The organism is Vibrio sp. 1069 (assembly GCF_033340555.1).
This window is the reverse complement of sequence record NZ_JAWOWP010000026.1, coordinates 1-42,329: the sequence shown is the minus strand read 5'-3', so window position 1 is coordinate 42,329 and position 42,329 is coordinate 1. Positions and strand designations below refer to the sequence as shown.

Annotated in this window: 27 protein-coding genes and 3 pseudogenes; 11 read left to right on the top strand and 19 right to left on the bottom strand. The window is 46.5% G+C overall.

Going from position 1 to position 42,329, the window contains the following annotated elements; all coding sequences use genetic code 11:
* A partial coding sequence (locus R7040_RS22775) for a transketolase (RefSeq protein ID WP_318081050.1) occupies positions 1 to 1,130 on the bottom strand: 1,130 nt, incomplete at its 3' end.
* A gap of 125 nt (positions 1,131 to 1,255) precedes the next feature.
* Positions 1,256 to 2,206 (bottom strand): transaldolase, encoded by a 951-nt coding sequence (gene tal / locus R7040_RS22770; RefSeq protein ID WP_005373488.1) that lies wholly within the window; start codon positions 2,204 to 2,206, stop codon positions 1,256 to 1,258.
* A gap of 466 nt (positions 2,207 to 2,672) precedes the next feature.
* On the opposite strand from tal, the gene R7040_RS22765 reads away from it, so the two are divergent.
* Entirely contained in the window at positions 2,673 to 3,674 is a 1,002-nt protein-coding gene (locus R7040_RS22765) for a sugar-binding transcriptional regulator (protein ID WP_005387670.1), read from the top strand.
* 165 nt (positions 3,675 to 3,839) lie between these two features.
* Here the strand turns inward: R7040_RS22765 and R7040_RS22760 are convergent, their stop codons facing one another.
* From R7040_RS22760 to moeA, 5 genes are all read right to left on the bottom strand, one after another.
* Positions 3,840 to 4,670 (bottom strand): sulfurtransferase, encoded by an 831-nt coding sequence (locus R7040_RS22760; protein WP_064354848.1) that lies wholly within the window; start codon positions 4,668 to 4,670, stop codon positions 3,840 to 3,842.
* Between the two features lie 129 nt (positions 4,671 to 4,799).
* The gene (locus tag R7040_RS22755) at positions 4,800 to 5,294 is read right to left on the bottom strand and encodes a hypothetical protein (protein ID WP_318097204.1); all 495 of its coding nucleotides are present in this window, start codon (positions 5,292 to 5,294) and stop codon (positions 4,800 to 4,802) included.
* A gap of 12 nt (positions 5,295 to 5,306) precedes the next feature.
* Complete coding sequence (locus tag R7040_RS22750) at positions 5,307 to 7,412, bottom strand: LruC domain-containing protein (RefSeq protein WP_064354846.1); 2,106 nt, start codon at positions 7,410 to 7,412, stop codon at positions 5,307 to 5,309.
* 175 nt (positions 7,413 to 7,587) lie between these two features.
* Positions 7,588 to 8,337, bottom strand: a complete 750-nt coding sequence (moeB, locus tag R7040_RS22745) for a molybdopterin-synthase adenylyltransferase MoeB (protein ID WP_064354845.1) — start codon at positions 8,335 to 8,337, stop codon at positions 7,588 to 7,590.
* Between the two features lie 9 nt (positions 8,338 to 8,346).
* Positions 8,347 to 9,582, bottom strand: coding sequence for a molybdopterin molybdotransferase MoeA (moeA, locus tag R7040_RS22740; RefSeq protein WP_064354844.1), 1,236 nt, complete (start codon positions 9,580 to 9,582; stop codon positions 8,347 to 8,349).
* A gap of 288 nt (positions 9,583 to 9,870) precedes the next feature.
* On the opposite strand from moeA, the gene folE reads away from it, so the two are divergent.
* Positions 9,871 to 10,524, top strand: a complete 654-nt coding sequence (folE, locus tag R7040_RS22735; RefSeq protein ID WP_005373478.1) for a GTP cyclohydrolase I FolE — start codon at positions 9,871 to 9,873, stop codon at positions 10,522 to 10,524.
* Between the two features lie 45 nt (positions 10,525 to 10,569).
* On the opposite strand, the gene R7040_RS22730 is transcribed toward folE, so the two are convergent.
* Both R7040_RS22730 and clcA read right to left on the bottom strand, forming a co-directional pair.
* Complete coding sequence (locus R7040_RS22730) at positions 10,570 to 11,517, bottom strand: TDT family transporter (RefSeq protein ID WP_005373475.1); 948 nt, start codon at positions 11,515 to 11,517, stop codon at positions 10,570 to 10,572.
* 260 nt (positions 11,518 to 11,777) lie between these two features.
* A complete protein-coding gene (gene clcA, locus R7040_RS22725; protein WP_005373473.1) occupies positions 11,778 to 13,181 on the bottom strand; it encodes a H(+)/Cl(-) exchange transporter ClcA in 1,404 nt (467 codons plus the stop codon).
* 471 nt (positions 13,182 to 13,652) lie between these two features.
* Here clcA and R7040_RS22720 point away from each other — a divergent pair, with 471 nt between their 5' ends.
* Positions 13,653 to 14,267, top strand: coding sequence for a hypothetical protein (locus R7040_RS22720; RefSeq protein ID WP_081248214.1), 615 nt, complete (start codon positions 13,653 to 13,655; stop codon positions 14,265 to 14,267).
* On the opposite strand, the gene R7040_RS22715 is transcribed toward R7040_RS22720, so the two are convergent.
* Positions 14,248 to 14,661, bottom strand: a complete 414-nt coding sequence (locus R7040_RS22715) for a helix-turn-helix domain-containing protein (RefSeq protein WP_005387686.1) — start codon at positions 14,659 to 14,661, stop codon at positions 14,248 to 14,250. The two genes, R7040_RS22720 and R7040_RS22715, sit on opposite strands and share 20 nt — an antisense overlap.
* Positions 14,662 to 14,756: 95 nt before the next feature.
* On the opposite strand from R7040_RS22715, the gene R7040_RS22710 reads away from it, so the two are divergent.
* From R7040_RS22710 to R7040_RS22680, 7 genes and pseudogenes are all read left to right on the top strand, one after another.
* On the top strand, positions 14,757 to 15,665 hold the full coding sequence (locus R7040_RS22710) for an aldo/keto reductase (protein WP_064354842.1): 909 nt from the start codon (positions 14,757 to 14,759) through the stop codon (positions 15,663 to 15,665).
* A gap of 367 nt (positions 15,666 to 16,032) precedes the next feature.
* Positions 16,033 to 17,037: a response regulator gene (locus tag R7040_RS22705; protein ID WP_005373466.1), complete on the top strand. Its 1,005-nt coding sequence runs from the start codon at positions 16,033 to 16,035 to the stop codon at positions 17,035 to 17,037.
* On the top strand, positions 17,037 to 17,474 hold the full coding sequence (locus R7040_RS22700; protein WP_005373463.1) for a PAS domain-containing protein: 438 nt from the start codon (positions 17,037 to 17,039) through the stop codon (positions 17,472 to 17,474). Before R7040_RS22705 ends, R7040_RS22700 begins: the two co-directional genes overlap by 1 nt.
* 86 nt (positions 17,475 to 17,560) lie before the next feature.
* Positions 17,561 to 19,102 (top strand): NAD(P)H-hydrate dehydratase, encoded by a 1,542-nt coding sequence (locus R7040_RS22695; protein ID WP_318081051.1) that lies wholly within the window; start codon positions 17,561 to 17,563, stop codon positions 19,100 to 19,102.
* 436 nt (positions 19,103 to 19,538) lie between these two features.
* The gene (locus R7040_RS22690; RefSeq protein WP_005373458.1) at positions 19,539 to 20,582 is read left to right on the top strand and encodes a GMP reductase; all 1,044 of its coding nucleotides are present in this window, start codon (positions 19,539 to 19,541) and stop codon (positions 20,580 to 20,582) included.
* A gap of 1,177 nt (positions 20,583 to 21,759) precedes the next feature.
* Positions 21,760 to 22,170 carry a hypothetical protein gene (locus R7040_RS22685; RefSeq protein WP_225452424.1) on the top strand — a complete coding sequence of 137 codons (411 nt, stop codon included), beginning with the start codon at positions 21,760 to 21,762 and terminating at the stop codon, positions 22,168 to 22,170.
* A gap of 207 nt (positions 22,171 to 22,377) precedes the next feature.
* Positions 22,378 to 22,558 (top strand): annotated as a pseudogene (locus tag R7040_RS22680) (IS5/IS1182 family transposase); the annotation flags it as partial.
* A gap of 364 nt (positions 22,559 to 22,922) precedes the next feature.
* On the opposite strand, the gene R7040_RS22675 reads toward R7040_RS22680, so the two are convergent.
* The 9 genes and pseudogenes from R7040_RS22675 to R7040_RS22635 form a co-directional block, all read right to left on the bottom strand.
* Positions 22,923 to 25,403: a GH92 family glycosyl hydrolase gene (locus R7040_RS22675; RefSeq protein WP_213913885.1), complete on the bottom strand. Its 2,481-nt coding sequence runs from the start codon at positions 25,401 to 25,403 to the stop codon at positions 22,923 to 22,925.
* An 89-nt stretch (positions 25,404 to 25,492) separates the two neighbouring features.
* A pseudogene (locus tag R7040_RS22670) lies at positions 25,493 to 27,949 on the bottom strand (GH92 family glycosyl hydrolase).
* Positions 27,950 to 28,021: 72 nt separating this feature from the next.
* Positions 28,022 to 30,727 (bottom strand): GH92 family glycosyl hydrolase, encoded by a 2,706-nt coding sequence (locus R7040_RS22665; protein WP_213895769.1) that lies wholly within the window; start codon positions 30,725 to 30,727, stop codon positions 28,022 to 28,024.
* A 47-nt stretch (positions 30,728 to 30,774) separates the two neighbouring features.
* On the bottom strand, positions 30,775 to 33,195 hold the full coding sequence (locus R7040_RS22660) for a GH92 family glycosyl hydrolase (RefSeq protein ID WP_213963680.1): 2,421 nt from the start codon (positions 33,193 to 33,195) through the stop codon (positions 30,775 to 30,777).
* Positions 33,196 to 33,327: 132 nt separating this feature from the next.
* Positions 33,328 to 36,159, bottom strand: a complete 2,832-nt coding sequence (locus tag R7040_RS22655; RefSeq protein WP_213963681.1) for a GH92 family glycosyl hydrolase — start codon at positions 36,157 to 36,159, stop codon at positions 33,328 to 33,330.
* Between the two features lie 121 nt (positions 36,160 to 36,280).
* Positions 36,281 to 37,681, bottom strand: coding sequence for a fructose-specific PTS transporter subunit EIIC (locus R7040_RS22650; protein WP_318097202.1), 1,401 nt, complete (start codon positions 37,679 to 37,681; stop codon positions 36,281 to 36,283).
* Between the two features lie 11 nt (positions 37,682 to 37,692).
* The gene (locus R7040_RS22645) at positions 37,693 to 38,133 is read right to left on the bottom strand and encodes a PTS sugar transporter subunit IIA (RefSeq protein ID WP_009697925.1); all 441 of its coding nucleotides are present in this window, start codon (positions 38,131 to 38,133) and stop codon (positions 37,693 to 37,695) included.
* Positions 38,134 to 38,366: 233 nt separating this feature from the next.
* Positions 38,367 to 39,584, bottom strand: coding sequence for a mannose-6-phosphate isomerase, class I (gene manA / locus R7040_RS22640; RefSeq protein WP_373921468.1), 1,218 nt, complete (start codon positions 39,582 to 39,584; stop codon positions 38,367 to 38,369).
* Positions 39,585 to 39,675: 91 nt separating this feature from the next.
* Positions 39,676 to 41,583: a fructose-specific PTS transporter subunit EIIC gene (locus R7040_RS22635; RefSeq protein ID WP_140283079.1), complete on the bottom strand. Its 1,908-nt coding sequence runs from the start codon at positions 41,581 to 41,583 to the stop codon at positions 39,676 to 39,678.
* A gap of 385 nt (positions 41,584 to 41,968) precedes the next feature.
* On the opposite strand from R7040_RS22635, the pseudogene R7040_RS22630 reads away from it, so the two are divergent.
* Positions 41,969 to 42,253: pseudogene (locus tag R7040_RS22630) on the top strand (AraC family transcriptional regulator); the annotation flags it as partial.
* Between the last annotated feature and the right edge of the window lie 76 nt (positions 42,254 to 42,329).

The following is a 42,329-nucleotide window of genomic DNA, read 5'->3' as shown; positions in this document are numbered from 1 at the left end:
GAACCACCCATAAACTCAGGAAGCATTTGACCAAACGCTTCTAGTGCATTTTGCGATGCTTTACGTGATGCAATGTTTGCTGGGTTAGCTTGAAGATCAGCAATGATTTGGCTTGCTTTCTCTTCCCACTGTGCAGGAAGCTCACCGTTTACGCGGCGTTTAAATTCAGCTGCCAGCTCAGGGTACGCTGCTTCATAAGCTGCAAATTTCTCGTTCCACGCTGCTTCCTTAGCTGCGCCTGTTTCTTTCGCTGACCATTCTGCGTAGACTTCTTGCGGAATTTCAAAAGGACCGTGCTCCCAACCTAGTTCTTTGCGTGTTGCTGCAATTTCTTCAGCGCCTAGTGGCGCACCGTGACAATCGTGTGAACCAGATTTGTTTGGTGAACCAAAACCGATGATAGTCTTAGTACAGATAAGTGTAGGACGTGGATCCGCTTTCGCCGCTTCAATTGCTGCGTTGATTGCGTCAGCATCGTGACCATCGACTGCAGGGATTACGTGCCAACCGTAAGCTTCGAAACGCTTAGGTGTGTCGTCAGAGAACCAACCTTCAACGTGACCGTCGATAGAGATGCCGTTGTCATCCCAGAATGCGATCAGCTTGCCTAGACCAAGAGTACCTGCAAGAGAGCATGCCTCGTGCGAAATACCTTCCATCAGACAGCCGTCGCCCATGAACACGTAAGTGAAGTGGTCAACGATGTCGTGGCCTTCTTTGTTGAACTGTGCTGCTAGCGCTTTTTCAGCTAGAGCCATACCAACCGCGTTAGTGATGCCTTGACCTAGTGGGCCCGTTGTGGTCTCGATTCCTGGCGCGTAACCGTACTCTGGGTGACCAGGAGTTTTAGAGTGAAGCTGACGGAAGTTTTTCAGATCGTCGATAGACAACTCGTAACCTGCAAGGTGCAGTAGAGAGTAAATCAGCATTGAGCCGTGGCCGTTAGACAGTACGAAACGGTCGCGGTCTGCCCACTCAGGGTTTGATGGGTTGTGGTTTAGATGAGAGCGCCAAAGAACTTCAGCGATGTCAGCCATACCCATAGGTGCACCTGGGTGACCAGAGTTAGCTTGTTGAACACCATCCATGCTTAGCGCACGGATTGCATTTGCTAGATGTTTACGATCCATAGTGATTACTTCTCGATATTTGATTTAAATAGAGGGAACTCGCCGAAACAAGTTCAAATAGAATTTTTTGAAAATAGTGCTGATGGTAAAAGCGAGTAGACGGGCTACTCGCTTTTGGTAAGCAATTAAAGCTTAGCTTCGATCATCGCTTCTAGTTTGCCTTGGTCAACGGCGAAGTTGCGGATACCTTCAGCCAGCTTCTCAACAGCCATTGGGTCTTGGTTATGTTCCCATAGGAACTCTGCGTGAGTCATTGGTGCTGGACGCTCAGCTGCGCCTTTAGAATCAACTAGTTTCTCAACTACTTCACCCTCAGCTGCTTCTAGTTCTGCAAGTAGAGCAGGAGCGATAGTTAGACGGTCACAACCAGCTAGTTCTAAGATCTCACCGATGTTACGGAAGCTTGCGCCCATAACTACAGTTTTGTAGCCGTATTCTTTGTAGTAGTTGTAGATCTTAGTTACAGATAGTACGCCTGGATCTTCTTGAGCTTCGAAGTCACGGCCTTCTTTCGCTTTGTACCAGTCCATGATACGACCAACGAATGGCGAGATTAGGAATACACCCGCTTCTGCACAAGCACGTGCTTGAGCGAACGAGAATAGAAGCGTTAGGTTACAGTTGATGCCTTCTTTTTCTAGGATCTCAGCTGCGCGAATGCCTTCCCAAGTTGAAGCCAGTTTGATAAGGATACGGTCGTTAGTGATGCCAGCATCGTTGTACATTTTCACTAGTTGACGAGCTTTCGCTACGCTGCCTTCCATATCGTAAGATAGACGAGCGTCTACTTCTGTAGAGATACGACCTGGGATAGTTTTTAGGATTTCTTTACCGATGTTTACTGCAAGCATGTCACAAGTATCTTGAACTTGTTGAGCTTTGTCGTTGCTCTGTGCTTTAGCGTATTCGATTGAAGCATCGATTAGAGGTGCGTACTCTGCGATTTGAGCGGCTTTAAGGATAAGAGAAGGGTTAGTTGTTGCGTCTTCTGGCTGATACTTTTTAATTGCATCAATTTCGCCAGTGTCTGCTACTACAGTCGTTAGTTTACGAAGTTGCTCTAACTTGTTGCTCATAATCGATCATCCTATTTAAATGGGATTAAGCGTGATTTTTGTTATCACAGCTTGTGCATTTGAAAGCGAGTTAGCTAACCGTCTCATCGCATTTAATGAGACATCTGCTCAGCCAACTACGGAAAATTTCGTTACCGAACAAATGCTATGAACATTTGATCGATAGCTGAGTAAATGATGTGTCCATATTTATCCTATCTATGCTGAAAGTCAATCGCTGAAATGGACTTATAGTGAACTTCATCAACGTTTTTTTACTGTGTGTTTAGTGGTTAACCCAAATAAACGTTTGCCCTTATTGTTCAAAGCTTGAGCGTTATCCAAGAGGGTAAAAAATTGTAGTGAGAAAATGTTATTGCGATGAGCAAATGTAGCGTTTAAATTGATAAAGAACATATGCTAAGTCAATGAGCATATGTTCACTTATTGCATACAATATCGATCCTCTTAAAGGGCGAGAGAAACCATGAGCAGTTCTAATCAAGATATTTCCATTGAAAACACGGATTTGTTGACAGAGATTTCCGTCGCGTATTATCAAGACGGTGCGACTCAGGAAGAGATATCGAGAAAATTTGCCATATCACGCGCAAAGGTCGGGCGAATGCTAAAGCAGGCGCGTGATGAAGGCATTGTTGAAATTACCGTTAAATACCATCCGGTGTTTAGCGCCAAGATTGAACAACGTTTGATCGAGCGATTCGGCGTTAAGCGCGCGCTTGTTGCTCTTGATCAACCGAATGAAGAAGCGCAACGACTACAGGTATCGGGATTGGTGTCCAATTATCTCACTAGCACGCTCAAAAACGGTATGGTGGTGACGGTCGGACAAGGGCGCAACGTGTCGTCTGTCGCTCACCATATAGGTGTTATTACGCCGCGTGACTGTAAATTTGTGTGTGGCATTGGTGGTATTCACCCGCGTGGCGGTATGTATAACGCCGACCATATTTGTCGTCAGTTGGCGAAGAAATATGGGGGAACCTCTGAAACCCTTTATGCGCCGGCATACGCAGAAAATAGAGAACAGAAGTTGGCCTTCATGCAAAATGCAACCGTGAAACAAACGCTCGACCTAGCACGTAAAGCCGATGTTGCTTTGGTTGGTATTGGTGACATGAGCGAAAACAGTTACATGGTCGACTTAGGTTGGTTTACGCCTGATGAAGTGGTTCAGTCGAGACTTCAACAAGGTGTGGTAGGGGATTTTGCAGGTTATGACTTCTTTGATATTCACGGTAATGTAGCGAACACGGTAATGAGTGACCGAGTAATTGGACTTGGTATTGAAGAGTTTCGGCCGATCTCGGAAGTCATTGCGATCGCAGCAGAGAACAGCAAGCCGCTCGCTCTACTCGGAGCATTAAGAACTGGAGCGATAGACGTGATCGCCACGAGCGTTAGCAACGCATTAACCGTGCTCAACTTAGATGAGCAAATGCACGGCAACGCGACATCTGAACGCTAACGAAAATAGTCGGCTTTTGATGTAGTCAGGCTATGAGGAGGGACAAATCACTCATAGCCAGTTTCTATTTCGAAACGACAAGTTTGGTTTAGAAGCTGCGTTTAGTTTATTGGAACACATCATCTTTAGATAAACGTAAGATACTTTGTTAAACAGACACTTGTCTTAACGCTCGATAGGTAGAGAGTGGTCTGCACCCCATTCGGTCCAAGAACCGTCGTACACCGACAGATTGTCGAGACCAATTTGATACGCCGCGAGTAATAAAATGCATGCGGTTACACCGGAACCGCAACTAAAAATAATCGAATTGTCACTATCTATCGTTAGTGCGCTAAATATCTGTTGCAACTCTGAATTTGGTTTAATGTGACCGTTGGCCAAGAGTTCTTGAAACGGTAAGCAAACCGAATTTGGAATGTGCCCACTACGTAGACCTTCTCGTGGCTCAGGCACTTCACCAAGGAAGCGAGCTTTGGCTCTAGCATCGATGATATTGGCACTTTTATTGGTTGAATGAGCAAGAACATCTTGTGCACTCAAAAAGGCATTTTGGTTGAGCTTGCCCGCAAAGTTGCCTTCTTCGCTTGGTTGCGATAGGGCACTTTCGGCAGGGAGTCCTGCTTCAATCCAAGCTGGAAGACCGCCATTTAAGACTCGGACATTGTCATGCCCCATGGCTTTGAACATCCACCAAGCTCTTGGTGCCGCTAAAGTGCCTGAGTTGTCATAAACCACAATCAAGTCTTCGTTGTTCAAACCGAGTTGTTGCGCACTTTGGTTGAAGCCTTCTTCTGTTGGCATCATATGCGGTAGGGAGGAGCCGGGTAAGCAAAAGTCATTGTCGTAATCAAAGCGTAAAGTATTTGGAATCCACTTATCTTGAATCTTTTTACCTTCAGAAGGGATTTGAAACGCAATACTAGCGTCGAGGAGCTTGACGTTAGGTTGGCCGAGAAGGCTATTGAGTTCATCAGTACTAATCAGTGCTTGCATTGTCTTTAGTTTGCTAGGTGGATAATCTTACTGTTTTACAACAAAAAAATCGCATGTTCAAAAGAACGATGCGATTTTTAAGTTAAAGATTGAAGATTTGTTCTGAAAGACAGCTTTCGATTTACCCAGTTACATGGTCCAAGTGTTGTCTCCAGAAGTAATCACTCTCTGAATTGGGTCACTACCGTCATAGAACCAAATTTCAACAAGTAGGCTACCTTGGCTATCAGAAACATTAAAGTCGACGTTTGCTGTACCGTTGTTGAGTGGAACCGATGCGACTTTGCTTGGATATTTTGCATCGTAGTTACCTGAACTGTTCTCGACAAACTCTTTGTACACGCTTAGGTGTGCACGTTGTGAAGAGAAACCACTGATGTCTACATTGAGCGTACCCTCCGTCACTGGGTTGTAGCTAAAGCCATCCGGTACTACTAGGTCCTGCATGGTTGCATTTTCTACAGTTACGGTAGTCTCTTCTACGGTTGTTTCTTCCTGTTGGGTTGTGTCTTCCTCTGCAACGGTGGTTTGGGTTGGTGAAGGTGGTGTACTGTTACCACCTCCGCCGCCACCGCCACAAGCCGTTAGTGCTAATCCCATGATGATTGTGATAAGTGCTTTCATAATGTTATCTCCCTATGGAATGTAGCATTTGTTAGGTGTTGGAGCGGTGTGCCAATCTGTGCTTCGTTCGCCACCAGACTCAGCCCAAGTTTGGAATTGAGGGTATGCATCGACCATGTCTACACGCTCTAGCGGCCAATCCCAATCTTCTACTATCAACAGTGCCCAAGGTAAGTTGTTTGCTGTTTTGAAGTACACACCTTGCGCAGGGTCACTTGCATCGACGCCGACACCGAAGAGGTTTTGGTCATCAAACTGTTCTGTTGGTGCTTGGTCTGCTAAGTGAACTTCCCATTTACGGCCTGGTTGGAAGGTAATCCCATCGCCATGGTAAGTGCCCGGTGTTGCAAAGATGAACGGGTCGTATGGCATGGCTTGAATGGCTGAACGGTCAGATCCTTCAGTGAAGAACACATTCAAGGTAAAGGTGAGTGAAACGTTATCATCACAGCCAGACTCGGTACGGAAGTAGCTACAGCTGCTCGCCGCGTGTGTGCTTAAGTCTTCACTGATGATGAAAATGGCTTCATCAGAAATACTTTCCAAGCCATTAGATGCTTGTTCTACACCATTGAAGGAGAGCGTTGTTAGTCCGTTTTCAATCGAGCTTCTTAAAACACCCGGTAGTCGGATTGCGAAGCCATTTTTGTAACTTGCGCCGTAAGCCGCTAGGTCACCAGTAATTTGAATATTCTCAACATGACCAGCAAGACTGGTTTCAGTGATGCGGAATTTCACGACCACATCGTTCATATCGTAGTCTGCGGTGTATGGCCAGTTATCTTCGTAAGCGACGGTGGCGTAATCTTCTGCACTCGGGAAATATTCCACTGAGTAACCATTACCAGTGATGGTAATTGGGTAATCTTCCACCTCACCAGATGTCGAACCACCATCGTAGTTTAATCCGGTTTGTTGGCTAAAGCGGAATCGGCTCCAGCTAGACCCTTCCGTTGCAGCGGTTGAAACTACAAACGGTAGGGGATTATTACCCGCAGACAGTAATTGGTCGGTAAAGACTTGCTCACCTTCATCATCAAAGTCACCATCGCGGTTCCAGTCAAACCATGCTGATAGGTAGCCAGAAGTAGAAGCTGTCACATTCACAATTGAGCTTAAGCCTGGGTCAAGTGCGGATACAAAACCAACACCATCTTCATCGGCTGTGCCCACAGAGTTGTCGTTTGCTTGACCGTCGGCATCACCATCAGGAGCGACTGAACCAAGCCAAGTTACACCGTCGACTTCGTGGCGAGGACCGTTTGACGCAAGTGTTGTGTGGTAGCTGTCTGGAGCATCACCGAAATCAATTGGCTCGTCTTCGTTAATCACTGGAGCGTTTGCACAACGTGCGCCATCATTTTGGCTTGAGCTTGGACCGTTGGATACAAACTCAACCGCAGGAACGATACCTGCTGCGATATTGGCTGCGTTACCTTCCGAAAGGTCAACGCGATAGATTTTGCCATCTTGGTTACGTGACACGTAGTAGTTGCCGTTTACATCGAAGTAGCCAGCACCAAATGTGCCTTTCTCACCTGTGTCACCTATCGCAGTTGCGCTACCATTTGATGGGTTGAACTGATATAGCACACCAGAGTTGTTGTCGATGCCGTAAAGGGAGCCATCACCTGGATGAAATGCAAAGTCGGTTAGGTTCACAGTCGCTGTTGAGCTGATTTTCACGATGCTCAATGTCGCATTTGGATCAGAATCGAGCGGAGAAAGGTCAATGGAGAAAAGTCCTTTGCCTTTGCGGTACAAGTAGTAGACGTGGTTGTAAACGTCACCTACGTAAAACGTGTGGTCGGTAGGAAGACCCGAAACATCAAGTGTCTCTGCTTGGAAGTCTTGACCAAGACGAACAATCTTTTTGTTTGTGGTGTCGTAGCCGTAGATATAACGGTCAGTGAAGTTAAAGCCTACACCGTTGATGCCCGAAGCCAAACCTGTGTCGTCCTCTAAAAGAGTCGTAGAGCCTGTAACCAAATTGACGCCATAGATTTGAACCGGGGTTGATTGGAATAGGTATGCTTGGCTTGGGCACGTATCAAATGGCGCCGCTTGTGCGTAAGCGCTCGCTATTAGAGACCCAAGTAGTAGTGATGTCCTTTTCATAATTCGCCCTCTCATTGGTTCGTGATATATGCAATGAAAGGAATGTGCCAACTTTTAACTTGTTGAATTTTATAGAGATAAGATTTGTAAGAAGAAGGGTTGTAAATCTGATTGTCAAAATGATAAAAAGCCCAACATCGAGTTGGGCTTTTTGGGAATGATTAGAGGTATAGAACTAACTACAAACCGGACAGGTTGGCATTTTCATCAGATTCATTTCTCGCCAAGACATGCTGAGCGCGTCCAAAATCAGAATTTTGCCTTTCTTTGGTTGGCCGTAATCAGCAATCACTTTGATCGTCTCCATCGCTTGTACTGCGCCAACAATACCCACAACAGGAGCCATGACTCCGGCTTCGACACAACTTAACGCACCGCTGCCGAAGAGGGCACTTAAGCACTGGTAACATGGTTGAGTTGGGTCGTCGTAAGTAAACACACTCACTTGGCCTTCCATACGAATAGCCGCGCCTGAAATTAGCGGTGTTTTAGTCGCAAAACATAGGCGGTTAAGTTGATTGCGCGTATCGACGTTATCTGATGCATCAACAACAATTGTGTGCTGTTCGATCAAGCTTTTTAGCTCTGTATCATCAAGACGCTTTGCGATGGTATCTACAATGATGTGCGGGTTAAGTTCGCGTAGCGCATTGGCCGCCGAGTCTACCTTCTTACGACCAATATCCGCATCGTGGTGCAGCACTTGGCGCTGAAGGTTAGACAACTCGACGATATCATCATCAATCAGCGTGATTTTACCGACACCAGCAGTCGCCAAATATTGGCTTGATGCGCAGCCTAAACCGCCAGCACCAAGCATCAATACCGATGCTTGTTTGAGTGCTTCTTGTCCTTCAAAGTCAAACTGACGAAGAATGATTTGGCGGTTGTAACGCAACATTTCCTGATCGGAAAGAATATCCACAACGTCTTCCTAGTAAAGGGTTGAGTTGAATAGTTGAATCTGAACCGTTTCGCCCACTTCAACTCGGCCGCGTTCACGTTCCAATACAACAAAACAGTTCGCTAGGCTCATTGAGCGGAATGCACCAGAGCTTTGGTTACCGGTTGTTTCAACCACAAACTTGCCATCTTCCAATGTATAGATACCACGTTGGTAATCGGTACGACCTGGCGCTTTCTTAAAGGCGGTTTTGGTTGTTGCTGGAATAGATTCGGGTGCTTTCCATTCTGTATGGCCTGCAAGTTTTGCCAGCATTGGTTGAACAAGCACGTACATAGTAAGAACTGCAGAAACAGGGTTACCCGGCAGCCCACAGAACCAAGCTGTACTTAGCTTACCAAATGCGAAAGGTTTACCCGGCTTGATTGCTAACTTCCAGAAACCGATTTCACCAAGCTCTTCAAGAATGTCTTTGGTGTAATCCGCTTCGCCCACACTAACACCGCCTGAGGTCACAACCACATCTGCCAATGTTTGCGCTTGTTCAAAGGTTGCTTTCAGAGTCTCTGGGCAATCTGGAATGATGCCAAGATCAACGGCTTCACAACCGAAGTTTTCAATAAGCGGTTTAATACCGTAACGGTTGCTGTCGTAGATCTGACCTTCGTCTAGCGGTTCGCTCAGTGGTTTAAGTTCATCACCAGTAGAGAAGAACGCAACTTTTGGCTTACGTACTACTGTCACATGGCTAACACCAAGCGACGCAATCATCGGAATATCGCGAGGTGTCAAACGTGCACCTTTTGCCAGTACGATGTCGCCTTGTTTGATGTCGTCACCTGTTGGGCGGATGTTGTTTTGTGGCTTCACGTCGGTTTGGTTGAACTGAATGCCAGCATCTGTTACTTCAGTATTTTCTTGCATGATAACGGCATCACAACCCTGTGGGATTTTTGCGCCAGTCATGATGCGAACACAGGTACCTTGAGGCCATTCACCTTCAAAAGGTTGTCCTGCAAATGATTTACCTGCCAGAGGCAATACAGAAGATGACTCAAGATCTTGAATGCGAATAGCGTAGCCATCCATTGCTGAGTTGTCGAATGGCGGTACGTGGATAGGAGACAAGATATCTTCTGCCAGTACAAAACCGAGTGCTTCAGCAAGTGGAAGAGAAAGCGTTGTTTGGATAGGTTTGATTCGCGATAACATTTTGTCCATCGCTTCTTCAATTGGCATCAAGCCAGGTGCGTCGCAGCAGCCCATTGAGAAAATCCTGTGTTCTTTTGTTTTGTGGCAACTTTACCATAAAAAGGGGACCGAGTAAGAATGTCCACCTATAAAATATGGGTGTAATTATTCAAAAATCCGAGTATCCTTGTCAGCCATCCGAAAGGGGTAAAAAGCCCGCGGAGCTCAAGAAAATCAGCTCAGTACCTTCATCTGATGTGACTTGGTGTAAAGACACGAACTGAGCAACTCAAAGCGAAAAGTATGAATGCAATTTTGATTGGGTTTGTACGAAGGCTGAAGTAAAACAAAAGAGGAAGTGGAATGTCAGGTCTTAGCGAGTCAGCGAAGTTAGTAAAAGAAGCGCTAGAGCAACGCGGTTTGGAAACGCCAATGCGTCCAAACAACGTAAGTCGTGAAGAGAAGAAAGAGAAGATCGAACACCACATGCGTGAGATTTTAGGTCTACTTCAACTTGACCTCACTGACGATAGCCTAGAAGAAACCCCTCACCGCATTGCTAAGATGTACGTTGACGAAATCTTCTCTGGTCTGGATTACTCCAACTTTCCTAAAATCACAGTGATTGAGAACAAGATGAACGTGAGCGAGATGGTTCGCGTGAAGGACATCACCGTAACTAGTACTTGTGAACACCACCTTGTGACCATTGATGGCAAGGCCGCTGTGGCTTACATTCCACGTGGCAAGATCATTGGCTTATCAAAGATCAACCGTATCGTTCGCTTCTTTGCTCAGCGTCCACAAGTACAAGAGCGTATGACTCAGCAAATTCTTGTTGCACTTCAAACGCTGCTTGAGTCCGATGATGTGGCAGTGACGATTGACGCAACACACTACTGCGTGAAATCTCGCGGTGTGATGGATGCAACCAGCGAAACGACAACAACTGCATTGGGTGGCATCTTCAAGAGCAACCCAGCAACGCGTGCCGAATTTCTGCACGGTTTACGCTAGGTAACTAAGCAAGTTTCTAAGAGGATGGCAAACGCCATCCTTTTTTTATGCTTGTTTAGAAAATGACTTCATGATTTCTGGCCAATACATTTTGACGTAACCTGCCGATACCCAAACAACCAATACAGTCGCGATACTGAGCTCTAGAAAACCAAAGTCGTGTAGCCAGTGCCAGTGAGGGTGCGATTCGGCGAAAAAAGAGGTCAAGCGATGCATTGCGATGGCGCTGATCACGGAAGGAAAGGTTACTGCCGCGATAGAAGGTTGAAACTTCAAGCGAAGTAAGCGGAAGTAACATAAGTAGATCAATAAAGTCATAGTGATGGCGATCCCGGCCAATGCGCCTGTCAGTATCGGATCAGGTAAGGGAAAGTTCACCAAGTATGCTGCTAATGACAAGTTTACCGGCGCGGCCATAATCGCGAGGGTCGGTCTTGCTCGCCTTGGTAGAGAGCCGAAAAACACCAAACGATACAACACGAGTGGCAGCATGAAGAAATAAATGCCGATGCACATCATCGCTAACGTTTCGGAGAATAAGTTGTGACCTAGTTGAGAACCGGCTAGTGAACTACTGATCAGCCCCACCGGATAAAGAAACCAACTCGGTACGATATTGGACATTTTGAAGTTCATTAGCTGAAAGCTAAAAAACAGCACCATCATAGTAAAATGCAGCAAAAGCGCCATAAACCAAAGTGGATAAGCGATGATAGGTGCTACAGCGGCAAGATAATCTGCAAGGATCAGTAACGCCATACTCATTGGTGCCATTAAACTACCACTCAGTGGGTGACGAATGTCGACCATGAATAATCGTGGATTCGCGGCATATTTTATGAGTACAGGGGCGAGTAAAAGTGCGCCGAGTGACGCCAAAAATGGGCGTATCGGTTCACCAATCTCAGGAACATAGAGTGCCCAAGCTTGCCCTAAACCTATCATACCTAGTGCCAACGCGGCTTGAGACGGCGGGACACTATAAAACTGCACAAGTCTTCTCCAGTTCAAATCTACTCCATTTGATTTTTGCCTGAATGAAACGAAACATGACGATTTGGGTGAAATGCTCTATTTAAGTAGCGAATACTAACAAGTATGGAGAGGGGTTTCTCATGAAAGGTGGTGAGCAAATATCAGAGAATGATAATTTTGTGAGTTTGGTATCGAATATTTGGGAAAAGATGTAAAAATGCAGAGTTTATCGCTCCAAACCCTCGATAGTCTGGAGCGAAGTGATAACAAAGAGAATGTTATGTTGATTGATTCTCCGGTAGATCCTGTTGGCGTAACTTTTCGTTTTTGATTGTGCGATGCAGCAGCTGGCTGTAAATAGGTTGTCCACCCAACAATTGAGCAATAATCACAGCGCCCAAACAAGTAATGATCAATGGCAGGATTAAGTAGTAGTTATTCGTCATTTCAATCACTAACAGAATACCTGTAATCGGTGCACGTACCGTTGCTGCAAACAGGGCACCCATGCCCGCAATCGCAAATACACCAGGCTCGATATCAAGCGCAGGGAGCAAGACATCAGCACTTGCTCCGAACGCATAACCAAATAAGGTTCCCAGAGCAAGCATAGGTGCAAAGATGCCTCCCGGCGCACCAGAACCAAAACAGAGCAGGGTTGTAATTACACGACCAAAGAAAAGCAAAACTAAAATGGATACCGAGTAGTTACCGTTAGTAATGTCAGGAATAAGGCCGATACCACCACCAGTTAGTTGGGGTACGTACAAAAGAAGCAAGCCAAACACGCCTCCCAGTAACGAACCCACAATCAAGTAGCGCTTACGATCGTTTTTGTGAATTGCGACAAAACTGTCTTGTGCCACGGTAATCAGTTTGTTGAAGATCACGCCAAACACGCCAAACAATGCGCCAAGCAATAAAAATAGCCATAGGGTTTGAAGCTCTGGCGACTGGTATTGCGGCATAGTGATAACGGCGTCTTGCCCGTTGATGGCGCGAAACACTATGTTCGCCATAATGGCAGAAATGATCACTGCACGAATTGAGATCAAAGAGTAGCGAAACTGAGGTCGCATTTCCTCCACAACGAACATAATGCCTGCGAGTGGGGCATTAAAAGCCGCAGCCAAACCGCCAGCAGCACCAGAAGCGAGCAGGGAGTGGCGGGTATCGTCATCCTTTACCCGGAATATATCGGTCACCATTCGACCTACAGCACCACCCATTTGAACGGTTGGGCCTTCACGACCCAGCACCATACCTGAGCCAAGTGCGCCCATGCCGCCGAAGAATTTTACTGGTAGAACTCGCCACCAGCGCACTGGACGAATATTATCCATTGCCCCTTCGATTTCAGGAATACCAGAACCTGCCGCTTCTGGCGCAAAGCGGTGCACAAGAAAATAGCCAATAAAAGCTAAAAGTGCGCTAATGAGAACCGCTGCCAGCCACAACGGTAGAACATTACCAATTTCGCTTCTTAACCATTCTGTTCGTGTTTCAGAAACGAAATGAACGGCAAGCTCGAAATACGTACCGACAAAACCAGCCAACGTACCCACAATGGCGGCCATAATGAGAACAGAAAATGGTGTTGACCCTCGAGAGACAAACTGGTTAATCGCATCTTTCGGTACGTGCGCCAACACAGATTTCACAATTCTCTCGCGTTTGGTCATTAACAAGCTCTCCTGTTGCTGGGGGGAAGGGACGAAAGAAAGTATACGCTTCGCAGAGTCTAGACCTAATCAATAAAGATGCAATTTAGCTTTTCACTATTGAGTGTTCGAAGTGTCGCGATATTATTCATTCACTCAGATTGTGCTATTGCTCTCATAATTTAGGATAAAAAACTTGTTTTTTGAGAAAAATGAACCATGCTTTAATTGTAAAGCAACATGACTGCTTCAGAAGGAGGGATGTGAGGTTTTACACACAATTTGGATGGATTCAAACCCTACGGTAAGTCCTCGTTTTATGTTCGGGATGCATCAATAGACATCGCCGATTCGCACACTCACGATTGAGTAACGAGGTAGAGGCGCACGCACATGTGCGCCTTCTTAATTTCTGCGTTATAACTTTCATCACCATAACTTTCATCGCCACCTGCCACTATTTTTCTCTTGAACATTTTCTTGCAGTTAGTAATGTCTTGGTTCGATGTCAACCAACTAGAGCAGTGCATGCGCTTTTATCTTCGACTCTTACTTTCTTTATGTTGTTGTTCGGTAACGTTTCCGGCACTTTCAACGCCGAGCTGGTGGCAAGACACGTTGTCAGCAATGCCATATTCCAATCTAAAAGAACGTATAGAAAAAAGTGGAAGCTGGTATGGTTGCGAAGTGCAGTTGCGAGACAACTCAACGTTTATCAGCGCATTTTGTTTGGATGATTTTTCGTACTACCAGCAGCACTTGTATGGTGAAGTGATTTTGAGAAGAGAAAGAGCTCAGTTCTCGTTTCTCACTGAATACGAGTGGCAGCGTCTGAATGACTTACTCCTCAACTTAAGAAAGGATGGGTTAGTTTTACGCAGAGTTACTATCGGACAAGAACACTATGATGTCGTTGAAGCTCTGGAAAAGAAATCTTCCGAACTTGTCGATAAAGAAGTTATTTTGTTGATGAACCGCTATCCGCAAGAAGCGATTCGAAGTTTGCTTTGGGTAAAACCGGACGAGTTTCTGACGCCATCACCGTCCTTAAATGTGCAATTGCGCAGTGATGGCGAAATTATCGAGGTCAAAGTGACTCGTTTTTAGATTCTTTATGGAGAGATAGGAAGGTCGCCATTGCAGATTCGTCCAAAAAACCATCCGATTTTTTGTGAGCGCGCAGGTATTGATAGCCTGCGATTAGCTTGCGGTGTAGCTCTTCTGCATCGTCTGACAACGGCTGATTCATAACGTGTTGAAAGGCAAGTTTGTACGCATCCATATCCACGACTTCAGCACGGCGATATAAATAACCACATCCCGTTGCTAACCATTCAAGAGAGCAATTGGCGCGCATTGCAATTTGATTTGCTTTGGTTAGGCTAGGTTCACTGCCTTTAAGGTATTTGCGTATTAAAGCTTCAGACACATCGACGCGTCGTGCGAACCCGCTGATGCTTTCTTCTCCGATCAGGGTGGCTAGGCGTTGGGCAAAAGACATATTTCGTACTCCAGTTCGAATTGCGAAAGTTTACCCGTTGAGCCGGTACGAAAACAAGACTACGATGAATGCAGATCAATTGAAGGAGAAAACCCATGGTTGCAAAAGTAGTAACTGCACCAAAAGGCCCAGAGTTCTCAGAGCTGGTTCAAGGATATTGGCGTGCAGTTGAGTGGGGAATGACGGCTCAAGAGCGTTTGTCATTTCTTAAGCAACACATTGAGTTAGGCATTACGACAGTCGATCACGCCGACATCTACGGTAATTACGAGTGTGAGGCGTTGTTTGGTGAAGCGTTAGCTTTAGACAAGAGTGTTCGTGAGCAAATTCAGATCGTGACGAAATGCGACATCAATTTGTGTGGCGATAAAACGCCAGAGCGTAAGATCAATCACTACGACACGAGCTCAGCACATATCTACCAATCGGTGAATAACTCGCTAGAACGTTTGAATGTGGATGAAATCGACGTACTTTTAATTCATCGTCCTGACGTGTTAATGGATGCAGACGAGGTTGCAGAAGCATTTTCTGAGCTTCACAAAGTCGGCAAAGTGAAGCACTTTGGCGTGTCTAACTTCACTCCACGCCAGTTTGAACTGCTGCAATCTCGCTTAGGTAAGCCGTTGGTTACTAACCAAGTGGAAATCAACCCACTTAGCTTTGAGGTTGCACACGATGGAACGCTTGATCAAATGCAAATGTTGCGCACGCGACCAATGGCTTGGTCTTGCCTCGGTGGTGGTTCAATTTTTAGTGGTGACAGTGAGCAAGCTGTTCGTGTCCGTAACGAATTAGAAGCAATTCGTGAAGAAGTGGGCGCAGCGAGTATTGATCAAGTAATTTATGCCTGGGTACGTCGTTTGCCATCTAACCCTATTCCAATCATTGGCTCTGGTAAAATCGAGCGTGTGCAAACTGCAGTTAATGCATTGAACATCGAACTTACTCGAGAGCAATGGTATCGCGTATGGGTGGCTTCTAAAGGCCATGGTGTGCCATAGAATTGATATCTTATCGATGAAATTATTATTAAAGGCATCCTCTAGCAGGGTGCCTTTTTAGTTTTAGCGCGTTACTGTTTACCCATTATGGAAATGGAAAGAATGAAATTCGAGCAAAAATGGGCTTTGGATGTTAGCTGCAACTTTTTGCTTACTTTTGGTGGAGGAGTTTTACCCATGTTTGTTTTATGTCACTAAACAGCGAATGTGATGCTTGCTTTTTAGTCATTTTGTTCACTCATTCATTCATATTGCGTATGCTTATTGAATAATAAAGAAATAAAAAACTCGTCAGTTTTCTCGTATTACATGCTGTAACAATCTGTTAGACTCCGGCGCAGATTGTGGAATATAAAAAGGTGATTGAATGTCTTTTCCCGTACTCATCTGTGATGATTCAGCGTTAGCACGCAAACAGATGGCGAGATCACTACCAGCCACATTGAATGCCGATATTACGTTTGCTATCCACGGAAAAAACGCGCTAGAAGAACTCGAAAAAAACGAGTTTAAATTGATGTTTCTTGATTTGACCATGCCAGAAATGGATGGCTTTGAAACACTAGAGCACATGCAACGGTTAGGGGATAAAACTCCGGTGGTTGTGGTGTCGGGGGATATCCAACCTAAAGCGAAAGAGCGCGTGTTCGCACTGGGTGCAAAAGCGTTTATTCAAAAACCGATCGCCAAAGATGAACTCAAGAAGGCGCTTAAAGAGTTGGTCGAGCCAGAACCTCGTCCTCAAATTATCACGCCTGTCTCTATTGAGTTACCGATTTTACGTCGTCGCGATATTTACATGGAAGTGGCTAACGTTTCAATTGGTCGAGCAGCCGATGCGTTGGCGCGTCACTTTGATGTGTTTGTGCAACTACCTCTGCCGAACGTCAATATCTTTGAAGTGAGCGAACTTCACATGGCCCTACGCGACTTGGCGTCGCATGACAACGTATCGGGTGTTTGTCAGGGATTTTGTGGCGAAGGTATTGCTGGCGAAGCGCTAGTGATCTTGAGTGACTCAAGCGTATCTGATCTCAAAAAGTTGATGAAAGTACCAGCAGACAGCGAAGAGCTAGAAGAGCTTGAGCTGCTAATGGATATTTCTAATATTTTGGTGGGGTCGTTCTTAAATGGTTTAGGCGAGCAGTCTGAAGTCCGATTCTTCCAAAGTCCACCAGTACTCCTTGGTCAGCATATCTCAATTGACTCGATCATTGAATCTACAACTGGAGCATTCAGCCGCACGATGACATTCGAAGTGAGCTACAACATTGAAGGAACGTCGATTCGTTGTGACTTGTTGTTTATGTTTGTGGATGAATCCTTGCCGCTGCTTGATAACAAACTGTCTTATCTAATGGAGGAGTTCTAATGTTGAATATGCCAGCAGAGTTTGAACAATTCCATTGGATGGTGGATATGGTACAAAACGTCGACATGGGCTTAGTGGTCATTGATCGAGATTACAATGTACAGGTCTGGAATGGGTTTATGACTCATCACAGTGGTTTGCAGTCTCATGATGCGATAGGTCGTTCTATATTTGATATCTTCCCTGAAATCCCACAGGAGTGGTTTAAATTAAAAACAAAACCAGTGTATGACCTAGGCTGTCGCAGCTTCATCACATGGCGACAACGACCTTACTTATTCTGCTGTCGCAATGTTCGACCAGTTACGCAGCAAGCGGAGTTTATGTACCAGAATGTTACGTTGAACCCAATGCGTACACCGACTGGAAAAATCAACTCGTTGTTTTTGTCTATACAAGACGCGACGGCTGAAGCTCTGATGTCTCAGAATCAATAGCGATAAAAAACTTTCTCAAAAGCCAAGGTCCGCCTTGGCTTTTTTGTATACTTATAATTGTGTTTCCCAATGCGTAGAACGTGAATATGGACTTTAATCTCGCTCTAAAACTCTACACCGCAGAGCAAGTAAAAAACGGTGAAACGCTGGCTGTGCAAATGGCTGGTGTTTCTATGTATAGCTTAATGCAACGCGCTGGTATGGCCGTGTATGAGCGCTTTTTACATCTGTATCCTAAATCAAAAAATATCTTAGTGATTTGCGGTAAAGGGAATAACGGTGGCGATGGTTACGTATTTGCATCTCTTGCGAAACAAGCTCAACTCAATGTACATGTTTTCCAAATTGGTGATGTATCTGTGCTAAAAGGTGATGCTTTGCGCGCATACCAAGACTGGAAGTCAATCGACGGTGTTAACAATGATTGGGATGAATGGAATACCGCATTGCTAGAAGCAGATGTGATCATCGATGCCATGTTAGGCACTGGTTTAAGCGGTGAGGTTCGTTCGGAGTATCGTCGCTATATTGACCAAATTAATCAAATTCATACCCCTGTGATTGCAGTCGACGTTCCTTCTGGTCTGTGTGCTAATACAGGTGCAGTTTTAGGTGATGCTATTCGTGCCGAGCATACTGTAACCTTCATTGGGGTTAAGCAAGGCTTATGCACTGGACAAGCGAGAGATCGAGTTGGCGAGCTCTACTTTTGTGGTTTAGGCGTCAATACTAAGTTTGATACTATCGAAGTAGAAAGTGCATTAGGTATTGATCATCAGGTTGTTTCAAGATTAATGCCCAAGCCAAATCCAACGGTCCATAAAGGTGACAACGGGAAGTTGCTTTGTGTTGGTGGCAACCAAGGGATGTCTGGAGCGATTCGTTTATGTTCCTCCGCTGCGATTAGAGCCGGAGCGGGTTTAACTGCCGCAATTACTCACACGAGTAGCCTTATTCCACTGCAGGTTGGTTGCCCAGAAGTAATGAGCCAGAGCATCACCGCTGACTTACTCAGGGATACTGAGAACGACTTAACTAAACGCATTCGCTGGGCTGACGTATTAGTGTTTGGTCCTGGCTTTGGAGATGATGAGTGGGCTTATCAAGCCTATCAATATCTGGCTCAAGAGCAGAAACCTAAAGTTGTTGATGCTGATGGCCTCAATATTCTAGCGATGCTGAGCCAGCGATGCGATGGCACTCTAGTGTGCGACAACCATCGAGTGATCACGCCGCATCCTGGAGAGGCAGCTCGACTACTAAATGTAACCATTCAACAAATAGAAAGTGACCGATACTCTGCTGCAAGACAACTGCAAGAGCGTTATGGCGGTGTAGTGGTTTTAAAAGGCGCGGGGACGCTTATTTACGATGGAACGAGAATGTACGTCTGTCTAGCGGGTAACGCCGGAATGGCGACGGGGGGAATGGGAGATGTGTTATCTGGAGTCATTGGTGCATTACTAGCCAAAGGTTTACCAATTTCTGTTGCCGCACGTTTAGGTGTGGTACTTCACAGTCATGCTGCTGATATAAACGTGAGTCAGAATGGTCAAATTGGTCTTTTGGCAAGTGATGTCGTTAGCACTCTTCGTACCGCTATCACCCAAGAGCTCTATCGAAATTAATTAGATTTCATGCATTGCTGAGAAAATTGGTCGATTTTTTTGAGTACTTTTTTACGAATTAGCAGGGCATCTTAGTATTAGGTGATTGAGTTTTAGGCAGATTTGAGAGGTGATGCGTTTTAATTTTTAAGATATGACGCAAAGGTTTGCGCAATGGGTTAACTTAAGTGCTTTCTCAAGTTGTTGATAGTTATAAATAATAAGAGGTTTTGGTGACTTGGGGAGCGTTTTTGATATGCGATTTTCAAGATGGTATCACAAAAAAAATTCAAATATCAGACTTGTAGGAAATAAATCACAGCCTATAATGCTGAAAACCGGAGCGTCTGCCAACGCTCCGGTTTTTTTGTGTCCGAAGAACAGTGAACTCGTCTGCCAACGAAGTCACTACGCACTCTGAAATGACACATATACATATGAATCAAGGAATTACACAATGCGTATCGAACAAGAACTTAAGTTAGGTTTTAAAGATGTACTGTTTCGCCCGAAACGTTCTACCCTTAAGAGCCGTTCTCAAGTAAATTTAACCCGCGATTTTACATTCAAGCATAGTGGTCGTCAATGGTCTGGTGTGCCAGTAATCGCAGCAAACATGGATTCGGTTGGTAGCTTTGCAATGGCTAAAGCGCTGGCTGAGCATGGTGTAATGACCGCTGTTCACAAACATTACACGGTAGAAGATTGGGCTGAGTTTGCTAAATCAGCAGATAAAGTAACCATGAATAACGTTATGGTGTCTACTGGGACATCTGACGCAGACTTCCAAAAAACCAAAGACATCATGGCACTTTCAGATGAATTTATTTTCATTTGTATCGACATTGCAAATGGTTACTCAGAGCATTTGGTCGAGTATGTTGAACGCGTGCGAGCAGAGTTCCCAGACAAGGTCATTTCTGCAGGCAACGTGGTTACTGGTGATATGTGTGAAGAGCTAATCCTAGCTGGTGCAGACATCGTTAAAGTGGGTATCGGCCCAGGCTCTGTATGTACAACTCGTGTAAAAACGGGTGTTGGTTACCCGCAGCTTTCTGCAATCATCGAGTGTGGTGATGCAGCGCACGGCCTTGGTGGCATGATCGTCGGTGACGGTGGCTGTTCTTGTGCGGGTGACGTAGCGAAAGCATTCGGTGGTGGCGCGGACTTCGTAATGCTAGGTGGGATGCTAGCGGGTCACGAAGAGTCAGGCGGCGAAGTGATCGAGAAAGACGGCGAGAAGTTCATGAAATTCTATGGCATGTCGTCGAAGAGCGCGATGGATAAGCACTCAGGTGGTGTCGCTGGCTACCGTGCGGCTGAAGGTAAAACCGTATTATTGCCATACCGTGGTAGCGTTCACGGCACTATTCAAGACATCCTTGGAGGCGTTCGCTCAACATGTACATACGTAGGTGCAGCAAAGCTTAAAGAGCTAACCAAGCGTACTACATTCATCCGCGTTCAAGAACAAGAGAACAACGTGTTCGGTAAAGAGTAAATCGACTGAATGTAAAAAGTGTAAAAGCAACCATATATTGATACTTGGTGCAACCATAATTTGATATTGCCTCTTCATAAGTCTATTGCTTTTTATGTTTATGACATTTTTGAAGAGGCAGTTTTATGTCTGCTTTACCTTCCCCTTCTACAGCCAGCCTGCTTTAACTTGAAACTGCGTTTGACACTCCTGCTCGAAACTAAACTAAATCACGTGAAAAACATACACCGTTACGTCAGTGCTAAGATGGGAAAAAGAGTCACGGTAGAATCATTTTAGAATGTGCCGCTTGTTATCATTTTGATTTCGAGCTTAGCATCGGTCGTTTTTGCTCCTAGCCGATACGGCTTTCATACTGCTTCAATAGCAAAACCCATACCTATGTTCCAGACTTTCTAGTATCAGTTTGATACCGGTGAATATACGCTGTATAAAGTAAAATCCGATATGGAGAGTTCAAAATCGGCATTTCAATGTGAATGGGAAGCAAAAGTACAAGGCGCGTTTGCGTTAGGTTTGGAGCTAGAACTGGTTACAGAGGAAGAAATACTGGATGAGGTTATCTCTAGCAACCTTAAACTTTTGCATCGATATTCCTCAAGAGATAACCGAACCACTTTCATCAAACTCTCCTTACGATGTTAAAACTGAATGGTACCCAAACAGCGAAAAGTTTAGGACATCACCTCTGTCTAAATGGAAGAAAAATATTTCCATTCCTGTGTGATTTGCTCTCTCGAAGCCTACTGAAAACAAGCTTAGAGACCTCACCTCCTCTCGAATCTGAATTGGGTTGTTATGCCTAAGAAATCGTTCTCGAGTTTTCATCGGAAGTCGGCACTTCAGCAAGAAAAGCCTGAGCCAAATGAGAGGGTGTCGATACCAGCGATGTTGATGAAGAAACATATCGAGATATATCTGCATTTCCTGACAATATAGCCACTCAAATTACTTTTCGTCTAAGCATTCTTCGTTATTTAGCACTGTAAGTGCGAAAAATCATTCCAAAGACTATTGAACCACATCGTGTTGTACTACAACGGTTATATGACAGGATTATTCCAAGTGCAATATCAATACACCGGTGGTTGGTTTTCAGAGTATCTGATCATATAGATCCAAGGAATAAAGATAAGGGTAATAGTAAAGTCTAGAACTAACATTCGTTGATGCTTTGATGAAACAAGCTGTAGAAAAAGTTATCTTTGGGCGAAAAGCGCGTATCAGAAGGGCCTACAAGCGCGTGCGAAGGCAATTACGTCAGCATAATCTGAACAATGGAACGAAGTACAAATACCCAACTTATGAATCCCTTCGGAAACGGGTTAAAAAGAAGGCCCCTTTCGAATTACTGACCGCGGAGAAGGGGGAGCGAGTCGTGAAAATAGAGTTTCGTCGGATGGGGAAAAAGATGTTGAGTTTTTACGTCTTTGAGAGGGTAGAAATAGATCATACGGTGGTGGAACGCTTTGTTGTACATGAAGAGCATTGCAAGTCATTGGGCCGGCCTTGGCTTACTCAATTAGTTGATTGTTACAGCAAAGTTGTTATTGGTTTTTACCTAGGGTTTGAACCACCTTGTAATTAGGTGGTTAAGTAAATCTCGATGTTTGCTCAGTAACTCATTAGATAAATAACCTAAGTCCGTGACTTCCATACCTACAGTTAAGATTGATTCCAATATTTCGACTGCAACTGAAGTTGAACCGCTCTTGACCAATTTAACTAACACATAATTAATATTGCTGACGGTGCGATTATGCTCAGGTGAAACATTGAGAAGTTGTTTTCTTACCAAAAGCTCTATGGTTCGAAAAAAGTGGGAACGAAAGTATGGTTACCACAGGCCTTCATCGTCGGAGACCGCTATGTATCGCGTAAAACAACTACTAGGCGCTTCACTCACGCTTCGAAATTACAACGCACAAGTTGGGGAGGCATACGCCATTATCAAAGCACTCAACACGCATACTTGAAAGAGGTTTTTGGTTATATCGATGCGACAACGTTAATAGACATGATGATTACTCCTGTTCTTACTGGTTGCACCATTAGTTTGGTACAACGGTGCTAGAAGGGAGGTGCGAAGATCACATCAAAGCTACTAAGTGCATTAAGATAGAGTTGAGACTTGAACTATCTACATATGAGATCAAATCGCAGAATTCAGCATTGGAAAGGTTCGACCGATTTTGTCAACACGCTGTCCGTTACTTCTACTCATACTAAGTGCGCCATTAGTTTGGCGCAACGAAGCTAGATAGGAGATACGTTCATCACATCAAATCCCCCTGTATTCTTCAAGCTATTTTAGCCTGAGGAATACATTTCAAGTGAAGCTTATTGAGGCGCTTTCATCGCTTCAGATTGCTCGCCCGTCATCACGAAGTGCAACTCACCACCCGGTTTGAACTCGGAATGGTCGAAGAAGAAACCGTTATCCAACGCTTTGCCATTGATGGTGACAGACTTGATGTACATGTTGTCATCGGCGTTGTTCTCTGTGGTGATGGTGAACGTGCCGCCTTTCACCGGAATCACGGCTTTGTCGAATAGCGGACGACCCACAGTGTAAATAGGTTCTGCTGCGTTCACTTGGTAGAAGCCTAATGCAGACATCACATACCAAGCGGACATTGCGCCCACGTCTTCGTTACCAATGACGCCTTCTGGCGCAGCGAAATACATGTCATCCAGAATGTGGTCGACGACTTGTTGTGTCTTCCAAGGTTCTGCTGTCCAGTTGAATAGGTAAGGAATGTGGTGCGAGGGTTCGTTACCAAACGCAACTTGACCAATCAAACCAGACATATCCGGTGTTTCTGTGCCTTGGCTTTCTGCGGTGAAGGTGGCTTCTAGGTTCTTCTGGAACTCAGCATCGCCACCCATGATGGTCTTCAAGCCTGCGATGTCATGCGGTACAAACCAAGTCCACTGCCACGCGTTACCTTCGGTGTAGTTGCCTGTCTCATGTTCTGTGCCGTATGGGTCGAATGGCGTCATGAAGGTTTCATCAATCATCACTGGGCGCATAAAGCCCGTCACGCCATGCTCTGCGTATTCCGTCGGGTTGTAATCGAAGTACTTTTTGTAGCCTTTTGAGCGTTCAAGGTATTGCTCTTCCACTTGAGTATCACCGGCTGCTTTGGCGATTTGCGCGATAGCCCAATCATAGAACGCATTTTCCAGACCGTAAGAAACAGACTCAACCGTGTAATCTTCAAATACTGGCTCACCATCAACACGTTGGATGGCAGGTGTGAAGCCGTTTTTCTCAATGTAATCGATGTGCTTGGTTAAAGTGCGATCCAATACGCCCTGATCCCAATCCGCTTGCAGTGCTGGGTAGTTGTCGTAAGTCGAAGAGTCGATCGCTGCTTTCAGCGCCAGCTCTTTCTCTTGTTGAGTAAACTCATCTGGGAACTTAGTGATCGCATCCGCAATCACTGCTACCGCTGGGTAGCCAACCATGGTGCCTGTTTCGTCACCTAAGTGCTCCCATTTCGGCAGCAAGCCGCTTTCAGTGTACTTCTGAACTAGGTTCTTCGCGTATTGCACCGCGCGGGTTGGCTCTGTGATGGTTTTTAGTGGGTGTAATGCACGTTGGGTATCCCATAGAGAGTAAACCGAGAAGTTTGGCTGCTCTTCTGTCGCTTGACCATAAGCGATGGAGTATTCCCCTTCACCTTCACGAATCGAGCCTTTGCCCATGCCACGGAATCGACCATCTACATCTTGATGCACCATCGGCGCAATCTTGGTGTGGTAAAGCGCGGTGTAGAAGATCTCTTTTTGATCTTCTGTGCCACCTTCGATAGAGAAGTTGAGTGCTTTTGCCCATTTCTCGCGTGCGTTGTTACGCGCAGTATCGAAAGAGACATTCGCTTCGGCATCGTAGTTGTTTTCTGCACCTTGAGGGTCAACCGCAGACAACGCCACTTGCGCATTCAGCTCTTGTGAGCCTTCATCTTCAAATTCGATGTAGGCAGTGACGTCTGCTTTGACACGCTTAACTGGATTACATTGGTCATCGTAAATTAATTCAGAAACGTGCTCTGCCGATAGACCGTCAACAGGCTTACCATTGGCAAGGATGTAGACGTCTTTGATCTTCTTATCGAAAGTCGCATAGAAGAAGATTTTTTGGTTTTTCGCCCAACCAGAGAAGTGCGCTGCATCGCGCTCGCCCGTGATGGTATGGCCGTCTTCGCTCACCGTCAGTTTGTTGCGCAGAGAGGTCGAACCCCAGTCACTGTTTAGGATGGAGTTGAGGTCAATCTTCAAACGTTGTGGTTGACCTTGCGGATAGGTGTAACGATGGAAGCCGACACGTTCAGACGCCGTAAGCTCGGCTTTGATACCGTTCTCGGCAATCTTCACCGAGTAGTAACCCGCTTCTGCCACTTCTGAGGTTTTGTCCATCTTGACTGAAATCGCTTCGCGGTAGTCGTCGCTGTCTTCGATGTATTTAGCTTTATCTTCGGTAAACGGCAGGAACAGAATGTCACCTAAACCGCCCATCCCCGTGCCAGATAGGTGAGTGTGGGAGAAGCCAAATAGGGTCTTTTTATCGAAGTGGTAACCTGATGAAGAGTGCCAGCCGATCAGCTCGGTATCTGGAGAAAGTTGCACCATGCCTTCTGGCACAACAGGACCCGGGAAGGTGTGTCCGTTAAAGCCTGTTCCAATGAATGGATCGACGTATTTTAGGTTGGAAGTATCGACGCTTGGTGAGGTGTTATCGTCGTCATCGTTGCAGCCAGCCAAACCAATAACACTTGCAATCACAGCGGTGGCGATAGCGGTTTTCGTAAAGTTCATAATCTTGATTCCTTAGGCAGGAAGCGCCTCACTTCCTGCCACTGAGTTAATCTATCTGCTTATTCTTTAAACACGAATTACATAAAACGTTACTGAGCTTGAAGCGCTTCTTGCTTGTCACCCGTCATGACGAAGTGAAGCTCGCCGCCCGCTTTGATTTCGCTGTGCTTGAAGGTGAAGTTGGCATCCAGCGGTTTGCCGTTGATGGTTACGGACTTCACGTACTTGTTGTGTGGGCTGTTATTGTCTGCGATGACTGTGAACTCGCCGCCTTCCAATGGAATGGTGATTTCATCAAACATAGGACGACCGATGGTGTAGACCGGATCCGCAGGCGTCACTTGGTAGAAGCCCATTGCCGACATCAAGTACCAAGAGCTCATCTGACCTACGTCTTCGTTACCAATCAAACCAGTTGGCTCGCTGGTGTACATCTCTGACATGATGCGGTCTAGGTACTCTTGCGCTTTCCATGGCTCATCCGTTAGCGCGTATAGGTAAGGAATGTGGTGCGATGGCTCGTTACCGTGCATGTACTGACCGATGTAACCCGTTAGGTCTGGTAGCTCTTCGCCTGTGTTTGAAGAACGTGCATTAAATAGCTCGTCCAAATCTTCACGGAACGCTTTCTCTGGCGTGGTGTCTTTGCCTTGCGCCAAGTCGGCTTGGTAGATTTCTTGTTTCAGACGGTTGAAATCGTGCATTGGTTGGAATTTCCATTGCCACGCGTTCCCTTCGGTGTAGGCAAACTCGTCCACGTAGTAAGGGTCGAATGGTAGCAGTGGGCATTTCTCTTTCATCACGCCGGAGCCTTCTGGCCACTCAACCATTTCACACTCATCCAAACGTTCTTCATCAATTGGTTGGTTGAACTCCAAAGGTGGTTTGTTTGGTGATGAGCTAAGCGGGTGGTTTTTCGGACGTAAGAAGCCTGTCTCTGCATCTCAATGGTTAAGCCAGTTGTCGGCACGAGTCATAAACTCTTCTTGCAGTTTTACATCGCCAGCCATGCGTGCGATTTCTGCCATTGCCCAGTCACCGTAAGCAAACTCAAGCGTGTAAGACGCACTGTTCCAGTAGCCATGATGAACAAAGCCGTTTTCTTCGTACACTTTCACTTGCACAACGTTTGCTGCGCCTATGTTGTTGTCTTCCGTCCAATCTGGGAATTCAGACGCCTCGTGGTAACGCACCGTAAACTCAGCCGCTTCTTTAGCCAGTTGTGGGTCGATGTCTAAGCCTTTCGCCATCGCGTCAGCAATGATAGAAACCGCAGGGAAGCCGATCATAGTGCCCGTGTAGTGGCTGTGCAGTTCCCATTTCGGCAAGATGCCACCGTCTTCGTATTTACGAATTAAGTCGTTGGCAAACTCTTCGGCACGTTCTGGGTCGATGATGGTTTTCAGTGGATGTGCAGCGCGGAAGGTATCCCACATGGAGTACACAGAGTAGTTTGGTGTGTCACCCGCGTCTTTTTGAATGCGAGTACGCATCGCAGGGTATTGACCGTCGACATCTTGGAAAATCATTGGCGCGATAGAAGCGTGGTAAAGCGCGGTGTAGAAGATCTCTTTCTGATCTTCCGTGCCGCCAGATACCATCATGCGGCTAAGCTCTTGGTGCCATGCGTCGTTGGCTTGAGCGCGCGCAGTATCAAATGACACGTCTTTCGCTTCTGCTTCTAGGTTTTTCTCCGCACCTTCTGTACCTGTTGGTGACAAGCCTACTTGGATTTCTAGCGGTGTTGATGATGGTGCGAATTCTAGGTAAGCGATGGTTTTCACTGCGTCGATGTTGTCGTTGTTTACATCGATTTCCGTTTCTGCGCCATCAACCAAAGCAATGGCTTTAACGATAGGTTGGTTGAAGGTGGCGTAGAAGTACACGTGCTGGTTGTTCGCCCAGCCGTTTGAGCTACGTAAACCGCGAATGGTGTAAGCGTCGATAAACTCCAAATCGCCCTTCATGGTGCGGTTGTTGAAGTGACCTTTGTTGAGAGTGTGGTCTAAATCGAACTTGATGTGTGGTGTCGTGCCTTCTTTGAAGGTGTAGCGGTGGAAGCCAACACGTTGCGTGGTGGTTAGCTCGGCTTTGATTTCGCCTTTGTTCAGTTCAACCGCGTAGTAGCCTGCTTCTGCGGTTTCGTTGTCTTTATCGAAGGTGTTGAAAACGGCGTTTTCTTTCTTGGTGAAAGGCAGAACTAAGATATCACCAAGGTCGGTAATGCCTGTGCCAGAAAGGTGAGTGTGGGAGAAGCCATATACCGGGATTTCAGTCAGTTTGCCGTGGTCGAAGTAGCCTGCGGCAGAGCCCCAGCCTTCCATTTCGGTATCAGGAGAAAGTTGTACCAAACCGTAAGGCACAACCGCCCCTGGGAAGGTGTGACCGTCTGCGCCGGTACCAATCAATGGATTGACGTATTGGGTTAGCGTGGTGTCGAGGGATGGTGTTCCAGATTTACTGTTGTCGTCATCACTGTTACAACCAGCAAGACCAAACATGGCAGCGAGTATAGCGGTAGAGATAAGAGTTCTTTTTAGTTTCATTTTTATGGTTCCACTGAAGTGAAGTTTTTTAGGGGGCTAGATGCCCCCTTTCGTTATTTGGATAGGTGTCGGTTATTGCGCTTTCATCGCTTCAGATTTGTCTGAAGTCATAACGAAATGCAGTTCACCACCGTCTTTCAAATCGCTGTGCGCGAAGCTGAAGTTGTCACTCAATTGTTTGCCGTTGATGGTCACCGACTTCACGTAGATGCTCTCTTGGCTGTTGTTTTCTGAGGTGATGGTGAATTTACCGTCCGCGACTGGAATCACGGCTTTGTCGAACAGAGGACGACCGATGGTGTAACTTGCTTCGCCCGGTGTGACTTGGTAGAAGCCCAATGCAGACATCACATACCACGCCGACATCTGACCGACGTCTTCGTTACCAATCAGACCTTCATGCGTTGGGTGGTAGAACTCGTTCATCGCTTGGTCGACGATTTCTTGTGTCTTCCAAGGCTCAACCGTCCAGTTGTAAAGGTAAGGCACGTGATGATCAGGCTCGTTACCCATCACGAACTGACCGATGTAGCCCGACATATCGTGTGACTGGCTCGTGTCGGCATTTGAGTCCGCATTAAACAGCGCATTCAGGTTAGCGAGGAATGCCGCTTTACCTTGTTCGGTTACGTCTTCAGGAAGAGAGAAGTCAGTACGGTCGATGTGCTCACCACCCATCACGTTAGCCAGACCGTTCAAGTTGTGCGGTGCAAACCATGTCCATTGCCATGTGTTGCCTTCAGTAAAGTCTTCACCACGGTGCTCGGCGCGGTAAGGCCAGAACACGTCACTTTCGTTGAGTGCTTTGCGGTCTTTACACGCGTTGTAGTCCATACCGTCAGGGATAGACAGCGCCATGTTTTCGTCCAAACATTCGGCTTTCAGGTTGTTTGCCCAAACCTTGCTGCCGCTGTTCATGTAAGCCGGACGCATAAAGCCCGTTGCACCCAATGCGTTGCCTTTGGTGTCTTGCAGTTTGCCGTATTGTACTGGGTTGTAATCGAAGTAGTTCTTGAACGATTCAGAGCGCGCCATGTAGAGGTCGTACTGCTGGTCGTTGCCCGCAAGTTTAGCGATCTGAGCGATACACCAGTCGTAGTAAGCGTTCTCAAGACCGTAAGACACCGATTCGTTCACGAGCTCGTCGTATTTGTCGACTTTCAAGCCTTCCACGTAACCCGGTTTATCGCCTGAATCCGGCGCCCATTTGGTGTTGGCTGGAATAAAGCCGACGCCTTCTTGGTAGTCGTTGTGACGCGTCATGACCGTGAAGCGTTTATCACCGTTCCACGCGTCTTGGTAAGGCACCCAGCTTTCGGTTTTATCAAGGTTGAAGTTGACCGTTTCGTCAGCGGCTTTCAACGCCAAATCAAACTCGGCAGCAGTAAAGGCTTCTGGGTGTTTGACCATGATATCGGCGATAACTGAGACTGCAGGATGACCGACCATTTCACCAGTGTAATCCGAGTGCAGTTCCCATTTTGGCAGCACACCACCTGTTTGGTATTTGTTCAATAGATCGCGTGCGTGTTCAATTGCGCGGTCTTTATCGATGATGGTTTTCAGTGGGTGTGCGGCGCGGAACGTATCCCACATTGAGTACACTGAGTAGTTCACTAAGCCATCTTCTGCTTGGTGCACTTTGCCATCCATGCCACGGTATTTGCCATCCACGTCTTGGTATAGGAATGGAGCAACGAACGTACGGTAGAGCGAGGTGTAGAACATGGTTTTGTCGGCTTTGTTGCCACCTTCCAGTTCAAACTCGCCAAGGATGTTTTCCCAAGCCACGCGGTTTTGTTGTACGACGTTGTCGAAATCCCAGCCGTTAGTGTCTGCTTCTAGGTTTTTCAGTGCGCCGTCAACGCCAGTGCCAGAAATCGCTACTTTGACCACCAATGGCTCATCGCTCTTACCAAAGTTCAAATGCGTCAGGACATCGTTTGCGCGTTTTGCCAAACGTTCTGGGTCAGGTTCTGGTTCGCCCGGCATTGGTTTGTGCTCTGCGTAACCACGGTAATCTTCCAAGCCGACTTCGGTAGCGTCAGTTGGGGTCAGTTTGCTCTCAGAAGCCAGCTTGGTGTACAGGTTCTCTTCAATGATTGGATCAGAGAATTCTGCCGCGAAGAACACGGTTTGCCATTGACCCCATTCGTTTGAGGTACGCGCGCCTACGACGGTAGTGTCGTTAACGCGTTTGTAGTAAATGCTGCGAGAGTGGTTGCCGTATTGTTCCAACAGTTCGTGTTGAAGATCGATACGTACTTTGCGGTCTTCACCCGGTTTGAAGGTGTAACGTTGGAACGCCACGCGGTCGGTTGCCGAAAGCTCAGCTTTTACGCCGGTTTCTACAAGATCAACCGAGTAGTAACCAACCTCTGCCACTTCCGAGCTTTTATCCATGGTTACGGCATCGGTATTGAAGCCTGTGTATGGCAAGAAAGCGAAGTCGTTTAGGTCGCCTTTACCTGCGCCAGAAATGTGAGTCATTGAGAAGCCAGAAAGCAGGCTGTGCACAGGATCGTATTCGACAGGTGAGCCTTTGCCATTCCAACCGTTTGGATCGAAGTTATCTGGTGACGGTTGAATCATACCTTCTGGCATAACTGGAGAAGGGTTGACGTTGCCAAGACCTTTAGTGCCGATCAAGGTATCAACGAATTCCAAAGTAGGGGTAGAGATAACTGGATTTTCTGGATCAGAGTCGCTGCCACAACCAGCAAGACCAAGCATGGCGGTTAACACTGCGGTAGAGAGTAGGGTTCTTTTTAGTTTCATTGTTTTTATTCCACGAGAAAAGGGGACACGAAGTCCCCTCAAAATCATTATTCGCCTAGGTTGGCTTGCATTGCTTCAGACTTGTCAGCCGTCATCACGAAGTGCAGTTCGCCGCCCGCTTTGAATTCGCTGTGCTGGAAGGTGTTGTACACATCCAGAGGCTTACCGTTGATGGTCACTTCTTTGATGTACATGTTGTCTGGACCGTTGTTCTCAGCCGTTACCGTGAAGGTGCCAGAACCAATGTCTACCGTCGCTTTGTCGAAGATTGGACGACCGATGCTGTAGGTTGGATCGGTTGGCGAGATTTGGTAGAAGCCCAGTGCTGACATCAAGTACCACGCCGACATTTGACCCACATCTTCGTTACCGATGATGCCGTCTGGCGTCGGTTTGTAGAACTGGTCGTAAACTTGGTCTAGGTATTCCTGCGCCTTGTAAGATTCTTCAGTGCGGTTGTACAAGTAGATGACGTGGTGCGAAGGCTCGTTACCGTGAATGTACTGACCGATGTAGCCTGTCATGTCTTGGTGCGCTTCGCCGCCATTTGGATCGGCAGTAAATAGGTTGTTCAGCTTGTCGTTCAGACCTTGTGTGCCGCCCATGATTTCAGTCAGCTTGTCCAAGTCTTGCATGAACGCCCATTGCCACTGCCACGCGTTACCTTCTGTGTAGTAGAACGCGTCAGACTTGTAAGGGTCGAAATCAGTTGAAGCGTATTTCAGTGCACATGGGTCGCCTTCTTTCAGTTCTGTTGGTACGAAGAAGCCCGTGCCGTCTGCGTTACCTGCTTTTGCATCCCAGTGTTTCAAAGAGTTGTAAGAACGAGCCTTGAACTCTTCATACGCGTCCATATCACCAGCGGCTTTCGCCATTTCTGCGATCGTCCAATCGTAGAAGGAGAATTCCAACGAGTACGACACAGAGTTCCAGTTGGGGTAACGAACACACTGTTCTTTCTCGTGGTAGTTCAACTGACCTGCCATGAGTGAGCTTAAGATGTCGTCATGAATCTGTGGGTACTCATGCGGTGTGTAGCGAGCTGATTTTACTGAAGCTGTGTAAGCTTGCTCTGCATCAATCAAGCCTTTGGTCACCGCATCGCCAAGAATCGCTGCCGATGGGTAGCCGATCATGGTGCCTGTTTCTGAGCCATGACCTTCCCATTTCGGCAATAGACCAAACTCGTCGTTGGATTTACGAATCAAGTCTTTCACGTATAGCGTTGCTTGATCTGGGTCGATGATGGTCCACATTGGGTGAACCGCGCGGAACGTATCCCACGTTGAGTAAATCGAGTAGTTTGGTGTGTCGCCATCTTTCAGTGTGCGCACTGTGCCAAGCATATCCACGTATTGACCATCCACATCGTAGAACTCGATTGGGGCGATCATCATGTGGTACATGCCAGTGTAGAAGTTGGTTTTCTCTGCGTCTGTGCCGCCTTCAACTTTGATTTTTGCTAGCTTCTCAGCCCATGCGTATTCTGCGTCTTCTTTCACTTGTGCTAGGTCGAAACTTGGTGCTTCCGCTTCTAAGTTTTTCTGTGCGCCTTGCCAGTTAACTGGAGAGATACCCACGCGGATTTCAATTGGATCTTCGCCTGTACCGAAGTTTAGGTAAGCGGTCAGATCATCGCCTGAGTAAACCGCACCATCACGCATTTCGCGCGTTGGCTCTAGGTCTTGTTCGCCTAACAGTGCTTTGGCGATTGGTTGGTTAAATTTCGCGTAAAAGAAGATGTCTTGACCTTGGTGATCTTGCCCTTGGAACCAGCCTGTTGAGGTTTTACGACCGCGAATGGTGTATTCGTCCACCACTTCTACTTTGTTCTTCAAAGACTTGCCGTTGTTGTTCATTAGGGTATGACCTAAATCGAACTTCACGTTGCGGTCTGCGCCATCAGCAAAGGTGTATTTATGCAAACCAACGCGTTTGGTGGCGCTCAGTTCTACTTCGATTTGGCCTTGGTTTAGCTTGGTTTTGTAGTAGCCTGCGCTTGCTTCTTCATTGGCTTTGTCGAAAGAGTTCAGTTGTGTGTTCGCCATGTCTGCGTATGGCAGAACCAAGATGTCGCCTAAGTCCGTTGCGCCTGTACCTGAAAGGTGAGTATGGGAGAAGCCGTACAGCGGAACGTCAGTGTTAACCACTTCGCCAGTTTCGTAGTTAGATGAATCCCAGTAGCCAGAAGCCGAGTGCCAAGGGTTAAGCCCTGATTCGTGATCAGTGTTAGAACCGATGAAAGTATCTGGAGACAGTTGAACCATACCTGCCGGTACCGTCGCGCCCGGGAATGTATGACCAGAAGCTGCTGTGCCGATCATAGGATCGACGTATTTCAATACCGCAAGATCAACAATTGGATCGCCCGGCAGTGAAGAGGAAGAATCGTTGTCGCTGTTACAGCCAGCCAAGCCACCCGTCAGACCAACCAGGATAGCCAAAGAGATAAGATTACGTTTAAACATGTGCATACCGTTTTGTCGTTATTCGTATATAAGAGTGTTTATAAGAGACTGTTTCTAAAGGACTGCTTATAAAATTTGCTTGTAGGGATAGCCGGGAGATGCGCTCCCCCGGCTGAGTTGTCACTATTGGGATTAACGAGAACCTGCTGGCATTTCGTCTTCATGCAAGAACTCACCGATGCCTTGTGCTGGTGGAAGATCTTGCTCTAGAGAGCCCCAACGTTGATTTGGTTTGTCGCCCATCACGAACTCCAACTCACCGCCGTACATGATTTCGTCATGAGTCAGGTAAGTGCGGTTGAAGTCTTTGCCGTTGTAGCGAGCCGATTGAATGAAGATGTTTTCGCGGCTAACGTTCTTCGCGGTCACCGTGAACTTCTGGTTGTTGCCGACATCGATAGACGCGCTTTCAAACAGCGGAGTCCCGATTTCGTAGATGCCAGAAGAAGCATTCACTGGGTAGAAGCCAAGCGCACGGAACACAAACCACGCAGAGAGCGTACCGAAGTCGTCGTTACCACAAATGCCGTCAGCGGTGTTCTTGTAGCAAATGTTGGTTGCTGCGGCGATGGCTGCCTGACCTTTCCAAGGTTGACCGACGTAGTTGTACAAGTAAGGAACGTGGATATCTGGTTCGTTACCTTGAACGTGCTGACCAACGTTACCTGTGTTGAACACTGGGAATTGGTTGTCGCCTGCGTTGCGGTCTGGGTAGGTTGACCAGTACTCATCCAAGCGCGCTGCGAACAAGTCACCGCGTTCTGCTTCAGGGTTTTGTGTCTTGTCGAAGCGTGTCATCAGGTCAATCAAGCCATGAATGTCGTGCTGAACACTGAACGAGTATTGCCAGCCATTCGATTCAGAAAATGCCCAGTTAAACATGTCTGGACGCCAGTCTTTACCCACCGCGCGACCAGTGATTGGGTCTACCCAACCTGCATCGATAAACTCGCCATCGTAGTCACGGGCTTTGAACCAACCTTGGTATTGCTTACCGCCGAAGTCGAATTGCGCTTGCCAGTTTTTAGAACGGTTAGCGAACTCGGTGTAGCGTGGATCTTCTTCACCGAAGACTTCTTTGACCGATTGTGCGATTGCCCAGTCGTTCATTGAGTATTCAAGCGAGTAAGATGCTGTCCAAGAGTCTTTAAATGGTGAGTGACTGCCGTAAGAATCTGGTGGAGTGTCGTGCAATTGCGCTGGCACGTAACCTTGTTCTTCGTACTCTTTGATCCATGCTACGCCTTGGCTCGTCACTGCGCGTGCGTCAGTGATCATTGCTTCAACTAAGCGTTCTTTAACGTCTTTGCGCTCAGCTTCTGTGAAGCCAAGATCGATCATGCGTTTTTCTAGTGAGCCTTTCGACAACACATCATGAATCACAGGCGTTGAGTGCATGCCCATCATCATGCCTGTTTCGTTGCCTTTGAATGTCCACTCAGGCAGACGACCTTTGCGCACGTTGCCTTTGTCATCCACCCATTCTTCTTCGGCGTAAGACAGCATAGACAGCACCACGTCGGCTAAGCGGTCTGGCTCAAGAATCGAAGACAACGGTTGAACTGCGCGGTAGGTATCCCACAAAGAGAAAGTGTCATAGCGCGTGAAGTCTGCTTTGCCATCTTTGTTAGCATCGGCAGTGCGGATCGACTCTTTCAGCGTATCGATCTTGTCGCCCCAAGGTGTGTTGCCATCTGGGTAAGCGTTACGACCTTGGTGAACTTGGCGGTAGCGACCATCTAAGTCAGAGTGAATGGTTTGACCTAGGTACGAGTGGTACATCGCGGTGTAGAACGTCTGTTTGTAATCTTCGTCGCCAGAGACTTGGATCTTGCCGAGTTCGTCTTCCCATTTCTTCGTTGCCGCTTCGCGTACTTGGTCGAAGTTCATGCCCGCAACTTCTGTCATGTTAAGAAAAGCACCTGACTTGCCGTTCTCGCCGATCTCAACGTTTGATAGCGCCAATTTTGCTTCAACCGTTAAGCCGTCTTTTGAGGTGTCGAACTCTACGTAAGCGCGTGCGTATTGGTACTTGCCGCGTGTTTCGTTACCGATTTCTGTAATGCCTTCTGGCACGTCCATGTAACGACCTTGCTCTTTATCGTAGTAAGCAAAGCGAACGTTTTTGATTGGTTGGTCGAATTCCATCACGAAGAATTCTTTTTGGCTTGGTGCCCAGCCGTCAGAGAAACGGTGACCTTCTAGACGGTTATTGTCTTTGTCCCATTTCAAGTAAGAATCTGAGGTGTAGTCCCAGTTAATTTTGAAGCCAGTGTTCACGATGATTTCTGACTTCTCATCACGAGGGAAGGTGTAGCGGTGTACACCAACGCGATCAGACGCCGTCAACTCGGCTTTGATGTCGTAATCCAATAGATCGACTTTGTAGTAACCTGCTGTCGCTTGCTCGTCACGATGTTGGAAGCGAGACGCTTCTAGGTTTAGCGTTGCCGAACCTTCATCAATCATGTAATCCGAACGCGAGTTGATTGGCATGACGAGAATGTCGTTCAAGTCGCCAGCACCTGCTCCGGAAAGGTGGGTATGAGAGAAACCGGAAGTACGTGCGTCGTGGTAGTAGTAGCCTGAAATGTATTCCCAGCCGTTAGAACCGTTGTTTGGAGAAAGCTGCACCATGCCGTGTGGTGTGGTTGCACCAGGGTAGGTGTTGCCTAGGTTACCTGTGCCGATGAATGGGTTGACGTAGCGTGTTACGTCCATATCGGCGAAATCTACCGGGATGTGAACGCCCATGTCGATTTCAGGTGTTTCTGGGTTTGGCTTGTCATCACAGTCGCCATCGCCAACTGGAGGACATACTGGCTTGCCGCCGTCAGGAATATCCGGCAGTGCAGGGTTGGTGTCACCGCCTTCATAAATGTTGGTTGTGTCGTCGTTACAGCCAGTCAGACCGACTAGACCACTGAGAACTGCGCAAGCGAGTAGGGAAGGTTTGAATTTCATTTTTAAAGCCTTGTAAATTGTAGGGTTATATAATTAAAAAAATCAGGGGTATTACTAAAACTTAAAAACTTGAAATAGAGCCCTTTGGGGGAAAGGGCTCTTAGGGGGAGGAGCTTAAGGTTTAAGCTTTCACAAGAGTCGCTGCGTTACGCATCGCTTCTTTCGTTGAACACTCAACAACGTTTGCTTTTGCAAAGTGGTGAGCGTCTTTTACTTGGATATCGTGAGCTAGAATAACCAGCTTCGCGTTTGCTACATCTAGGTCAGTGATGCGGTTCTGGATACCGTTTTGACCTTGAGTTTCTACTTTGATTTTCAGACCAGCTGCCGCACCTGCTTTCTCTAGTGCTTTCGCTGCCATGAATGTGTGTGCTACGCCAGATGGGCAACATGTTACTGCTACGATGTCGTACTCGCCTTCGCCTGCTGCTGGAGCCGCTTGAGCTTGTGCAGGTGCTGCTTCAACGATTTCGTCTTCTGCTTCTTCTTCAGCAACTGGTTTCCAGAAGCCAACGATAACTGCTGTTGTTAGTGAGCCTAGTGCGATACCCACAACGTACATTGGGATGTTGCTTGATACAGGAGCTGTGATTAGACCGCCCCATGGTGCGTGTAGTAGTACGTCTGTTAGGAAGCCGAACACACAGCCAACGATACCGCCAGCAACGATTGAAGGAAGAACGCGTACAGGGTCGTTTGCTGCGAATGGGATAGCACCTTCAGAGATACCGATAGAACCCATGATTGCTGCTGCTTTACCTGCTTCTTGTTCTTGCTTAGTGAACTTCTTCTTGAATAGGAATGTTGCTAGCGCCATACCTAGAGGAGGCGTACAGATTGCGATACCAACACCACCCATTAGCCATGGTTGAGTATCAACTTGAGTTTGAGCGAATAGCGTTGCTACTTTGTTGATTGGACCGCCCATATCGAAAGCAGTCATACCACCAAGAATCGTACCTAGAACCACTTTAGAAGCGCCAGCCATAGAAGCTAGGAATTCGTTCATAGAAGCCATGAAGATCTTGATTGGCTCACCGATACCCCATAGAACGATACCTGCAGAGATAAGCGTACCTAGTAGAGGGTAGATGAAGTAAGCGCCCAACGCAGTCATGTTAGCAGAAAGAGGGATCTTCTTAAGTTGGAATACCACACCACCAGCGATGAAGCCCGCTACGATACAACCAAGGAAGCCGCCGCCCATGTCAGCCATGATGCCAGAAGAGATCATCGCTGGAGCTAGTGCTGGTTTGTCTGCAATTGAGTAACCGATGAAGCCACCAAGAATAATTGGGAACAGCACCAGACCTTTAATACCGATATTAGAAATATCAGCCAATAAACCGTCCGCAGGAACCGCACCTTTACCTGATGCCATTACCGCTAGCGCCAGTAGTACACCACCCGCAACGATAAATGGAAGCATGTGAGAAGTACCGAATAAAAGGTGACCTTTCATGGTACTTAGGATTTTTTTGAAATCGCTATTATTACTAGCTTGAGCTGTGATTGTACTCATAATTTCACGCCTTATGAATTAATTAAAATATTTAGTATTTGGTTTTCGTCTTTTGCGTTATGAATATCTTCAATAAACTCTTCGCTAAATTTACCGAATAATTCTTGAAGAACATAAATATGGTGGTCGGCACCGTTATCTGGTGAGGCAATCATGAAGAATACGGTCGGTTTGACTCCCTCTTCGTCGCCATACTCGATGCCTTCGCGCTTTACGCCAACAGCGATTGCAGGCTCTGTAACCGCTTTGCTTTTTGCGTGTGGGTAAGCGATGCCGTCCATTGAAGTTACGCTTAATGCTTCACGCGCTTCGATGTCGGTTAAAAAAGCCTCTCTGCTGCTGATTCGATTATTTTCGAATAGCATTTGCGCTAGCTCTTCAAAGACTTCTTTTTTATTATTAGCTTGAAGGTTGCCTTTAATTAAATTGACGTTTGTTAGTTCTGTTATCATTTTTTGACTCATTGGTACTGAAGTAATGAGGCAAATTTAATTAATGTTACGGTTTTCTGAAATAGTAAAAAAAATCCAATAACTATATTTTTGTATCACACAAGCTTAAGTGTGATTTAGCTCTCCAATATATCAATATAAAACTAGGATGAATGAATATCAAAAGCCAATAACGGCGGTTATTGGCTGAACTATAAAATGTAACAGTATGAAGGAAGCTTAATTAGCGTTCACTAACTGTAAGCGCGCACAACACGACCTTCACAATCCAAAGTGACCTGTTTTGCGTAAGCCGGAATGAAAACAGATTGTCCTTTTTCAACCACGCATGTTTCGCCGTTTGCGTGAGTTAGCACAAGCTTGTTATCCAGAGGCATAAGGATTTCTGCGGTTCTTACATCAAGTGTTCGTTGGTTGGCATGCTTTACAATCGCGAATTTGAAATCGTCGACGGGAATTGGGTATTCCAACATGTCGTTGTTTTCGATTGGTGCAAGCAGTAGGGTGTCGAATGGTTTTTCTTCGAAGCGTGTGCATGCAACGAGTTCTTTTACGTCCATATACTTCGGTGTTAAACCTGCGCGTAGTACATTGTCTGAGTTCGCCATGATCTCAAGACCCGTCCCTTTCAAGTACGCGTGTGGCGTTTCTGCATCCAAGAACATCGCTTCGCCTGGTTTCAGCGTGATAACGTTGAGTAGCAAGGGCGCAAACAAACCAATGTCGCCCGGGTATTGCGTTTCTAACTCCAAGATCAGGTTGAACAGAGGTAAGTCGGTGATGCGAGCTTGTGCCAATAGCACCGTCAACGCCATCTCTTTCTGTTCGCCTTCCAGTGACAATAGACCGGAGAAGAAGCTCGCCAATCCTTTGGAAGTTTGATTGTCGATAAGGTCATCCACCAAGCCTTGCAGCTCAGGAATCGCCAGCTCAGAAAAGAAGCTGATGATTTCACTTGTTGGGCGGAAGCCATTCATCGCTTGGTATTCGGTTAGCGCGTAAACCAATTCTGGTTTGTGGTTTGGATCTTTGTAGTTACGGTTTGCAGCGGTTAGGGGAATGCCTTGTTTTTCTTCCAGTGCAAAACCTAGTTCTGCTTGTTGCTTGTTTGGGTGCACCTGAATCGACAGCGCTTTCTCAGCGGCAAGCACTTTAAACAGGTATGGAAGTTCACCAAAACGGTTTGCGACTTCTTCACTCAGAAAAGCATTCATGTCTTGAGCAATCAGTGAAGAGAGTTTGGTCTCCTTGCCGTTTACCATCACCACTGAGCAACCGTTTGGATGCGCGCCCATCCATACTTCTGCTTGTGGTTCGCCCGTTGGGTTTTCAATGCCAAACAGTTGGTTAACAGAAGTAGTACTGCCCCAAGCGTAGTTTTGAATCACGTTGTTCATCAGGAAAAACGTCGGATGCGCAGCTTGAGTTTGAATCGTTTGTGTATCGGACATCGTTAAATCAGACATAGAGTGTCACCATGAGAGAAAATCATGGCTTGGGCGACATTGCCCAAGCCATAGAAGCCATTTGGGGGAGGGGGGATTAAGCAGCTGCTTGCATCATTTTTGCTTTACGTACTTTCTTCAACGTTACACACGTTACTGCGGTAACCGTTGCGCCAGCTGCCATACAAATCAGAGCAAGGACTGGGTGGTTCATCGCGCCAAGTAGAGCGACCACGGGACCGCCGTGAGCAACGCTGTTGGTGATGCCGAATGAGAACGCCATTACTGCCGCCACCATTGAGCCAAGTACGTTTGCAGGAATCACTGACATTGGATCTTGCGCCGCGAATGGAATCGCACCCTCAGAGATTCCCACCAGACCCATTGCACCTGCTGCTTTACCTGCTTCGGTTTCTGATTCTTCGAACAGGTCGAACTTACGACCAAGCGCCGTTGCCAGTGCCATGCCTAGAGGAGCAACAGGGATTGCACACGCCATCGCACCCATAAATTGAGTTTGACCGCTCGCAATCATGCCCACAGAGAATAGGAATGCGACCTTGTTGAATGGACCACCCATATCGAAGCCAGCCATACCACCAAGTACGATACCCAGTAGAACGACGTTACCTGTACTCATGCTAGTGAGTAGCGCAGTCAGACCGTCCATTAGGCTTGCGATTGGCGCGCCGATAACGAAGATGAAAAGACCAGCGATGAATAGCGAACCTGTGATTGGTGCGATCATGATTGGCACCAAAGGTTGGATGAACTTGTGGTAGTTAATCGACGTAATCCACTTCACGAAGTAACCCACAAGCAGACCGGCGATGATGGCACCGATAAAGCCTGTACCAGCGTCTGCGCCATAGAAAGAACCATTATTTGCAATCCAACCACCGATCAAGCCAGGAGCTAGAGCTGGGCGATCAGCAATCGCGTAAGCAATGTAACCGGCAAGGATTGGGATCATCAGCGTAAAGGCAACCACACCGACGTTGAGGATTTGGTTCCACATGCTGCCTTCAGGAATCGCCATACCCGCTTCACTTGGCTGACCGCCTACAGCAAGAGCAAGGGCAATCAACAGACCACCGGTTACGACGAATGGGATCATGTGTGATACGCCATTCATCAAGTAGCGATATAAGTCAGAACGAGCTTGAGAAGCTTTGTCGGCAACCGATGCTTGCGTATTGCCATTGGACTCAGCTTGGTAGGTCGGTGCGTTTAACGCTTCATTAATCAGTCCTTGAGCATCGCGGATTGGGGCTTTTACGTTGGTTTTAACCACGCGTTTTCCCGCAAAGCGGTTCATGTCGACTTGTTTGTCACATGCCACGATGATTGCGTCTGCACGCTCGATTTCTTCTGCGGTTGGGCTGTTTTTCACACCGATTGAACCGTTCGTTTCAACCTTGATTTCGTAGCCCATCGCTGCTGCGCCTTTCTCTAGCGCTTCTGCTGCTAGGTAGGTGTGAGCAACGCCCGCAGGACAACCGGTAACACCAATGATGAAACCTTGGTTTGCTGGAGCATCTGTCACTGGTTGCGGTTCTTCTTTAGCAAGAAGGAGTGCCAGTGCGTCTTGGCTGTTTGCTGCGCCTAAGAACGCATCGATGAAACCATCTTCAATCAGTTTTGAAGACAGTTCTGCAAGTACTTCGATGTGGTGGTTATCGCCACCGTCTGGAGAAGCGATCATGAAGAACAGCTTTGAAGGTAAACCGTCTTCCGCGCCGTACTCGATACCTGATTTGCTTACGCCGATCACAACCGCCGGTTCAATCACAGCGGCGCTTTTCGCGTGTGGAATTGCCACGCCATCTTCAAATCCGGTATTTCCTAATTCTTCACGTGTTTTTATATCTGCAAGAAATTGTGTTTGGTCAGAAATACGACCTTGGGCATGAAGAACGGCAACCAGTTCTTTAAATACGTCTTCTTTTGAAGACGCTTTAAGATCAAGCTTAATTAAGTCTTCATTTATTAGTTTGGTGATCATTGTCGAACCCCTATAAATATAATTTTTATTTCAGGGGTATTTTTAAATTACTGAGAAAAAGACTGTAGTGAAGAAAAAATGCATTTACTGGAGGATTGTAACCGACTAACTATAGTGTGATTTAGATCGTTCACTGGACAAATCTAGCTGCATATCTGTGACATGATGGATAAGAAGCTAAACGATAAGTAAAATGTGGCTTTGCTCCCATTTGAAAAGGGATTGAGTGTTGTTGATAGAGTTTTTGTTACTGGAGATTTGATACGTTAACTGGATTTTTGTAACATTAAAATGGAAGTGTGATTTTGCTCAATAGCACAAAAGTCCAGTCCGGTGTATATCTATAGTAAATAGCATCATTGATGCATATATAGAGTGTGAGACAATGATTTTTCATGATTTAATTTCAGCGGTATTAAATGAAAGAGAGCCATTTCATAATATTTGGTTTGCAGGAGATTTTCATACGCCGCCTGAATTTAGCTATCAAGTTAATTTCCCTCGCCTAGAGTTAGTTCTGGATGGGGAATATATTAATGAAATGGAAAGTCATGATCGAAAAGTAACGCACATCGTTGCTAAAAAAGGCGACGCGATATTTATTCCACCTAACTGTTGGAATAAACCAGACTGGGATACCGATTGCTCAGTGTTAAGTATTTTGTTTGGGGGCTTTGTTGCGTAATTCGGACAGAAAACCAAGTCGTCCGAAATTGAATAATTATTAAACAATATACTGAGTTTCA

Excerpts from the sequence above, each read along its gene's own strand:
- clcA (WP_005373473.1), bottom strand. The coding sequence starts at position 13,181 with ATGACCAAACGCGAGAGAATTGTGAAATCTGTGTTGGCGCACGTACCG.
- R7040_RS22710 (WP_064354842.1), top strand. The coding sequence starts at position 14,757 with ATGGTTGCAAAAGTAGTAACTGCACCAAAAGGCCCAGAGTTCTCAGAG.
- R7040_RS22765 (WP_005387670.1), top strand. The coding sequence starts at position 2,673 with ATGAGCAGTTCTAATCAAGATATTTCCATTGAAAACACGGATTTGTTG.
- R7040_RS22690 (WP_005373458.1), top strand. The coding sequence starts at position 19,539 with ATGCGTATCGAACAAGAACTTAAGTTAGGTTTTAAAGATGTACTGTTT.
- R7040_RS22660 (WP_213963680.1), bottom strand. The coding sequence starts at position 33,195 with ATGTTTAAACGTAATCTTATCTCTTTGGCTATCCTGGTTGGTCTGACG.
- R7040_RS22655 (WP_213963681.1), bottom strand. The coding sequence starts at position 36,159 with ATGAAATTCAAACCTTCCCTACTCGCTTGCGCAGTTCTCAGTGGTCTA.
- moeA (WP_064354844.1), bottom strand. The coding sequence starts at position 9,582 with ATGGGCTGCTGCGACGCACCTGGCTTGATGCCAATTGAAGAAGCGATG.
- R7040_RS22695 (WP_318081051.1), top strand. The coding sequence starts at position 17,561 with ATGGACTTTAATCTCGCTCTAAAACTCTACACCGCAGAGCAAGTAAAA.
- R7040_RS22750 (WP_064354846.1), bottom strand. The coding sequence starts at position 7,412 with ATGAAAAGGACATCACTACTACTTGGGTCTCTAATAGCGAGCGCTTAC.
- R7040_RS22715 (WP_005387686.1), bottom strand. The coding sequence starts at position 14,661 with ATGTCTTTTGCCCAACGCCTAGCCACCCTGATCGGAGAAGAAAGCATC.
- R7040_RS22675 (WP_213913885.1), bottom strand. The coding sequence starts at position 25,403 with ATGAACTTTACGAAAACCGCTATCGCCACCGCTGTGATTGCAAGTGTT.
- R7040_RS22635 (WP_140283079.1), bottom strand. The coding sequence starts at position 41,583 with ATGATCACCAAACTAATAAATGAAGACTTAATTAAGCTTGATCTTAAA.
- folE (WP_005373478.1), top strand. The coding sequence starts at position 9,871 with ATGTCAGGTCTTAGCGAGTCAGCGAAGTTAGTAAAAGAAGCGCTAGAG.
- R7040_RS22645 (WP_009697925.1), bottom strand. The coding sequence starts at position 38,133 with ATGATAACAGAACTAACAAACGTCAATTTAATTAAAGGCAACCTTCAA.
- R7040_RS22705 (WP_005373466.1), top strand. The coding sequence starts at position 16,033 with ATGTCTTTTCCCGTACTCATCTGTGATGATTCAGCGTTAGCACGCAAA.
- R7040_RS22720 (WP_081248214.1), top strand. The coding sequence starts at position 13,653 with ATGTCTTGGTTCGATGTCAACCAACTAGAGCAGTGCATGCGCTTTTAT.
- R7040_RS22685 (WP_225452424.1), top strand. The coding sequence starts at position 21,760 with ATGAAACAAGCTGTAGAAAAAGTTATCTTTGGGCGAAAAGCGCGTATC.
- manA (WP_373921468.1), bottom strand. The coding sequence starts at position 39,584 with ATGTCCGATACACAAACGATTCAAACTCAAGCTGCGCATCCGACGTTT.
- R7040_RS22700 (WP_005373463.1), top strand. The coding sequence starts at position 17,037 with ATGTTGAATATGCCAGCAGAGTTTGAACAATTCCATTGGATGGTGGAT.
- R7040_RS22760 (WP_064354848.1), bottom strand. The coding sequence starts at position 4,670 with ATGCAAGCACTGATTAGTACTGATGAACTCAATAGCCTTCTCGGCCAA.
- R7040_RS22755 (WP_318097204.1), bottom strand. The coding sequence starts at position 5,294 with ATGAAAGCACTTATCACAATCATCATGGGATTAGCACTAACGGCTTGT.
- R7040_RS22665 (WP_213895769.1), bottom strand. The coding sequence starts at position 30,727 with ATGAAACTAAAAAGAACCCTACTCTCTACCGCAGTGTTAACCGCCATG.
- R7040_RS22650 (WP_318097202.1), bottom strand. The coding sequence starts at position 37,681 with ATGAGTACAATCACAGCTCAAGCTAGTAATAATAGCGATTTCAAAAAA.
- tal (WP_005373488.1), bottom strand. The coding sequence starts at position 2,206 with ATGAGCAACAAGTTAGAGCAACTTCGTAAACTAACGACTGTAGTAGCA.